Annotated in this window: 50 protein-coding genes and 1 tRNA gene (2 of these 51 cut by a window edge); 41 read left to right on the top strand and 10 right to left on the bottom strand. The window is 66.7% G+C overall.

The features are described from left to right. On the top strand, positions 1–261 hold the 3' end of the coding sequence (locus tag KHZ24_05990; GenBank protein ID MBS5450748.1) for a histidine phosphatase family protein. 528 nt of this gene lie to the left of the window's left edge; 261 of the gene's 789 nt are visible here — the last part of the coding sequence; the start codon falls outside the window, past its left edge; it ends in the stop codon at positions 259–261. A 415-nt stretch (positions 262–676) separates the two neighbouring features. Here KHZ24_05990 and KHZ24_05985 read toward each other — a convergent pair whose 3' ends face one another. After that, a complete protein-coding gene (locus KHZ24_05985; protein MBS5450747.1) occupies positions 677–2,170 on the bottom strand; it encodes a helix-turn-helix transcriptional regulator in 1,494 nt (497 codons plus the stop codon). 495 nt (positions 2,171–2,665) lie between these two features. Here KHZ24_05985 and KHZ24_05980 point away from each other — a divergent pair, with 495 nt between their 5' ends. From KHZ24_05980 to KHZ24_05970, 3 genes are all read left to right on the top strand, one after another. Beyond that, positions 2,666–4,582, top strand: coding sequence for an FAD-dependent oxidoreductase (locus tag KHZ24_05980; protein MBS5450746.1), 1,917 nt, complete (start codon positions 2,666–2,668; stop codon positions 4,580–4,582). Positions 4,583–4,841: 259 nt separating this feature from the next. Beyond that, positions 4,842–5,495, top strand: a complete 654-nt coding sequence (locus tag KHZ24_05975) for a phosphodiesterase (protein ID MBS5450745.1) — start codon at positions 4,842–4,844, stop codon at positions 5,493–5,495. A gap of 27 nt (positions 5,496–5,522) precedes the next feature. Further along, positions 5,523–6,416 carry a hypothetical protein gene (locus tag KHZ24_05970; GenBank protein ID MBS5450744.1) on the top strand — a complete coding sequence of 298 codons (894 nt, stop codon included), beginning with the start codon at positions 5,523–5,525 and terminating at the stop codon, positions 6,414–6,416. 11 nt (positions 6,417–6,427) lie between these two features. On the opposite strand, the gene KHZ24_05965 is transcribed toward KHZ24_05970, so the two are convergent. After that, positions 6,428–6,799: a phage holin family protein gene (locus KHZ24_05965; GenBank protein MBS5450743.1), complete on the bottom strand. Its 372-nt coding sequence runs from the start codon at positions 6,797–6,799 to the stop codon at positions 6,428–6,430. Between the two features lie 160 nt (positions 6,800–6,959). Here KHZ24_05965 and KHZ24_05960 point away from each other — a divergent pair, with 160 nt between their 5' ends. The 18 genes from KHZ24_05960 (at position 6,960) to KHZ24_05875 (ending at position 24,210) form a co-directional block, all read left to right on the top strand. After that, a complete protein-coding gene (locus KHZ24_05960) occupies positions 6,960–8,279 on the top strand; it encodes a chloride channel protein (GenBank protein ID MBS5450742.1) in 1,320 nt (439 codons plus the stop codon). Between the two features lie 189 nt (positions 8,280–8,468). Further along, positions 8,469–9,470 (top strand): FAD:protein FMN transferase, encoded by a 1,002-nt coding sequence (locus KHZ24_05955; protein MBS5450741.1) that lies wholly within the window; start codon positions 8,469–8,471, stop codon positions 9,468–9,470. Positions 9,471–9,485: 15 nt separating this feature from the next. Further along, complete coding sequence (locus KHZ24_05950) at positions 9,486–11,084, top strand: TrkH family potassium uptake protein (protein ID MBS5450740.1); 1,599 nt, start codon at positions 9,486–9,488, stop codon at positions 11,082–11,084. Beyond that, a complete protein-coding gene (locus KHZ24_05945) occupies positions 11,084–11,251 on the top strand; it encodes a hypothetical protein (protein MBS5450739.1) in 168 nt (55 codons plus the stop codon). The genes KHZ24_05950 and KHZ24_05945 overlap by 1 nt, the downstream gene beginning before the upstream one ends. A gap of 11 nt (positions 11,252–11,262) precedes the next feature. Beyond that, positions 11,263–11,934 (top strand): hypothetical protein, encoded by a 672-nt coding sequence (locus KHZ24_05940; protein MBS5450738.1) that lies wholly within the window; start codon positions 11,263–11,265, stop codon positions 11,932–11,934. A 152-nt stretch (positions 11,935–12,086) separates the two neighbouring features. Then, positions 12,087–13,100 (top strand): ribosome small subunit-dependent GTPase A, encoded by a 1,014-nt coding sequence (rsgA, locus tag KHZ24_05935; protein MBS5450737.1) that lies wholly within the window; start codon positions 12,087–12,089, stop codon positions 13,098–13,100. 343 nt (positions 13,101–13,443) lie between these two features. Further along, positions 13,444–14,229 carry a Flp pilus assembly protein CpaB gene (cpaB, locus tag KHZ24_05930; protein MBS5450736.1) on the top strand — a complete coding sequence of 262 codons (786 nt, stop codon included), beginning with the start codon at positions 13,444–13,446 and terminating at the stop codon, positions 14,227–14,229. A gap of 8 nt (positions 14,230–14,237) precedes the next feature. Then, on the top strand, positions 14,238–15,896 hold the full coding sequence (locus KHZ24_05925; protein MBS5450735.1) for an AAA family ATPase: 1,659 nt from the start codon (positions 14,238–14,240) through the stop codon (positions 15,894–15,896). Then, positions 15,884–17,194 (top strand): CpaF family protein, encoded by a 1,311-nt coding sequence (locus KHZ24_05920; GenBank protein ID MBS5450734.1) that lies wholly within the window; start codon positions 15,884–15,886, stop codon positions 17,192–17,194. Before KHZ24_05925 ends, KHZ24_05920 begins: the two co-directional genes overlap by 13 nt. Before the next feature lie 80 nt (positions 17,195–17,274). Further along, complete coding sequence (locus KHZ24_05915) at positions 17,275–18,138, top strand: type II secretion system F family protein (GenBank protein ID MBS5450733.1); 864 nt, start codon at positions 17,275–17,277, stop codon at positions 18,136–18,138. A gap of 236 nt (positions 18,139–18,374) precedes the next feature. Further along, positions 18,375–18,827 carry a type II secretion system F family protein gene (locus tag KHZ24_05910; GenBank protein ID MBS5450732.1) on the top strand — a complete coding sequence of 151 codons (453 nt, stop codon included), beginning with the start codon at positions 18,375–18,377 and terminating at the stop codon, positions 18,825–18,827. A gap of 75 nt (positions 18,828–18,902) precedes the next feature. Further along, positions 18,903–19,223 carry a hypothetical protein gene (locus tag KHZ24_05905; protein MBS5450731.1) on the top strand — a complete coding sequence of 107 codons (321 nt, stop codon included), beginning with the start codon at positions 18,903–18,905 and terminating at the stop codon, positions 19,221–19,223. A 603-nt stretch (positions 19,224–19,826) separates the two neighbouring features. After that, entirely contained in the window at positions 19,827–20,102 is a 276-nt protein-coding gene (locus tag KHZ24_05900) for a hypothetical protein (protein ID MBS5450730.1), read from the top strand. Beyond that, on the top strand, positions 20,086–20,595 hold the full coding sequence (locus KHZ24_05895) for a pilus assembly protein (GenBank protein ID MBS5450729.1): 510 nt from the start codon (positions 20,086–20,088) through the stop codon (positions 20,593–20,595). Before KHZ24_05900 ends, KHZ24_05895 begins: the two co-directional genes overlap by 17 nt. Then, the gene (locus tag KHZ24_05890; GenBank protein ID MBS5450728.1) at positions 20,567–22,708 is read left to right on the top strand and encodes a hypothetical protein; all 2,142 of its coding nucleotides are present in this window, start codon (positions 20,567–20,569) and stop codon (positions 22,706–22,708) included. The genes KHZ24_05895 and KHZ24_05890 overlap by 29 nt, the downstream gene beginning before the upstream one ends. Beyond that, on the top strand, positions 22,701–23,168 hold the full coding sequence (locus KHZ24_05885; GenBank protein MBS5450727.1) for a hypothetical protein: 468 nt from the start codon (positions 22,701–22,703) through the stop codon (positions 23,166–23,168). Before KHZ24_05890 ends, KHZ24_05885 begins: the two co-directional genes overlap by 8 nt. Positions 23,169–23,689: 521 nt before the next feature. Continuing rightward, positions 23,690–24,055 carry a VOC family protein gene (locus KHZ24_05880; protein ID MBS5450726.1) on the top strand — a complete coding sequence of 122 codons (366 nt, stop codon included), beginning with the start codon at positions 23,690–23,692 and terminating at the stop codon, positions 24,053–24,055. Positions 24,056–24,134: 79 nt separating this feature from the next. Continuing rightward, positions 24,135–24,210 (top strand) — tRNA-Phe (locus KHZ24_05875). Positions 24,211–24,581: 371 nt separating this feature from the next. Here the strand turns inward: KHZ24_05875 and KHZ24_05870 are convergent. Further along, on the bottom strand, positions 24,582–24,752 hold the full coding sequence (locus KHZ24_05870) for a hypothetical protein (protein MBS5450725.1): 171 nt from the start codon (positions 24,750–24,752) through the stop codon (positions 24,582–24,584). Between the two features lie 535 nt (positions 24,753–25,287). Between KHZ24_05870 and KHZ24_05865 the strand changes: the two genes are divergently transcribed. The 5 genes from KHZ24_05865 to recO all read left to right on the top strand — a co-directional run bounded on the left by KHZ24_05865 (position 25,288) and on the right by recO (position 29,507). Beyond that, on the top strand, positions 25,288–26,304 hold the full coding sequence (locus tag KHZ24_05865; GenBank protein MBS5450724.1) for a PhoH family protein: 1,017 nt from the start codon (positions 25,288–25,290) through the stop codon (positions 26,302–26,304). Then, entirely contained in the window at positions 26,294–26,923 is a 630-nt protein-coding gene (ybeY, locus tag KHZ24_05860; GenBank protein ID MBS5450723.1) for an rRNA maturation RNase YbeY, read from the top strand. The genes KHZ24_05865 and ybeY overlap by 11 nt, the downstream gene beginning before the upstream one ends. Next, a complete protein-coding gene (locus KHZ24_05855) occupies positions 26,920–27,297 on the top strand; it encodes a diacylglycerol kinase family protein (protein MBS5450722.1) in 378 nt (125 codons plus the stop codon). Before ybeY ends, KHZ24_05855 begins: the two co-directional genes overlap by 4 nt. Before the next feature lie 117 nt (positions 27,298–27,414). Next, complete coding sequence (gene era / locus KHZ24_05850) at positions 27,415–28,554, top strand: GTPase Era (protein ID MBS5450721.1); 1,140 nt, start codon at positions 27,415–27,417, stop codon at positions 28,552–28,554. A 143-nt stretch (positions 28,555–28,697) separates the two neighbouring features. Then, complete coding sequence (recO, locus tag KHZ24_05845) at positions 28,698–29,507, top strand: DNA repair protein RecO (protein MBS5450720.1); 810 nt, start codon at positions 28,698–28,700, stop codon at positions 29,505–29,507. A 296-nt stretch (positions 29,508–29,803) separates the two neighbouring features. Here the strand turns inward: recO and KHZ24_05840 are convergent, their stop codons facing one another. Then, positions 29,804–30,247: a helix-turn-helix transcriptional regulator gene (locus KHZ24_05840; GenBank protein MBS5450719.1), complete on the bottom strand. Its 444-nt coding sequence runs from the start codon at positions 30,245–30,247 to the stop codon at positions 29,804–29,806. A 1,845-nt stretch (positions 30,248–32,092) separates the two neighbouring features. On the opposite strand from KHZ24_05840, the gene KHZ24_05835 reads away from it, so the two are divergent. From KHZ24_05835 to KHZ24_05785, 11 genes are all read left to right on the top strand, one after another. Further along, the gene (locus KHZ24_05835; GenBank protein MBS5450718.1) at positions 32,093–35,164 is read left to right on the top strand and encodes a molybdopterin-dependent oxidoreductase; all 3,072 of its coding nucleotides are present in this window, start codon (positions 32,093–32,095) and stop codon (positions 35,162–35,164) included. Between the two features lie 3 nt (positions 35,165–35,167). Then, positions 35,168–35,887 (top strand): 4Fe-4S dicluster domain-containing protein, encoded by a 720-nt coding sequence (locus tag KHZ24_05830; GenBank protein ID MBS5450717.1) that lies wholly within the window; start codon positions 35,168–35,170, stop codon positions 35,885–35,887. Positions 35,888–35,890: 3 nt separating this feature from the next. Next, complete coding sequence (nrfD, locus tag KHZ24_05825; protein MBS5450716.1) at positions 35,891–36,793, top strand: polysulfide reductase NrfD; 903 nt, start codon at positions 35,891–35,893, stop codon at positions 36,791–36,793. Positions 36,794–37,007: 214 nt separating this feature from the next. Further along, entirely contained in the window at positions 37,008–38,261 is a 1,254-nt protein-coding gene (locus tag KHZ24_05820) for a 4Fe-4S binding protein (GenBank protein MBS5450715.1), read from the top strand. A 144-nt stretch (positions 38,262–38,405) separates the two neighbouring features. Next, a complete protein-coding gene (locus KHZ24_05815) occupies positions 38,406–39,272 on the top strand; it encodes a hypothetical protein (protein MBS5450714.1) in 867 nt (288 codons plus the stop codon). Positions 39,273–39,285: 13 nt separating this feature from the next. Continuing rightward, positions 39,286–40,020, top strand: a complete 735-nt coding sequence (locus KHZ24_05810; GenBank protein ID MBS5450713.1) for a molecular chaperone TorD family protein — start codon at positions 39,286–39,288, stop codon at positions 40,018–40,020. Between the two features lie 22 nt (positions 40,021–40,042). Further along, on the top strand, positions 40,043–40,705 hold the full coding sequence (locus KHZ24_05805; protein MBS5450712.1) for a 4Fe-4S dicluster domain-containing protein: 663 nt from the start codon (positions 40,043–40,045) through the stop codon (positions 40,703–40,705). Then, the gene (locus tag KHZ24_05800) at positions 40,702–41,817 is read left to right on the top strand and encodes a 4Fe-4S binding protein (GenBank protein MBS5450711.1); all 1,116 of its coding nucleotides are present in this window, start codon (positions 40,702–40,704) and stop codon (positions 41,815–41,817) included. The genes KHZ24_05805 and KHZ24_05800 overlap by 4 nt, the downstream gene beginning before the upstream one ends. 216 nt (positions 41,818–42,033) lie before the next feature. After that, on the top strand, positions 42,034–44,073 hold the full coding sequence (locus KHZ24_05795; GenBank protein MBS5450710.1) for an AAA family ATPase: 2,040 nt from the start codon (positions 42,034–42,036) through the stop codon (positions 44,071–44,073). 19 nt (positions 44,074–44,092) lie between these two features. Beyond that, positions 44,093–45,049 (top strand): hypothetical protein, encoded by a 957-nt coding sequence (locus KHZ24_05790; protein MBS5450709.1) that lies wholly within the window; start codon positions 44,093–44,095, stop codon positions 45,047–45,049. Between the two features lie 106 nt (positions 45,050–45,155). Then, positions 45,156–46,061, top strand: coding sequence for a hypothetical protein (locus tag KHZ24_05785; GenBank protein MBS5450708.1), 906 nt, complete (start codon positions 45,156–45,158; stop codon positions 46,059–46,061). A gap of 7 nt (positions 46,062–46,068) precedes the next feature. Here the strand turns inward: KHZ24_05785 and KHZ24_05780 are convergent, their stop codons facing one another. Beyond that, entirely contained in the window at positions 46,069–47,577 is a 1,509-nt protein-coding gene (locus tag KHZ24_05780; protein MBS5450707.1) for a helix-turn-helix transcriptional regulator, read from the bottom strand. A 452-nt stretch (positions 47,578–48,029) separates the two neighbouring features. On the opposite strand from KHZ24_05780, the gene KHZ24_05775 reads away from it, so the two are divergent. Together KHZ24_05775 and KHZ24_05770 are read left to right on the top strand one after the other, a co-directional pair. Then, on the top strand, positions 48,030–49,703 hold the full coding sequence (locus tag KHZ24_05775) for an FAD-binding protein (protein MBS5450706.1): 1,674 nt from the start codon (positions 48,030–48,032) through the stop codon (positions 49,701–49,703). 44 nt (positions 49,704–49,747) lie between these two features. After that, positions 49,748–50,386 (top strand): FMN-binding protein, encoded by a 639-nt coding sequence (locus tag KHZ24_05770; protein ID MBS5450705.1) that lies wholly within the window; start codon positions 49,748–49,750, stop codon positions 50,384–50,386. Between the two features lie 270 nt (positions 50,387–50,656). Here KHZ24_05770 and KHZ24_05765 read toward each other — a convergent pair whose 3' ends face one another. Genes KHZ24_05765 through KHZ24_05745 form a run of 5 tightly spaced genes read right to left on the bottom strand, consistent with a single transcriptional unit; the run spans position 50,657 to position 55,897 of the window. Further along, positions 50,657–51,283, bottom strand: a complete 627-nt coding sequence (locus KHZ24_05765; protein ID MBS5450704.1) for an ATP-binding cassette domain-containing protein — start codon at positions 51,281–51,283, stop codon at positions 50,657–50,659. Then, positions 51,277–52,296 carry an ABC transporter ATP-binding protein gene (locus KHZ24_05760; protein ID MBS5450703.1) on the bottom strand — a complete coding sequence of 340 codons (1,020 nt, stop codon included), beginning with the start codon at positions 52,294–52,296 and terminating at the stop codon, positions 51,277–51,279. Before KHZ24_05760 ends, KHZ24_05765 begins: the two co-directional genes overlap by 7 nt. 46 nt (positions 52,297–52,342) lie before the next feature. Then, positions 52,343–53,239, bottom strand: coding sequence for an ABC transporter permease (locus tag KHZ24_05755; protein MBS5450702.1), 897 nt, complete (start codon positions 53,237–53,239; stop codon positions 52,343–52,345). Beyond that, positions 53,232–54,233, bottom strand: coding sequence for an ABC transporter permease (locus KHZ24_05750; GenBank protein ID MBS5450701.1), 1,002 nt, complete (start codon positions 54,231–54,233; stop codon positions 53,232–53,234). The genes KHZ24_05755 and KHZ24_05750 overlap by 8 nt, the downstream gene beginning before the upstream one ends. A 29-nt stretch (positions 54,234–54,262) precedes the next feature. After that, entirely contained in the window at positions 54,263–55,897 is a 1,635-nt protein-coding gene (locus KHZ24_05745) for an ABC transporter substrate-binding protein (protein MBS5450700.1), read from the bottom strand. Between the two features lie 411 nt (positions 55,898–56,308). On the opposite strand from KHZ24_05745, the gene KHZ24_05740 reads away from it, so the two are divergent. After that, positions 56,309–57,671 carry the 5' portion of a hypothetical protein gene (locus KHZ24_05740; GenBank protein ID MBS5450699.1) on the top strand. Its footprint extends 71 nt past the window's final position, so 1,363 of the gene's 1,434 nt are visible here — the first part of the coding sequence; the start codon lies at positions 56,309–56,311; the stop codon falls past the right edge of the window.

The following is a 57,671-nucleotide window of genomic DNA, read 5'->3' as shown; positions in this document are numbered from 1 at the left end:
GAGATGCAGATGCTCAACGCGCTGGGCTACACGCTGACGCTCGACGTCGACGATGCGGCCGCTGCCGCCTTCGAGCTTCCCGCGGGCCTGGCGACTCCACCCGCACAGACGCCTGCCTACGACCCCGATGCCGTGCGTGCCGCTGACGTGGCCTTGCTGGCGAATGCGCCGCGACCGCCCTATGCCGACGTCCGCCTCGTTCGCGCCGTTCCCTATGGCCCCGGTTCCGAGGGCCTGCGCACCATCACGTCGGAGATGTAGCCGCAACCTCGGGCGGACCCCGTCATTTCGGGCGATTCTCTGGGCGAGGGGCATGGGCGGGATGCCGAACACCCCGTCCGGGCGTCAGAGAATGCCCATGCCATGCCTTCTTGGCCAAAACTGCCATGCTTTGCGAGTCCCCGAAGGCCGAAAAGCCTATCGGCAGCGGAAAACATGCAGGTGAACCTGGGACGCAGGACGGCTAAGGGGGCTTTTGAGGCCCGAAGACGCCAAACCTCCTCGCAAAGCAGGGGTGTTTTGACCAACGGAGGAGCTTTCCGTCCTTCTCTGGGCTAGCGGCGTCGCAAGAGGGCGCTTTTGCGTACGCTGAGCCTGCCGCAGGGCGCTATGGACGCGCGGAAGAGGAATCGGGCCATCGTAATGCAGACGAGCTAACCCCTCGCGCGTCTCGCCGCTAGGCGGACCACCCGCCCCGCCCGCCACCGGCGCGCACGCAGTCCATGAGCTCCTGCTGGGAGTGGACGCCCATCTTGCGGTACACATGGCGCACGTGCGTCTTGGCCGTGTTGCGCGAGATGGAGAGCTCGTCCTGGATCTCGGGGCCGCTGCGCCCGAGTGCCAGCAGACGCATGACCTCCGCTTCGCGCTCTGTGAGGTCGAACGTCTTTGCGGCGGCCTCGCACGCCTGGGCCACGAGCTTCGAGGCGTCGACGGTCTTTTCCGGCGCGACAGCGGGCACGATCTCGGCGAAGCTGCGGCTGAACGAGAACCCGCGCAGCCCCACGAGCAGGTAGCCCACAAAGCCCACCATGACAAGTGCGTTCACGATGTTGGCCGCATGCACGGCGCTCGTGCTGGCCGTCAGCGCGAGGTGACCGATCTCCGAACCCACGGCTAGCCCGACGGCCTGGAACACGTAGCCGATGCCGAACACCCACAGCGACCCGATGGGGTTGCACATGCCGGCAAACGGCAGCGCCATCCACAGCAGCATCCACGAGAACGATGCGCCTGCCAGCGAGATAGAGGCCGACGCGATTGCTTCGCCGTCGGAGAGCGGGCGCAGCATGAAACCGCACAGCATCATGAGCGACGCGACGTACAGCAGCACGTCTTCGTGCGACGTCGCCTTGGCGTGGCGCAGCAGCAGCGCGGCGCCCACGACGACGATGATCGTCTGCCCGATGTTCGTCGCCAGCGATAGGCTCGCGCTCTTCTCGACGAGCGCGACGCCGTGGATGAGCTCGAACAAGCCTACGAGTACGAAGATGCGGTGCGTTGGCGGCAGATAGGACGCCGGCTCGGTCATGGCGCGCTGCGTCGCTCGCTCGCCGGAGATCTCCTGGCGTAGGTAGGGCGCACCGAGTACGGAGGCCACAGCAAGCGCGGCGAGCGGCGGCACGATCGTGAGCGGGATGGCGACCTCGGCCGGCGGGTGCGGCAGCACGCAGCGCAGCGCGACGCCGATGGACTCACCGAGCACGGCGGCGACGACGAGGTCGCGGCGGTTGCCCAGGGCGCACAGGGAGATGCCGACGAGCACGACGGGCCACGCGCAGAATAGGTGCGCGACGCAGACGCCGACGGTGGCAAGCGCGATGCTGCCCATCTTGAGCCCCGCGAGCCACGTGAGCTTGCCGACCACGATAAACGCGGCGCTTGCGACGCTGAGCGCCGCGGGCCGCACGACTTCGGGGGCACGCAGAGCGAGCAGGGCGATGAGCGCGTACCCGGTGGCGGCGCTCATAGACTGAAGGAAGTCGGCCGGGGCCCACTGCGCGCGCAGCATGGGCAGGGCCGTGTCCGTGAGAAACCACACGTGAACAGAGATGGCGACGAGCCCGATGACGCCGAGTGCCACCCGCATGGCATGCGACGCGCGCATCCGCTCCAGCATGGCGGGGGCTTGCGCCACAGAGGGGCTCTTCTGGATGGGGTCGGCGGGCATAGATGCTCCCTCGCTCCTCATATCTCTCGTCAGGCGGTGCCGATTCCTCGGCGACCGTCACGGTTTGCGTGCTCTCATTTTACGCCTGCGTAGCCCAAAGCGGGGGAGCGCCGAGGCAAAAGCCAATCCCACCAAAATGGTCGTCAGTCTAGAACCCGCAGGTCAGCGATGGGGTGAATTGCGTTTCACCCAGGGGTGAGGCCACAAACACCCCGTCGTAGCCTTCCGCGGGCCCCGTCGCCGCGCCTAGAGTTCGAATCGCACGGCACGAGCCGGGCACGCCGCCTTCCCCGCGGCGCAGCGCGCGACACGGACGTCACTACCAAAGCGACGAGGGGCGTCCGGGCATCGCAAGCGCGCCGCAGGGACTTCGCACCAGCGGGCCCCGTACGGGGAGGCGTCGCGTCGGGCTCGCGCCACACACAAGGGAGACGCGGCTGGCACAGCACGAGGCCGGCACGCGGATCGACACCGTATCCGAAAGGGGTACTTCGAATGAGCGACCTGTCCATGACGCGCAAGGGCTTTGTCACCGCTGCGGGCGCTGCGAGCGTCCTGGCCGCCTGCGGCTTCGCCGGCAAGAACGTTTATGCCGCCGAGTCCTCGGCCAAGGCTGACGCGCCTGTCGAGTACGCCGCCTCCGCTGACGTCATCGTCTGCGGCGCCGGCGGCGCTGGCCTGAACGCGGCCTATCGTGCGCTCGAGCTCGGCCACAGCGTCATCGTCCTCGAGAAGTCCGGCTTCACGGGCGGCACGCTGCAGTACTCCGAGGGCGCCTTCCAGGCCGTGTGCGACGACGAGTTCGCGCTCGACGACGGCACGAACCCCGTCACGAAGAACGACACCGTCGACCTGTTCGCCGAGAACTGGCTGGCCATGGCTGACCAGGACTGCGACGAGGTGCTCATCCGCACGATGTGCGCCAAGTCGGGCGAGGCGCTCGAGTGGGTCAAGAAGAGCTTCAACTGCTCCGTCCACAGCACGGCTGGCATCCGCCCCGTGCCGTTCGTCCCGCAGGAGACGATCGCCGACCGCATTATGTATCTGTGCGACCCGGCCGACCCGGACGGCACGTATGGCCACGGCGGCAAGGTCTGGATGGACAACGCTGCCAAGGCCGTTGAGGACGCCGGCGCCACGATCGTCTTTGACGCCGAGGTCGTCGAGTTCATCACCGACGCCGAGGGCACGGTCGTTGGCGTGAAGACGCTCGACGGCAAGGCCTACGAGGCCACTCAGGGCGTCATCTGCGCCACGGGCGGCATCGACCGCAACGAGGTCATGGCCAAGCACGTGAACCCCTGGCATCACTGGATCCAGAAGCGCCAGAACATGACGATGGTCGACGCCAACACGGGCGAGGGCATCCTGGCCGGCATGGCCATTGGCGCCCAGTGCGCGTTCCACGGCACGGACACGAACCCCGCGTACTTCTGGATCGGCACGAACAAGCACATGATGAACGTCATCGCCGTTGGCCCGCGCGGCTACCGCATCGCCCGTGAGGACACGACGTACGGCTACTGGGCACGCTGCCTGTACTGGAACTCCCGTCAGGAGGGCGGCTTCGACGGCGACTGCTGGATGATCTTCAGCGACGACAACTTCGCCGACAACGCCTCGCTGCAGGACGAGGAAGCCGTGGCCGCTTGGTATGAGGATGGCACCCTGGTGAAGGGTGAGACGGTCGCCGAGCTCGCCGCTGGCACCGGCCTGCCCGAGGAGGCCCTGCAGACGACGCTCGACGAGTGGGCCGAGTGCTGCGAGAAGAAGGCCGACCCGCGCTTCGGCCGCGAGGACGCCTTTGACGGCCTGACCGCCCCGTACTACGCCATGAAGATCATCTTCAGCGACACCGGCGCGTTCGGTGGCATGGTCATCGACGAGAAGTGCCACGTTCTCGACTACGACGGCAACGCGATTCCTCACCTGTTCGCGACCGGCAACTGCTCCGCTGGCTGGCTGGGCGACTTCTACTACGGCTCCGGCACGTGCCTGATGGCCTGCGCTGTCCACGGCATGATCGCCGCCGAGTCCATCGACGCCGGCGACTACGAGGCCACGGGCTCCACGCCGATGGTCGCCAACGGCAAGACGGTCGAGGGCGCCAAGGATGAGGAGACCGCTCCCGCCGCTGACGCCTCTGCTGTGGCCGACGGCACCTACGAGGGCGCCGGCAAGGGCATGGGCGGCGACGTGCCCGTGACCGTGACGGTCTCCGGTGGCAAGATCACCGAGGTCGTCGTCGGCGAGAACTCCGAGACGCAGGGCATCGGCACGAAGGCCATCGAGCAGCTGCCCGCTGCCATCGCCGAGGCCGGCACGACGGAGGGCGTCGACACCGTCGCTGGCGCCACGATCACCTCGAAGGCCATCCTCGAGGGCGTCGCCGCTGCTCTTGCCACGGCGTAAGCAAGCGTAGCTTCACTGCACGGCATCATCGGGACCCCGGCCCGCTTTTGTGGCCGGGGTCCTTTGTGTTCGGCGCACCCCCACTCTCTTCATGTCTGTCGACATTCCGTAGGAAATCGTACAATGGCGTAATGTTTGCCAGTTTTTGGGTGACGTATCTCAGGATGATTCGTATGCTGGCGAGCGGCCATTTTTCGGCACCGCGTCTCTGGCTGGCACATGCACGGTTTCGGTCTCTCGAGAGTGGGGGCACGCAAACATGAATGTGTATGACACGCGCTTCTTCCGAGTTCTTCCTGAGCGTCTCTCGCAGGTCGACGCTCCGTTCGTTACTGACTCTGACTGCGAGCGCACCTTTTTCGATACGGTCGGGAACGTCCTAGCGGGCAGCCGTTTCGACGAGGAGGCCGACTGCCTGCAGCACGGCACGACGACCATCCTGCTCCACAGCATCGCCGTTGCCCACGTGTGCTGCCGGACGGCGCGCCGCCTCGGCTGGACGGACCACCTGTTCGAGCTCGAGCGCGCGGCCCTGCTCCACGACTTCTTCCTCTATAACTGGCACGAGCCCGGCCCCGGTCGAGAGATGCACGCGTTCATGCACGCGACGCGCGCCATGCGCAACGCCCGCGCCGCCTTTCCCGACCTCTCGCTGCTCGAGGCCGACGCCATCCGCAACCACATGTTCCCGCTGACGCCCGTTCCTCCGCGCTATCGAGAGGGCTGGCTGCTGACGTACGCTGACAAGGCATGCGCCACGTACGAGACGTCCGTACGCCGCGGCCCGGCCTACCCGAACCTGCGCGAGCTGTGCGGTTTCTACCTGCCGGGCCTGCGCCTCGACATCGCCGAAGAGGCCGTGCGCATTGCGCCTGCTTCGAGCGCCCGCCGCACGCCCTCGGTCGAGCTGTAGCTCGCCTTCTCTCCGACGCAGCGTGCCATGATGACAGACGACATTCTCACCCAGCTTGCCCAGTATGTGGTCTGGTTCTTCCTGTATGCCTTCGTGGGCTGGGCATATGAGGTCGTCTACTCGCTCATCAAGCACGGGCGCTTCATCAACCGAGGCTTCTTCTACGGTCCCGTGTGCCCGATCTATGGGGCGGGTGCCCTTCTGGCCATTGCGCTCGTTGGCCGAATACCGAATCCCGTGTTCGCTTTTGCCGTGGGAGGGCTCTCGGCGGGCGTCATGGAGTTCGTGACGTCGTGGGTCATGGAGCGCATATTCCACGCGCGCTGGTGGGACTACACGGGCTGGCCGCTTAACGTGCAGGGGAGAGTCTGCCTCGCGAGCGTCGTGACGTTCGGTGTCATGATGTTGCTTGTTTCTCATTTCGTGCAGCCCCAGGTTGAGCGGGCGACGCAAATGCTGTCCTTGCCGGCGCTCTACACCCTGGCGTCCGCTCTCTTCGCTGTGTTTGCTGCCGACTTTGTTCTGAGCGTCGTGCACATGCAGGGGCTTAACCGGATGCTCGCCCTGCTCCAGGACCGCGTCACGTTGCTGGCGGCTGACGCGTCGACGCGCATGTCCGACGCCGTCGACGAGGTGGCGCTGCGCGTGTCCGACGCGCTCGAGTGGGCGGAGGACGCGTCTGCCCGGGCGAAGGCGAGCGTCGAGAGGGCGAAGAGCGAGGCGGCGGACGCGTGGGCCGACATCAAGGCCGCGACGAGCGTGGAGGAGCTCTCCGAGTCGCTGCGCGCGATGTTGCCGCGGCTTGGCCGGACCCGCGTCGCAGGCCGTGAGCTGGGTGACCCTGACTTTGCGCCCACGTCTGCGCGCGAGGCGTGGGAGCTCGTCAAGGCCGCCATGCGCGACCGGGCGCGCCGAAAATAGGGTGCTTCTCGCTACTCGTTTGCGATGTTGCCGGTCAGCGCGTTGAGGATGACGGACGTTATGCTCACGATGAGCGCACCGAGAAACGCCGCGAGGAAGTCCTCTATGTAGATGCCCGTGTGGAACAGCGACGTTGCGAGCCACGACGAGAGCTCGAACATCACGGCGTTGACGACGAGGGCGAACACGCCGAACGTCAGGCACGTGAACGGCAGCGACAGCGTCTGAAACAGCGGTTTTATCGACATATTGATGATGGTGAGGACAAGACCGACGAGCATGACGGCGACCCAGGTCTGACCGAGGGCGACGATGCCCGGCACGATCCACACGGCGACGCTCACGGCGAGCGACGTGATGACCCAGCGAAGTATGAACTGCACGTAATCCTCCTTTTGCGGGGGGGGGATTCTCCAGCACCTCTCCCTCTTTTACCCAGGCAAACGATCTTCTTCACGCGCGCTGGGCGTACACTGGGACCATTACGCGTGGCGTGCTTGTCGAGGGCCGGCGCGTGCGAACGCAAGGGGTGGCGAGGCCTGCATGGTCCAGTGGTGGGGCGCGGCGTGGAAAAAGGCGGGAAAGGCTCTGGGCCGCCGGCCCTGGATCTCGCTGGCGCTTCTCGGCATGCTCATCGGGGCGGTAGGGGGCGCGGCTGCGGCTATCTTGACGCTTGCCTGCTCGCTTGCCATGCGCCTGTTCTCGAGCTTTCCCTGGCTGTCGTGGCTGCTGCCGCTCGCCGGCCTGCTGACGGTTGGGCTCTACCACGTGCTTGGCATCTCGTGGCGTGCGACGACAAACACGGTCATCAACGCCGCTCGCCATGACGAGCTTGTCAGGGGCTGCCTTGCTCCCGCCATTCTCGGCGGTACGTTCCTCACGCTGCTTGGCGGTGGCTCGGTGGGCAAGGAGGCGGCGGCGTTGCAGCTCGGTGGCTCGCTCGGAAGCGTGCTGAGCGAGCGGGGCCTTCGCTGGCTCGGCAGAGACGTCCCGCTGTCGCGCGGGCTTGCCGTGCGCTGCGGCATGGCGGGCGCGTTCGCCTCGCTGCTCGGCGCTCCGCTGGCGGCCACATTTTTCGTCATCGAGGTCACGCGCGTGCGCCCGCGCCTGCGGACGTCGCCGTTTGTCCTGCTCGCCGCCGTTGCGGGTGCCCTCGTTGCCGAGGTGAGCCCCGTCGGCTCGCCGTGGGTGCCGCTTGCCCCAGCCATCCCCACGTCTGCGGACATCGGTGCCTCCATGCTTGTGACGCTGGGCTGTGCCTTGGCGGCCGTCGTGTTCTGTCGCAGCCTCCAGCTGCTGCGTGGCCTCCCGTGGGGGCCGCTCGAGGCGCCGTGGGCGCACATGCTGTTCGGCGGCGTGCTCATCTCGCTGCTCGTGAGCGTTGTGGGCCTCGGTCCCTACGCGGGCACGGGCGAGAACTTCATGGAGGCGGCGCTCGCCGGGAAGGCGGCGCCGTGGGACTTCTTTCTAAAAGGGCTGCTCACGGTCGTCGTGCTCGGTGTGGGCTACAAGGGTGGCGAGATCATGCCCATCATGGCTATCGGGTCAACGCTCGGCTGCGCCGTGGGACTTGCTGGGGGCGCGGACCCCATCGCCTGCGCTGGCATCGGCCTCGTCGCCATGTTCTCTGCCTGCACGAACTCTCCCATCTCCGCGACGCTGCTCGGCATCGAGGCGTTCGGGCCGGTTGCGTGGCCCGCCTACGTCCTCGCGGCGTTCACGGCCTACCTGCTCACCGCCCGCACGGGGCTCTACCCCTCAAACTGCGCTCCGTCGTATCACGCGCTGCTCGAGTCGTGGGGCGCCGTCGTGGATGCAGGGCTGTCACGCTTGAAAAAGGTCGTGGCGGAGCTGCGCAAGTAGGCACCGTTGTGGGCGCCTCGCCCGGGCCATCGCCGTGCTTGCGTATAATGCAAGAGCTGCCCGCTCGCCGTGGCGCGCCCGTTATGGGCCGTCCTCGTGCACGTCGCGGGCCTCTTGTATCTCATGATCCATGTGCGGGCGCGACTCCTCGTCACGTGCGTTCTCGGATCGTCAGAAAGGACGCCCGCCATGGATGTGGACTTCGCCGACATCGCTCACCTCATCAAGCCCTCCGCGGCTCAAGATGGCTCGCACACGCTGTTGCTACCTGTGTTCAACACGCAGGTCTCCGTCAAGGCGTTCCCCGGCTCCCAGAAGCTGTCGGGTGCTCAGCTGGACGAGGCCCTTATCGCCGTGCGCGAGCTGTGCCTCGAGTTCGAGCTCTCCCTGTCGCGCTTCCGCCCCAACTCGGAGATCTCGCGTCTCAACGGTGCGAAGGGCGCGTGGGTCGAGCTCTCTCCGCGCACGCTCGACCTCGTTGAGAAGTCCCGAAAGTACTGCGAGGCGAGCGGTGGCGTGTTCGACGTCACGATGGGTTCCGCCACGTCGCTGTGGGATTTCCACGAGGGCGTCATCCCGTCGCGCGAGGCGCTCGACGCAGCGCTCAGGCATGTCGACTATCGCATGGTCGAGGTCGACCGCGCTGCCGGCAGGGCTCGCCTGACCGATCCCGACGCCATTATTGACCTCGGTGGCATCGCCAAGGGCTATATCGCCGACGAGATGGCCGCCCTTCTGCGCGAGCACGGCTGCGATTGCGCGTTCGTCAACCTGGGCGGCAACGTGCTCACGATCGGCACGCGTCCTGACGGCGCGCCGTGGCGCATCGGCGTGCGCGATCCCAAGAACCCCGCCACGCTGCGCGCCGTGCTGCCCGTCGTCGGCAAATCCGTTGTGACGAGCGGCCTGTACGAGCGTAACTTCACGAAGGACGGCGTGTTTTACCACCACATCCTGAGCCCGAAGGACGGCATGCCCGTCAAGACGGACGTTGGCGGCTCCACGATCGTGTCCGACCTGTCGCTTGACGGCGATGGCTACTCCACGACGCTGTTCGCCCTGGGCGTCCAGGGCTCTCTCGAGTTCGTCGAGTCCCGTCCCGAGCTCGAGTGCATCATCATCGACGTCGACGACAACGTGTTCGTCTCGAGCGGCCTCAAGGGCGAGGTCAAGCTCGTCGAGTCGCGCTAGGAGGGGCCCGCGCCTATGTGGCCGCGCCTGCGCATAGACGACGTTCGGTCGATCCTGTACTACCTGGGCACGATGCTGCTGATCATAGCGGCGCTCATGGTGGTGCCGCTCGTTGCCGCCTTGCTGCTCAAGGAGTGGAACCCTGCCATCTCGTTTCTGCTGTCCGCCAGCGTTACGACGTGCGCCGCTCTGCTGCTGCGCCTTGCAAAGCCAGCAAAAGTGGGCCTCACGCACATGCAGGCACTCGTCATCACGGGCCTCGTGTGGGTGTTTGCCGGAGCGGCGGCGGGCCTGCCCCTCTACTTCTCCGGATCGTTTGCCAGCTACTTTGACGCGCTGTTCGAGTCGGTGTCTTACTTCACCGGCACGGGCATGAGCGTGCTCAACAACCTCGGCAAGCTGGCTGTGTCCTACTCCATCTGGCGCGCTATGCTCGTTGTCGTCGGCGCTCAGGGCATCATCGTCGTCGCGCTGTGCCTTGGCACGATCTCGCGCTTCTCCGGTGCCGGCCTGCTGTTCAAGGCCGAGGGCCACAGTGATAACATCATGACGCAGATGGGCGACACCGCGCGCTTCATCGTCTCGTTCATGGGCGTGCTCGTGGCGCTTGGCACGCTGCTGTGCACGTTTACGCTCATCACGTCGTGCGGGTTGTCGTTTGGCACGGCGCTGCTGCACGGTTTCAGCCTGTCCGCCACGTGCATCGCGACGGCGGGCATCTGCGTCATGCCGGCAGGCGTGGCCTACTACCACTCGGCGACGCTCAATCTCGTGCTCATCATCCTGTGCCTCGTCGGTGCATTCAGCTTCGCGCTCTACTACCACATGGCGCGCAAGGGGCCGCGCGAGTTCTTCCGCGACATCGAGACGCGAACGATCATCGCTTGGCTCGCCATCGTGCTTGTCGTGCTCGCCATCGCCTTCGCGCACGACGACTACTTCGGTCGCGTCGATCTGTTCCTGGACAAGGGCGTGTTCAACCTCGTCTCGGCCGCCACGTCAACAGGGTTCTCCACGATCACGTCGGCTCAGATCTCGTCCGTCGCCTCGTCGGGCCTCGTGTTCGCGCTCATCATGGGCATGGCTATGGGCGGCGCCACGTCGTCGACGTCCGGTGGCTTCAAGGCCATCCGCCTGGCGCTGTTGCTGCGCACGATCGGCTCGGAGATCCGCCGTGCTCTGCTCCCTCAGCGCGCGCGTGAGGTCATCCGCTTTCACCACCTGGGTGACCAGGTGCTCACTCCCGACTTGTCCCGCAACGTCATGATCGTTTTCCTGTTGTACCTGCTGTCGTTCGTCGTCGGTGCCGTCGTGGGCGTGTCCTACGGCTACGACCCCATCGCCGCGGTGCTCGAAAGCGTGTCATGCACGTCGAACTGCGGCATCTCCGCGGGTATCGTAAGCTCCGGCATGCCGCTTGGCCTGCAGGTCTGCTACTTTGTGCAAATGCTGGCTGGCCGTCTTGAGTTTCTGGCGCTGCTGACGACCATCGCAAGCGTCGGTGGGTCGCTCGGCCACGCTGTCAAGAGCTCTGCGGCGGGGCGGGCGCTGGCTTCGTCTGTGCCGGCAAGCGTGCGTCGCGCGTGGCGCGGGACGAGGGGAGGCGAGCGCTGATGGCATGGGGGTCATCCGACGACCGGGCGCGTCCGGAGGCGGGCCGCTCGAATGCGGGCCGCTTCGGCCACATCGCTCGAACGGGGCTCACGCTCGTCGCCTACCTGTTCGGGGTGACGCTGCTGCTCTACCTGTTGGCCTTCGTCGCATTTCTGGTGGCCTCGTGATGGGCGCGCATATGGGGACGGCCCTCGCCGGGCTCGCGCTTGCCGCATCGCTCCTTCTCGCTCCTGTGGCGCCCGCGCTCGGCGCTCCTGCCAGCTCGGATATCTCTGGCGACGCTGCCAGCTCTTTGCACGAGCGGGAGGCGTCCGCACGTCTCGACGCCGCCCGCTCTGCGGCTGCCGAGCGCACCTACCCCGACGAGCTCGGTGCCGGGTTGGGCTTTATGCCCGAGGGCATGGACGGCACCTCGGCACGTCGCGTCACGATAAGCCGCCTTGCCTCGGCTGACACGGCGCTCGACGGCCAGCTCGTCTCGTTTTCCGGCGAGGTTGTCGGCGAGCCGGTCTGGCTTGCCGACGGCAACGCCTGGGTGCAGGTTCAGTCGGCGAGCGGTGGGTCGTTCATCATGGTGGCGATGAGGCCCGAGGACGCTGCGCTTATCGAACGCGTCGGCGGCTACCAGTCCAAGGGGACGACGCTGAGGATCACGGGCGTGTATCGCGTGGCCGACCCCAACCAGTTGGGCGACATCGATGTGACGGCGTACAGCGTGTCCGTTGTCGACCCCGGCGAGGAGCGCGTGGAGCCTGTCAACTTCAAGATGCTGGGGCTTGCGCTCGCGTTTGTTGCGGCAAGCGCCGTGCTGCTCGTTGTGGCTCGGCTCGTGCGAAGGAGGGCGTCGTGAGCGCGAAGGCCAAGGGAAAGGGAGCCTGTCGGCGCGGAGGTTCCCGGAATGCAGGGAAGGACGGTCTGCGCGCGACGGAACATGACGCATGTGTCGTCGGGCAGCAAGAGGACGATGGGCGCTTCGAGCCGGCATTCGGCGACTTTGGGGGCGTGCCCGACGAGCCCGATGCGCTCGCCGGTCTCGCCGGCGCAAACGACGAGGGCAATGCCTCCTTCGAACTGGGGCGCGTTATCCGTCTCGACCGCGGGTATCCGCTCGTCTGCACGCGTTCGGGGGCATACCGCGCCGAGCATGCCATAGCGCTCGTCAAGGGTGCTCAGGTGCGCGCCTGCGTCGGCGACTGGGTCGCGCTGCGCCTGCCGAGCGGTCACGACAAGGCGCTGATCGAGCGCATCCTGACCCGTCGGGGCGTCCTGTCTCGCTGGGACGGCAAGCGTCAGGGCGAGCGCCAGACGCTGGCAGCCAACCTCGACGTCGTCATGGTCGTGCAGCCGCTCTCCGAGCGCCCCATCTCGCCCGACCGCGTTGCCCGCTCGGCTGTGCTTGCCTGTGAGGGCGGCTGCAACCTCGCCGTCGTCCTGACGAAGGCTGATCGCGCGGATGATGAGCTTATAGCGCGTGACGTTGCCATCCTGCGCGCCTGCCTGGGCGACGAATTGCCCGTGCACGTCGTGTCCGCCGTGCTTGGCCAGGGCGTTGAGCAGGTGCGCTCCGCGATTGCCCCGCAGACGACGACGCTGCTGCTCGGGGAGTCGGGTGCCGGCAAGTCGACGCTCGTCAACGCCCTGCTCGGCGCTGACGTGCTCGGTACGGCGGCCGTGCGCAGCCGAGATGACCAGGGTCGCCATACGACGGTCGCTCGCCGTATGCTCAAGGTTCCCGACGCTGGCGTCATCGTCGACGCCCCCGGGCTGCGCTCTCTGCCGTTGCTCGACGAGGAGGACGGCCTTGCACGCGCGTTTTCCGACATCGACGCGCTGGTTGGCGGGTGCCGCTTCCGCGACTGCACGCATGGAGAGGAGCCGGGCTGCGCCGTGCGTGCCGCCTGCGCCGCCGGGGATCTCTCGACGACGCGACTCGAGGAATACCGCGCCCTCGTGGCGGAGATGCGCGCGAACCGCAGGTCGCTCGATCTTGCGGCAAGGTCTTCCATCACGGTATAAGGGTGCGGGTGTGCGACCCGTCCACGCAATCTCCAAGCCCGGCCTTGCTTCCTGAAGCGAGGCCGGACTTATTTTGGCATGTCCTCTGCGTGCAAATTAATCCTCACTTTTTATATTAATGCGGCATAACTTGACGCAAAGCGTGTGCTGGCTGTGGTCTGCGGGGCTTGGCGGAACTATTGGAGCTGCCTGGTCTGACGCGCGTCTGACAACGGCCTGACAGCAGTGTCAGACGCGCGTCAGGCCCCGAATGTTGCCCTCGGCATCGGAACTGATACGTCGGAAGCCACTCCCATACTGAGGTCGTTTTCAGACATTTGTCGTCCGACCGTAAGGGGGAGCCATGTCCATGCGCGTCCGCATCGTGCTGTGCGCCATCAGCGCCGTTGTCGCCGTCGTCCTGATGCAGGGATACGCCGCGATCGTGCGTGGCCAGGCTGCGGGCCAGCGTACCGAGGCCCTCGAGCGCTATGGCGGCGAGACGGCGCGCGTGTGCGTGACAACGGCGTTTGTCGCTCGCGGAGAGACGCTCAGCGAGCGCAACGTCACGACGGTCGACTGGCTTGTCGATCTCCTGCCCGAAGGGGCCCTGGTTGACGAGGGGCAGGTGCTCGGCAAAGTCGCGGCGTCTGCCATGGCGGCAAACACCCCCATCAGCGACGTGGACCTCGAGGCCCAGACGAGCGCGTTGGACGTGCCGGCGGGAACGACGGCCGTGTCCGTGCCGTGCTCGGTGGAGAGCGCGGTCGGGGGTGCGCTCGTGCCCGGCTCCGTCGTCGACCTCTATCTCGTGTCCGAGGGGACGGCCCGGCTGCTGAGTCCGAGCGTGCGCGTGCTTCAGACGAGCTCGGGGACATCGGGCGGGAAGCTGGCGTGGGTCACGGTCGCCGTTGACCCCTCTCACGTCGAGGCGATCGTTGCCGCTGCGAGCATGCAGCGCCTTTCGTTCGTGCTGCCTGCCGACGATGTCGCTCGCGAGACGGGGCGCCTGCGCGTTTCCGAAAGCGCCGCGGGGGATGCGCCCGCGCCTGATCCGCCAAGCGAGACGGGCGCTGTGCGATCGGAGGAGCAGCCTGCGGACGCTGATGCCGCGGGCACGGAGCAGGACGCCGCTGGCGTCCAAGAGTAGGGGGCCACATGGGGTCGTCTGAGGCGCGCGTGACGCGCTGGGTTGTGTGCGCGGGTGCGGGGCAGTATTTGGACATAGCGGGTCGGCTTGTCGCCAGTGGCTGTGCCAAGGCGATAGAGTGGGACACGGTGCCGGCACGCGTTCTCGCGCGGCTGAGCCAACTTCCCGAGGGCAGCGTCGGTGTCGTTATGGGCGAGGGGTGCGAGGGACAGCCACCGCTCGACCGTGCGAGCTCTGCTGCGCATGCGCGCGGATCGGCCCTCACCGTGCTGTGCTCGCGAGATGCCCCCTCGATTGAGGAGGCGGCGCGCGAACATGGCGTCGACGCCTGCGTGACACCGGAGGGGTTGCTCGCCCTGCTTGCTGGTATTCATGCGGACTGGCTGGACGGAAAGCGCTCCGATGCTCGGCCTTCCGGAGTCGGCGTGAGTACGGGAGACGCTGTCCCAAGCGTGAGACCTGCGGGAAAGCTCACGCGCTGCCATACGGTGACGCAGCCTCTTCTTGAGGCGGACGGATTGCAGGGCGATCTTGACCTCGATCTCGACGAGCCGTCCGGGTGTGCATGTCCTGCTACGCCGGCGCCCTCTGAGGCCGCTTTGGCGGGGGCGTGCGCTGCACGGCGCTCCGCCTTTCGAGGAAAAATGCCCCATGTGCCGAGCGCCTTGCCTGGCGAAGACCTCGGGACATCTGGGGAAAACGCGCCCGAGGCGTCTGCTTCTGTGGGGGATGAGTCCGCGTCGCATGCGGCCGTGCCGGCGTGCGAGCGGACGCCGCGCCTTGAGGTCGACGTCCCCGACAATGCGGTGCCGACGATCTGCCTGGCATCAGCGCGCGGCGGCGTAGGCAAAAGCACGCTCGCCGTCATGATGGCGCTTTCCATGGCACACGACGGGCTGCGTGTTGCGCTCGTCGACCTCGACTACCAGTTCGGCACGTGCCTGGGCTTTCTCGGGCTCGACGAGACGGATGGCCTGCCCGAGCCTCATGGCGACGCTCCGCTGCGGCTCGACGCTCGCATGCTCGAGCGCTGCCGCTCTCAGGGGGAGGGCGGCCTGCTCGCCTACGAGTTCTGCCGCCTGCCCGAAAGGTCCGAGCTGCTCGTGCCGCTGTCAGATCACCTCGTACGCGCTGCACGCCAGGGGTGCGACGTCGCCATCGTCGATCTACCCGCCGGCATGAGCGAGGGCGTCGCACAGGTGCTCGAGCTGTCCGACCGCTGCCTGATCGTGGGGGATCAGCAGGCACTGTCGCTCGAGTCTATGGCGGCGGCTGTTGCCCTGAGCACGCGCCTCGGGGTGCCACGCACAAAGCTGCTCGCCGTGCTCAACCGCTGCGACGCGCACCATCGAGACGAGGGATTCGTGTCGCGCGCTCGCTTCGAGCTGCAGACGCCCCAGATCACTCGCATCGTTGACGGAGGGCCCGAGGTGACGCGCATGCTTGAGCTCGGCTGCGCGAGCGAGCTGCTGACGATGCGCAACCGCTGCGCGCTCACGTCGGCCGACCTCGCATCCGCCCTGTGCTCCGACCTCGGCTGCACGCCTGGTGCCATCGAGCCAGCCCCGGCCGCGCCTCCTCTGCTGCAACCGGCACCCATTGCCATTCCGCGTCGACCTACGCGTCGCGGTGCCGTTAGGGAGGAGATGGTTCCATGTCTCTCATGAGCCGCATAAGGGCGCAGGACGGTGCGCCCGACCCTGACGCACGCCGCTGGTCACGGTTGCGTACCCAGCTGCGAGAGGCGCTCGTCGCTCGTCTGGGGTACCGCGAGCTGGCGCGCATCGCTGGTGAGTCCGATGCCGGCAGGGCGCGTGGTGAGCTCGGTGTCGCCGTCGACGCCCTGCTCAACGAGGACGACTTCGCATCGCTGGCCCCAGACGAGCGTGGGCGTCTCGCTTCGGAGATCGCGGACGACATCGTGGGACTCGGCCCGCTTGAGGTGTTCATGGCTGATGACGAGGTCACAGAGGTCATGGTCAACGGTGCGAGCTCCCTGTTCTACGAGAGGGAGGGGCGTCTTCACCCGGCACAGCGTGTGTTCGAAAGCGACGAGCAGATACGCATGGCAATCGAGCGCATCATCGCGCCGCTCGGCCGTCGCATCGACGAGCAGAGCCCCATCGTCAACGCGCGCCTCAAGAACGGCTATCGCGTAAACGCCGTCATACCTCCCATCGCCATCGATGGCCCGCTGCTCACGATCCGCAAGTTCTCGAACCGGGCGGTATCCCTTGACGGACTTGTGGAACTGGGATCGCTGCCCGCCTGGTATGCGGATTTGCTGCGCCTCGCCGTGCGCACGCGCCAGGACATCGCTGTCGCCGGCGGAACGGGGTCGGGCAAGACGACGCTTCTCAACGCTCTTTCGGGAGAGATCGGCCACGAAGAGCGAATCGTGACGATCGAGGACTCGGCGGAGCTCAAGTTTGCTGGGCATCCCCACGTCGTGCGCCTCGAGGCTCGCGACGCGTCGATAGAGGGGCGGGGCGCCATCACGATACGCGACCTCGTCATCAACGCGCTGCGTATGCGCCCCGACCGCATCGTCGTCGGCGAGGTGCGCGGGGGAGAGGCCATCGACATGCTGCAGGCCATGAACACGGGACACGACGGCTCGCTTACGACGCTGCACGCCGGCAGCGCGCCTGAGGCGGTGCTGCGCCTCGTGCTTATGGCGCGCTATGGCATCGACCTGCCGGCGCCCATCATCAAGGGCCAGATTGCGACGGCGCTCGACCTCATCGTCGTCACGATGCGCCTTCCTGACGGTTCACGCGCCGTAGGGCCGCTCGTGAGCGTGTCCCTTGAGGGCGACGACGAGGTGCGTCTCGACGACTTGGTGCTGTACGACGAGGAGGCCCGGACATGGGAGCTGACGGGCGAGCCGCCGTTTCTTGCGGCCGCCCTGCGTCAGGGCCTCGTGAGTCGCGAGGAGGCGCGCTTATGGGCGCGGCACTCGTAGGGGCGGCATGCGTATGTGCTGCCCTGGCTGCCGTCCTGCTTGTCTCGTGGCCGTTGACGAATCGTTCGCGGGGGCGTCGCATGGGCACCTCTCGGCGCAGGGGGCTTTCCGGGGCACGGGAGCGCGCCTTTGGTGTTGCCGAGCTCGTGGGACACTGGGCTCCGTTTGTGCGCCTGTGTCGCTTCGGTCCTGCCCGCCGCCTCTCCGTGAAGCTTCAGCCTGCCCTCGTCGAGCGCGGCATACGCTTGACGCGTCTTGGCAGCCTGGCGGCGCTGGCGATTGTTTGCCTGGGGACGGCTGTTCTCGGGATGTTGGCAAGCCGCTCGCTGTTGGGGGCGCCCGTCGGCGTCGCAGCGTGTGGCGCGGGGCTGGCGGGGGCTCTGGGATCGCGTGAGCGCAAGGCCCGCTCTGCTGCGGCAAACCAGATGCCCGAAGTGCTGCGCTCCCTGTCGGCTGCCCTGTCTGCAGGCAAGTCGTTACCACAGGCTATCGCCCATGTCGGAGCGACTGTTGGCGAGCCGCTCGGTACGGAGTTCCTACGCGCCGGCTTCGAGATAGATGGGGGACGGGGCGTGGCCGAGGCCTTGGACGACCTCTGCGCGCGCATCGACGCTCCCGGTATCGAGCTGCTGGGCACGGCGCTGCAGGTATCCCAGAGAACGGGCAGCGCTCTTGACGAGTTGTTTGTGCGCACGGCTCGCATGGTCGCCTCGTCTGTTGCGCTTCGGCGCGAGCTTGCGGTCAAGACGTCCCAGGCGCGGCTTTCCGCCAAAGTCGTCGCTCTGATGCCCCTCGTGCTCGTCTGCATCCTCACACTCATCTCGCCTGACTATCGCGGTGGGCTGGCAAGTCCCGCTGGCGGGGCATGCCTGTGCGTCTCCGCCCTGCTCGACCTGACGGCACTTGGTGCCGTACGCCTGCTCATGCGCAGGAGCCTGCAATGAGTGCCTTGCTCCGTGTCGTGGCGCTCGTTGCCGTGGGCGTGGCGGTGTTTCAGCTCGCCTGGATGTCTGGTGACCATCAGGTACGTGCCGTCGTTCGGGCATGGCGCAGCCGCGTGCTGGCGTCTCTTCGCATGCCCGATGCCCGGCAGCGTTTCGATCGGGGCTTTGGCGTGCTGGGCCGCGTTGCGAGAGGCATGGTTCCTGGCGGGCCGCGTGCTCGGGGCAGTGCGCGAGAGATGCGCGGGCGTTGTCTCGATGAGCTGCCCGAGCTGCTGGACGTCGTTGCGCTTGGCCTGTCGGCCGGCATCTCGTTTGACGCGGCCCTCGACATCTATTGCGAGCGCTACCACACGATGCTTGCGGGCAAGTTGTCCGAGGCGATGCGCTGCTGGCGCCTGGGGATCAAGAGCAGACGGGATGCCTTGCGCGACGTCGCTGACGAGCTGGGAGTCGATGCGTTCTCGACATTTGCGGCCACCATGGGCGAATCGCTCGAGTTCGGAGGACCGCTCGCCGCGACGCTCGTGGAACAGGGTGAGGCCGTGCGAGAACGTCGGCGCTCTGAGCAGGAAGAGTCCGTCGAGAAGGCGCCGGTCAAGATGCTCATACCTGTTGGCACGCTCACGTTGCCGGCCATGCTCATAGCCATACTCGGCCCTCTGTTCGCTTCGTTTGGCGCGGGGCCATAGGGGCGGGATTGGATACGTATGCCATAGGGAGCGGGCGCGATGGAACGACTCGCTTATGAGAGAAAGGGGACGACCATGGTGGAAGTGGACTGCAACGTCGGAATGGACGAGAGGGAGGAGGCGACCGTTTGGGATGTCCCTGCGCGGTTTCTCACACAGTGCAAGGACGCATGGATCCTGGGGGTCTCTCGCCTGCGCGTACGGGCCCATGCCGAGGCGGGCCGCAGATTGGCGTCGCTGCGTCGCGTTGCATGCGACGAAGAGGGGCAGGGCACGACGGAGTATGCCATCCTCGTGGGCGTGCTCGTAGTGATCGCCATTGTGGCCATCATCGCGTTTCGCGGAAAGGTCCAGGAGCTGTGGGATGCCATCTCCAACTCGATTAACGGGCTGTAATCCGCGAAACAGGGTGATGTGCAATGAAAGGAAAAGGAGAACTGAGGACGCCTGCGGGCTTGGCTGGGGACGCCGATTCGCCCCGCACGCGGGTAGAGCGTGTCCCCGGCGGGCATCACCGCATCTGGGCCGGCGTGCTTGCGGCGCTTGCGTGCGCGCTCGCGGCGTGCGCCGTCTTGGTTGTGTGGCCGTCCAAGACGGAACCTATGCCCCACGCTGGTGCATCGGTTCCGTCTGCCAGGGGCGATGCTCGTGCATCGGGCACTCCCAGCCTCGGGGCAGAGGCCGGTCCCAGCCCCGATTCGCTTTCCTGCGACCCAGGCGTTCTCGCTTCGCTTGACGTGCCGGCCGTCTGTTCTGAGGCTGGCATGCTCGTCGAGACGGCGCACCGCCCAGGTTGGGTGCGTGCGACGTGGGCGTTTGGCCGGACACTTCCCGAGGTTATTGAGCCCGTACTTGAGGGGTTTCGAGACGAGGGGCTCTCCTTGCAGTACGGAGGCTACCTCGACTTGTTTCAGCGCGTGTGGGGTGGTGTCGTGGGCTCGGAGCTGGGGTGGGTCGAGCTCGTTATCGGGCAAGAGCCTGGGGAGGGAGGCACGCCTGATGATGCGGGCGAGACGTGCGAGCTCAGTGTTGTGCGCTTGGAGGGCGAAGCTGTCGAGGGGTTGTCGCTCGACACGGGGAGCCCGGCATGACGAGGGCCAGGCGACGCTTGAGTACCTGCTCGTCACGCTCGGCATCATCGCCATCGTCGTGGCGCTCGGCGCCCTCGTTCGCTTTGGGGCGGACGGGCGGCTCGTCGGACTTGCCTGCCAGGCGGCGTCCCACGCGTTGGGCAGCCAGGCGGGCAACGCTCTGCTCGATGCCTTGCTGTTTTAGGGGGCGCCTGCAGGGAGGTGACGAGGGACAGGCGACTGTGGAGGCGGCCCTGCTATTGCCGGTGCTCATGGTGCTCATGGCGATGCTCGTTCAGCCGGCATGCCTGCTGTATACCCGCTGCGTCATGCAGTCCGCCGCAGCGGAGGCATGTCGGCTCGTGGCGACGTCCACGCGAAGTGAGAGCGGGGTTCCCGCTGCCCAGCGCGCGTTCGTGCTGCGCAGGCTTGCCGCCGTTCCGAACGCGCCTATCTTCCATGGGGGAGGCGAGCAGGGATGGGATATTGAGCTCCAAGGCTCGACGGAGGGTCACGAGGCGTTTGCGCGCATCGCTACGACGGTGCATCCCCTGCCGTTTGTCGGTGCGCTTGCGGGGCTGGTTGGACAGGCGGGGGCATCCGGCTCGGTCAGGCTCGAGGTGAGCGTGAGCCGCACGACCCGGCCCGAGTGGCTGGAAGGAGGCTACGATGACTGGGTATCCATCTGGGACGACTGATGATTGCGCCACGGGCTCCGAGGTCAGACAATGCCTTGCCCGCCCGAGACTCGGTCTAGATGCGTTCATCGACGAAGAGCGCGGATCCACGACGCTTGCGGCGGCCGTCGCCATACTCGTTTCTCTCACGCTCGTGTTTGGCCTCGCAAACGTCACGTGGGTGTCTTCGCGTGCGGCTGACGTGCAGGCCGTCGCCGATGCGGGGGCCCTGGCTGGCATGAACGCGTTGGCTGAGTACGTTACGGTGGCACAGCTCGTCGATTCTCTCGTGCTGAGCATGGGACTCGTGGGCTTGGCGACGATGGGGGTCGGGCTCGTGTTGAGCGCTATGCCGGGCATCGGCGCCGCGGGCCCTCCTGTTGTTGCGGCGGCGTCACAGGTTCTTGAGGCTCGCGCTGATCTCGCCCGGAGCGCGGCGCTGGGGCTCGAAAGGCTTGAGGACGCCGTCCCGTTCCTCATGGCTGCAAATTCGCTGACGACCATACGGGCCAATGCTACCGACGACGGTGGCTTCATCGGCCTGGCTATCCCATTTCCGCTCGAGTCGGAGACGGACTTCGGCTTGCTTGAGCAAGGGGACGCAAGCGATGCAGCGGCGAGCGCGGGCGCGTCGAGCGAAGCCATCGACGAGCTGGAGCGTCAGGCCGAGGATGCGCGCCGCGCTGCGGATGATGCGCTTGAGCTCGGGTGGCGTGCGGATTGTGGAGGCGACCCCCTCTGCTTGAGCGAGCGCGCCGCGACGCTCGCTGGGCTCGCAGGCGTGCTCAACCCTGTTTACCCCAGCGTTGAGGGCTGGGACTTTGGCGTCCCGATCGATCGTGCGTGTGCTTACTATCAGGCGCGCGTTGCCCAAGAGACTCCGGATTCAAGTGATCCGCTCGAGCTCACGCGCTCGCGGGCGCGCGCCGCGTTCTACGGCTATGCGCTCGAACTGGTCAGGCAGAGCTCGTTTTCTCAGGATGCTGAGGGCTATGTCGTCTGTGACCTCCGAGAACTGCCCGCTAACACCGATGACGTGCGTGGGACGCGCCTCTATACGGATGCCGTATGGCCCTGCACGACGCAGCCGGAGGGGCGCACCATTCACAGCGATGCGTCTTGTCCCGGTGCCACGGGGCCCGCAGCGGGTCTTGGCAGCTTAGCGGAACAGGAGGCGGGTGCTCTGGCAACATGTCCCATCTGCCAGTTTACGGTTGTTGATGTGGGCAGGGCGCCTTCTGCGTCAACGAACATCGACAACGGGTTCGAACATTACTGGCGTGAGGTCGTGAGGGCGAGCAAAGAGTACGAGGCGGCGCGAAACGAGCAAGTCGAACGCGAGAGAGCGGCGCGTGACGAAGCCGAGAATGCGCGGGACAGGTTTGCCGAGGCGCTTGAGGCTCTCAAGGTGGCGCGCGTTGATCTGGCGCCACCGGGTCGGTATGGCTGCGTGTGCGTCGTTGCTGACCCGGCGACGCGTTTGGCGCCTCGGGACCTCGCGACGCTTGTGGGGTCGGGAGCTCGCTTGCCGCCACGCGTTGCCGTCGCGGGCGCCACGCTCGCGCGCGACGGGGCGACAGGAGGGTCGACGATCCTGGGTGGTTTCTTCGATGCGCTCGTTGCCCAGGGCGGTGCACCGGGGGCAGTGGGATCGGTGCTCGACGTCGTCATGAGCGCCTGGGGCGACATTCTGGTGGGGTACGGAGACGCCTACGAGGCGTTTGCTGGCCTGCTTAGCAAGGCGTTCGGCTGGCTTGATCGACTAGGCGGGGGCGGTGTCGCATCGTGGCTGCGTGGCGCTCTCGACGATGTCGTGGGGCTTGCCGGGCTGCAGCCTGCAGACCTCTCGGCAAAGAAACCCGTGCTTGCAAACTCCGCCGACGTCATGATGCGCGCGGGGAACGACTGGTATGCGGCCGTGCGCGCCCTCGTGCTCGCGGCCCCCTCGCTAAACGAGAGCGACGGCGTCGCTGGCATGCTCGAGGCTCTGGGCGTTGTCGTCGAGACGTTGACGGGCTCGGACGAGATCACGGTGGCGCAAGTGCGCTTGCCCGGCTCGGATGAAACGATCTCTTTGAGCGTTGACCTGAGCTGGTTGTCGTCTCTCACCGGGGGAGGTGGCGCCGATGGGTGACGAGGAAGGGCAGATGGTTGTTGAGCTCGCTGTCGTGACTCCCGTGATGATCGTTGTTGCCATCGTGGTGCTCAACCTGCTGTTCTTCATGGAGGACTGCGCCCGATTCGACCGGCTGGTGCCCGATATCGTCATGGCGCTCGCCGTGGCGCCGTCAGGTGAGGACGTGCAGGCGGGCAACCAGGCACATCGCGTGAGCGAGGCGCTGGCGCAGGCCATGGGTGATATGCGTGGCATTGAGGTGCGCGTCGAGGAGCAAAACGCTTGGGATGCGGCACAGCAGGAGGGCACGCTGGGGTTCTCGTTCGCGCCGCACCTTACGCGTTACGTGTGCACGATGACGTATACGCCTTGGCCTGCGGTGTTGACCGTGGCCGGCGTCGAGGCTGGCATCCCGGTGCGTCTCGAGCACGCTCGGACGTTCACGGTGGATCGGTACCGGTCGGGCGTGCTGTTCTAGGGCGAGGGGGGTATATGGGGATGAACGCTGCGCTGGCGGTACTTGGCAGGATGAAAGCAGGTGGGGATGCCTGGCGTATCTGGTTGCCTGGGGCGCCTCGGGTGGCGGCACATCTTCCGGGCGGTGTCGTGCTCGACTGCCTTGTCGCTCTGCGTTTTGGCCAGCGCCTACGTGGCCTTATCGGTTGTCCGATCGGCCGGCTATGTAGCCGGGCCGTGCTGTTTCCGCGCTGTGCATCGCTCCACACGATGAGTATGGGCTTTGCGCTCGACGTTGCGTTTGTGGGTGAGGCGGGGGAGGTGCTTTGCGCCGAGCGTCTCGTGGCTCCGGGTCGCATCATCGGTGTGCAGGGGGCAGCTCTGGCCCTTGAGCGCGAAGCATCGGCGGCGCCATGGCCTGTGAAGGGGGAGAGGCTCATATTTACCGGGGCGGTGTCGGCGTAGGATACGAATGCGTGAAAGCGGCCTGTGTTGGGGCGCTCGCTGCTCAAGGGGCGACGCCCGAGAAGAAAGGATGAAACCATGCAGGAGGATCCGCGGGAGCTGTTCGATATGAGGCTGGCGCACGTGGGCATCAACGCGCAGGACGCGGCCGATGCGGCGCGTATAGCAGACGAGTTTCACACGCTGCTGCATCTGAGCACGTCGACGACACCCGTCTCTCATTTTGCTGACACGATGGTCGAGATTATGGACGGGAATGGCCGAGGGGAGCATGGCCACATCGGCTTCCACGTCAACGACCTGATCGCTGCCGCGACGTGGTTCGACGCTCATGATTATGAGATCGACCAACAGAGCTGGGCGCGCTATCCCGATGGGACGCCCCGCCTCGTTTACTTCGCCCGTTCCATTGCCGGCTTCGCTATCCACCTCACACAGGACTAACGTACCTGTCAAGTTGGGGAAGTCGGAGGATTTGGGGTTGACCGGAGCGTCTGCTCTGGTAAAGTGGAAACCCTGATGTGGCTGGATAGCTCAGTTGGTAGAGCAGGGGACTGAAAATCCCCGTGTCAGGGGTTCGACTCCCTTTCCAGCCACCAGCTCAAATTCGCAGGCCAGGACGGCAATTTGCCTCCTGGCTTTTTTTGTTTGGAGAGGTGCGTGGGAACAGGTGGGAAAATCAGGGCACTTTCCCTTTTCCCGCGGACTCATGTTGGGAGTGATACAAGCCGAGGGACGCCTGTCTATCAACTCACCTTGCATCGGGCCCTCCTATGAGGTTTGACTCTGGGCGATGCGCATGGTGTCTCTTCAGCGGCAGACTCGTGCTACGTTTCTGTGGCGTGCGATGTTAAGTACAGCAGGATGCGGGCCGAGGGGTATAATGGCGGTACCAGCGTGCCCGCAGCAAATTAACTAGGGGCGGGCGGCGCGGTGTTTATCTTAGGGCCGGGGATGGCAGTCCTCGGCCCTACTTGTTTTCGGAAGCCTTTTCGCTGGCCTCCTTCCGAGCCTCCCGTACGTGCGCATTCTCCCTCTTCTTGCGGAGCCTGAGTATCTTCTCGCAGGTTTCCAGAAGGAAGCCTGCGACGGTCGCAACCGCCGCGAGGGCGTTGAGGATTTGTGTGACCAAGGCGAACACCCCCAATCTCTTGGAAGCGCCGCCCGCAGCCGGGACACCGCTGGCACCGCACTCGATTCTACAGGGCTTGCGGTGCGGGCCAGACGGGGCATGGTTTTTTAGAGCACATCCGCTAAAACTCTAATATTGAACTGTTATTAATGGATAACTTATAAACTATTTTAATACTATATTAAGTTAATAAAATTAAAAAGTTGTACAGATCGCAACAGGACTCCCGGGTGACTTCGGGTACGATGACGCCATGCGCGAAGCCTGTCCACGGCGGGCTGGCCATGTTGAGCCACTCGCCGGTCAGTCCGACGTCCACGTCACCGAGTATGCCTGTGTCACCGGTTTTCAGCGCTCGCGTCCCATGCTCGAGATCGCGCGATGCCCGGGGCTTTGGGCCGTGCTGGTGCGTGGCTTTTGTATACTAGGAGGCAAGGAAAGGTGGGCGCCACCCTGTTTGGGCGGCATCCCCCTGCGCATGTCTGGCTTGCGGGGCAAAACGCTCGAGAGGAGCCGCTTGGCTTTGGACGCTGATTCTGATCGCATGCGAGCACCTGTCCCTGACGCTGGCTCCGCACGAGCACGCCTGACCATCCCCCCGTCCGTGGATCCCGCTGCTATTACGGGCCCGGGCGACAGCCTGCTCCGCGTCATCGAGGCTCGCGTCGGTGCCGACGTTACCGTGCGTGGTGATGCCATCGCCATCGCGGGCGCTCCGGCGCAGGTCCAGATGCTCACGAGCCTGTTTACCGACCTCATCGCGCGTGCTCAGGCTGGCGAGCATCCCGACGAGGCTGACGTCGAGGCCGGTATCGCCCTGCTGTGGGAGAATGCCTACGCTCCCTCCTCGCTGCGTGACGACATCTTGCTCACGTATCGGGGTCACGCCATCCGTCCCAAGACAGCTGGTCAGAAGCGCTATGTCGACACCATCCGTACCCACACGGTGACGTTCGGCCTTGGTCCTGCGGGTACGGGTAAGACATATCTCGCCATGGCGATGGCCGTCGCTGCGCTCAGGCGCAAGGAGGTCGGCCGCATTGTGCTGACGCGGCCCGTCGTCGAGGCGGGGGAGAGCCTGGGCTTCCTGCCGGGCACGCTCGAGGAAAAGATCGACCCCTACATCCGCCCGCTGTATGACGCGCTGTTCGACATGATGGATGTTGATCGCGGCAGGGAACTCATGGAGTCGGGCGTTATCGAAATCGCGCCGCTTGCATTCATGCGCGGCCGCACGCTCAACGACGCATTCGTCATCCTGGACGAGGCCCAGAACACGACGGCCGAGCAGATGAAGATGTTTCTGACGCGTCTGGGCTTCGGCAGCCGTTTCGTCATCACCGGCGACCTCACGCAGGTTGACGTGCCGCTCGGCCGCTCGTCGCTCGCCGGCGCGCGCACCATACTCGAAGGGCTCGACGACGTCGCCTTCGTGGATCTCGGCACCTCCGACGTCGTGCGCCACAGCCTTGTGGCGAAGATCGTGGCGGCATACGATGCGGCGGCGGAGCGCGAAGAGCTTGCGTCGCAGGCTCGGAAGGGGGCATCCCATGCGTGTTGAGATCGATGACGAGGTCGGGCAGGGCGTCCTGAGCGCCGAGGAGATCGAGCAGCTCGTGGCGCACGTCCTGGGCGGGGAGGGCGCCCCCGAGGACACGGAAGTCTCCGTGAGCTTCGTGACGCGCGAACGCATCCACGAACTCAACCGCGACTACCGCGGCATCGACCGCCCGACGGACGTGCTGTCGTTCAACATCGACGACCCGAATGACTACGATGACGACGAGGACGGCGTGTGGGACTTTCCCGAGGAGCCCCTCTCCGAGGAGGACCCCGAGGCGCTCGGTGACGTCGACGTCGAGGACGTTCTCATGCTCGGCGATGTCATCCTGTGCCCGGACATCGTCGTGGAGCAGGCGCCGGGCTTCGGCAGCTCGCCGGCGGACGAGATGCGCCTGTTGCTGACCCATGGCTGCCTACACCTGATGGGCTACGACCACGAGGAGCCTGACGAGGCGGAGGAGATGGAGGCGCTCGAGCGGCGCTACCTCGCTGACTTTGCCGATGCTCCGGCTGACGAGCTCAACGTGGGCCCGACGGTTGACCACGCTGCCGAGGGGAGCGCTGCCTGGCAGGGCAGGGGAGCCGCCACTCGCCCCGAGGGGAATGACGCGCGATGATGCCCGGGGGAAGGCACCCGGGGTTTCTGGAGTCGTTCGGCTACGCGCTGCAGGGCATCGGCGCTATCCTGCGGCGTGAGCGCAACGTCAAGGTGATGCTCGCCGTGGGCGTCCTGGCGGTCGTTGCGGGCTTTGTCCTGCGCATTGATGCGCTGAGCTGGGTGTTTGTCATCCTGATGATCGGACTTGTCCTGGCGGGCGAGATGATGAACACCGCTATTGAGGCCGTCGTAGACCTTGCGTCGCCTGACATCCACCCGCTCGCCAAGCTCGCTAAAGACGTTGCCGCTGGCGCCATGCTCGTGCTGAGCATTGCTGTGGCAATCGGCGGGCTTATCGTGTATGGACGTGCGGCGCTGGCTCTTTTCGGGTAAGCTGGGCCCACTTCAAGCCGGCCGGCTGCGGACGACCCCTGCGGAGCCGCACCGGGTTCGATGACCTGGGAGTGCGATGCGCTCCCTGCGGAAAGGATTCCCATGAGCGACACCCCCATGAACGCCGCTGACCTGGACGAGGAGCTGCCCTCCGACGAGCTTTCCATCGACGAGGAGGGCTATCTCGACGACCTGGCTGCTCACGGCGACGACCTCGAGGACGAGGACGACTCCGAGGAGGACGGGGACTTCGATCTCGACGCGGCGTTTGACCCCGAGCTGTTCGAGGAAGAGGACGAGGACGCCTACGACGACGATGAGGATGATGACTTCGCTGCTCAGCCCGGCGCCGATGGCCAGCCTGCGTTCCACAGCGGCTTTGTCGCGCTTGTCGGCCGCCCCAACGCCGGCAAGTCGACGCTCATAAACGCCATCATCGGCGAGAAGGTGCTCATCACGTCGCCGACGGCCCAGACGACGCGCAACCGCATCAGCGCGATCTACAACGCACCCGGCATGCAGATGGTACTCGTCGACACTCCCGGCCTGCACAAGCCCGTCGACGCCCTCGGCGAGGAGCTCAACATCTCTGCGCTCAACGCGCTGAAAGACGTCGATGTCGCCGCCATGATCGTCGACGGTTCGGCGCCGGCTGGCCGTGGTGACGAGTGGGTCGCCCAGCACGTGGCCACGTCCAATGCGTTCAAGGTGCTTGTCATCTCCAAGGCCGATCTCATCGAGCAGGACGCCGCGCGCACGCAGCTCGAGCGCATGGAGCAGTTCTGTCACTTCGACGACGTCATCGTGTTGTCGGCCAAGGAGGACTTCAACGTTGACGCGTTCGTGAGCCTTGTGGCGCGCCACCTGCCCGAGGGGCCGCAGTGGTTCCCGGAGGACATGCAGACCGACCAGCCCATCGAGGTCATGATCGCCGAGATGATTCGCGAGAAGGTGCTGCTCAACACCCGCGACGAGGTACCGCACTCTGTCGGTGTGATGGTGGACTCGACGTCGTACGACGAGAAGGCTGACCTGTCGAAGATCTACGCGACCATCTACGTGGAGCGTGACGGCCAGCGCGGCATCATCGTGGGCGCCGGCGGCTCCATGATCAAGCGCATCGGGTCAAGCGCCCGTCACGATCTTGAGCGCCTGCTGGGCAACAAGGTGTTCCTCAAGTTGAACGTCAAGGTGAAGCAGAACTGGCGCACGGACGCCTCGCAGATCCGTCGCTTTGGCTACGGCGAGGGCGCATAGGCTTTCTTCTAGGGGTGGCGGGCGATCGCGACACCTCATCTGTGGCGTCGGGCTGGGGCTTACGTACCCTGTGTACGCTATGCCCCGGCCCGCCCTGCATCTGGGACGCTGTGGCGCCTGCCATGTAGGCAAGGGGATCTCCTATGGCGGGCGAGTTGTCATACCGTGCGCACGGAGTTGTCCTGCGACGGACGAAGCTGGGCGAGACGGATCTTGTGCTCACGCTGCTGACTGACGGCTCGACGCAGGTGCGCGCCGTCGCGAAGGGCGCGCGCAAGCCCGGTGCCAAGCTTGCGGGCGTTGCGGGGCTGGGCAACGAGGTCGACCTGCTGCTGCGTCGCGGGCGCTCGCTCGACATCGTGACGGAGGGCACGCTCGTCGTGTCGCGTGCCGGCGTTGCTGCCGAGCTCGAGCGCGAGACCGTCATGGAGCTCATCTTGGAGGTCGCCTGCGAGCTGACCGTCGAGGGGGAGCACCCCGTGCGGATGCTGCCGCTCACGACGACGGCGCTCGACGCGCTGGGCGCATGCCGCGTGACGCTGCTGCCGCTGCTTGCCAGCGCCTACGTGCTCAAAGCCGTCGCGATGCAGGGCTACCGGCCGGTGCTCTCGACGTGCGTGGGCTGCGGCGAGCCGGTCGAGCTGCGCGCGGGCGAGCGGGCGTGCCTCTCGCTTGCGGACGGCGGCGTGCTGTGCGAGGCGTGCGCCCAGGCGGCGGGGCTTTCCGCGAATGCAGACGCGGGCGTGCTTGGCTGGGCCGACGCCCTCGTGGGCATGCGCTTCTCTGAGCTGATCTCTCTGGCGGTTTTTGGGGACGCGGGTGCCTCCGAGGCGCAGACGGGCCTGGCTGTGCTGGCGTTCTGCCGCGATTGGCTCGGACATTTTCCGGGCATTCGCCCTCGTGCCCTCGACTTTGCGCTGTCGCTCGGGACGTTTGGACCGTCAGAGGGGTAGAAGCTGCCCGAAAGACGGGAAAGTGCGCTTCTCTTGGGTGCTGTGCGTATGGATTTGCCAGAAGTGCGCGATTCTTTGGGGACACCGTGCCCGCTGTGGGCTCAGGTTGTCTTCAGGGCCATCAAAACTGCAGGTAAAACGCAATAGAGATGCTAGGAAAACTACCAAAACGGTACTGACTGCGCCGAAAAGCCGCGCACTTCTGCCGAAAACGAACGGCGCGCCTCCAAGAGACGCGCACTTTCCCCATTTTTGTGCCGTGACGCCTGCGTGAGATCGCACTTGGCCGCAGCGCCCTATGCCCCGCCCTCCTCGCGCGCGAGCTCGTCGATGAGGTCGAGCAGGCCCTGGCGGTTGCGCACGCCCGCTTTCTGGTAGATGTGGCGCATGTGCGTGCCTACCGTTCCCTGCGAGATGTGGAGCTCCTCCTGGATGCGGGCGATCGTGCGGCCTCGGATGATGAGCGGCAGCACGTCTGCCTCGCGCGGCGTCAGCTCGAATCGCTCGGCCAGCACTGCGGAGATCTCTTCTATGGAAGCCTGCTGGTCGCTTGCGGATGGTGTCCTGGCGACCCCTGCCAGCGCGGCGCTCACTCCTGCTGGGCACGTCGACCACACGGCGCCTGCCCGTGCGCACGAGCCGTCCATCGCGGAAGCGCACACGCCTGCTGCCCCGTCGTCTGTGCCTGCCGGGCACCCCGCAGCTCCAGGGCAACCCGCTGCGCCTGCGATCTCGACCATCCCCGCATGCGCCGCCTTGCCTGCACGCCCAAAGGCGCATGCCGACCCCTCTGCGGCGCCTCCGACGCGCACACCCCAGCCAAAGGCGCGGCCGGGCTGCTCTTCGTCATCGGTCATCTCGCCCAGGCTTGTCTCGACGAGATCTTTCTCCGTAAACAGGAAGAGGTACGACACAGCCACCACAACGGTGAGCACCACGGCGATGATCGAGAGGTCGATCGAGGTCCGCAGGGCGTCGGTCAACAGGTGCGACAAGCCGTTGCCGCTAATCTCGCCGAGATAGAGCGCAAAGAACGCCAGACCGAACGTTTTCGTGGCCGGCCGGTCGAAGTAGTTGCTCACGTCGATACACACGACACACAACAGGATCGTGAAGCTGATGTATGCGCCGAGCATCACGGCATATGCCATTGTGTCCGTGTGGGCCATGAACGGCACGAGCTGGCATCCCACCACCAGCAGCAGCGCCACGATGCGATAGGCGTACGTCACGAACTCGTGGCGGCTGCGTAGCCCGACGAGCAGGAGCAGCAGAGCGACCGCGGCACAGCCCAACGCAAGGAAGGCGGCGTAGTGCTCGGGTACGGCGAGGAACCGATAGCCCGAGAGCACGTCGGAGAAGCCCGACACGACGCCCACGGCTGCGCAGCCCGCCATGCCGCGCGCGAACAGGCGCCGGGTGCGCCGCTGCAGCTGGTGCGGCCTCGAGGGGTGCGGCCGAGCGGGTCGCGAGAACGTGCAGCGCCGCAGCAGCACGGCGCTGGCGAGCGCCCCCGCCACGACGACGCCGCAGGCGAGCCACGTCGGCGCCACTGTCGAGAGCGCGACGCACAGCAACGCCGCGCCCGCCCACGCCGAGCTCATCTCGATGAGGGCCACGCGTGTGCCCACGTCAGCATAGAGGCGCCCCCAGCCCAGGAACAGCAGGCCGGAGCCAATGCCGGTGCCCAGGCTGCTCAGCGCCACGAGCGCCCGCCCCGATGTCGTTGCCGCGTTGGAGAGACACAGCAGCGCAGTGGCACTGGAGAACACGATGCCGGAGATCAAGATGCAGCGCCGGGAGAGCACCCACTTGTCGGCACGCCGCTCGATCAGCGGGAATATGAGGATCGTGCACGCGAGCACGATGAGCGAGAGCAGCGTGTTGATGTAGAGGGCGCTGCGAAAGTCGGGCGTCGCCCGGTAGAGGAAGTCGTTGTAGAACGCCGAGAGCAGCCAGGCGTAGTAGAGCAGATATCCGACGACGCGCAGCGGTGCAAACGAGCCGCGCTCGCCCTCCCGCGTCGCCAGCGCATCGCGCTCGCCCAAAGCACCCATTTCTGCCCCCATATCTCCCCGCGTCTGATTCGACGCCCCCTGTCTAGGGCGGAGCGCGGCGCGGATATGCCGCCGTACCAGGCCGCCCGAGACTTTCACAGGATACCTTTTCTCGTGCGCTTCGCCCTCACGCTCTTGGGGCTATCCCTCAGATGCAGCATATGAGATGGGGTCTGCGGCACTCCGACGCAGGCTCCGAGTTTGACTCTGAAATGACCCCCGGGCCTCAGGGTGACGCAGAGAACTTGGCGATTTCTCGGCAACGTTGCGCTTCATAAAACGCCATCTACCAGCAGAAATGACGTCAATGTCATAAGAATTATGATGCGTGCTCGCGCCTTGCTCCCAAAGTCATAACTCCACGCGATGTGCCCGCCACCTCTCCTCGGCACAATGATTGGCGTCATGCGGTGCGTGTCTGTGCGTATGCACGGGCCTGGCACTTTCGTCCGGCACGCGACGCGCTACCCCGCAGGCACGTACGCAATCAGGAGAGGGATCCGAGGAGCAAAGAAGAGAGGAGAGGGAATGGGAGCACTGAACCTCACGCGCCGCGACTTCGTCAAGGCCGCTGCGGTCACCGCCGCCACCGTCGCGTTTGCGTCTTCGAACGCTGCGCAGGCGTTGGAGGAGGCTGTCAAGGCCGACACCGCGTGCACCATCATGGGGACTGACACCCTTGCGGTGAAGACCTGCTGCCGCGGCTGCGGCAAGATGGAATGCGGCGTGAAAGTGATCGTCAAGGACGGTCGCGCCATCCGCGTGGAGGGCGATGAGGGCGCCTACCAGTCGATGGGCAACTGCTGCACGAAGTCGCAGGCCTCCATCCAGGCCGCCTACCACCCCGATCGCCTGCACTACCCGATGAAGCGCACGAACCCCAAGGGTGACAACGACCCGGGCTGGGTGCGCATCAGCTGGGACGAGGCCATGGATACCGTGGCCACGAAGATGCAGGAGGTCATCGACAAGTACGGCGGCGAGGCCATCGCGCTGGAGGTCGGCACGTCGCGCATCTGGTGCATGCACTCCGAGTCGTGCCTGAAGATCCTGTTCAACACGCCGAATAACCTCGAGGCCTGGCAGATCTGCAAGGGCCCGCGCCACTTCGCTACCGAGATGGTGTCGACGTTCTCCATGAGCTGGATGGAGACTATCGCCCGCCCGAAGGTGTACGTGCAGTGGGGCGGCGCCTCGGAGCTGTCGAACTACGACGACTCCTGCCGCACGACCGTCGACGTCGCCACGCGTGCCGACGTGCACATCTCCGTCGACCCGCGCATGGCCAACATGGGCAAGGAGGCCGACTACTGGCAGCACCTGCGCACCGGCACCGACGGCGCCCTGGCCCTGTCCTGGACGAACGTCATCATCGAGAACAAGCTCTACGACGATCTGTACACGAAGAAGTGGACGAACGCCCCGTTCCTCGTGTGCGAGGACATCGAGCCGAGCGGCTTCCCGGTGCAGAAGAACGACGGCTCGTACTACGACCTCAAGACGCGCCTGCTCAAGGAGTCCGACGTCGTCGAGGGCGGCAGCCCCTACAAGTTCCTCGTCCACGACGCGAACTGGGAGAAGCTGGCTGCTGAGGGCATCGAGCACCAGTATGGCGAGTTCACCTGGTTCAACGCTGACCAGGAGGCCGTCATCGACAACACGGGCGGCTTCTGGGAGGGCGAGAACTACGACTCCATGAAGGCGCGCGAGGGCAAGGAGGCCAACCAGGCCAACTGCCTCAAGGGCTACATCCAGGGCCACGTGCCGGATCTGATGCCGTTCGACCCGGGCATCGACCCCGATCTCTACGGCGAGTTCGAGATCGAGCTCAAGGACGGCAAGAAGCACAAGGTGCGCCCGGTCTGGGAGTACTACCGCGAGCGCGCGGCGGAGTACGAGCCCGAGAAGGCCGCCGAGATCACCGGCATCCCTGCCGAGGAGATCATCGGCGCCGCGACGGCCTACGCCACGCGCATCGACCCGTCCACGGGCTACGGCAACGGTGGCATCCAGTACATGCTCGCCATCGAGCACGCGTGCAACGCCGTGCAGAACAGCCGCATCCTGGACAACATCACCGGCATCACCGGCAACATCGACACCCCTGGCGGCAACCGTTCCACGACGATCGTCCCGATCGACGGCGACCTGCAGGGCTTCTCGGCCTGGGTCCCCGGCGCCTCTCAGCCGGCCCCCGAGGTCAACGAGAAGCAGCTCGGCCGCGAGCAGTTCCCGCTGCTGGGCTGGTGGGGCAACTGGGCCGACATGAACGTCACGTTCACGGCCATGCTGACCGGCGAGCCCTACCCGGTGCGCGCCCTGTGGAACGAGTCGGGCAACTTCATGTGCGCCTGCAACTCCACGTACGCCTGGGACGCCCTGAACTCGCTCGACTTCTACGTCGACCTGAACCTGTGGCACACGCCCTCCACGGACGCCGCCGACATCATCCTGCCCGTCGCTCACTGGATCGAGCTCTCCTCGCCGCGCGCGTCGCAGGGTTCGGCCGGCGCCATGGGCGCGACGGTCAAGTGCGTCGAGCCGCCTGCCGAGGCCAAGTACGACCCCGAGATCGTCATGATGATGTACAAGAAGATGGGCGTGCCCTGGAACAACGAAGAGGGCAACGAGTGGCCGGACATCAACTGGCAGCTCACCGACTCCATCAAGCTGCTCTCCGACGACGAGTACGTCAAGCAGTACTGGCACGTCGAGAACGGCGTCGCGACCGTCGAGCAGAAGGGCAAGCTCCTCGCCGACATCACGCCGAAGTACGAGTCCTGGAACGACTACGTGCACGACTTCCAGGAGCACGGCTGGTGGCAGGCCAAGGAGATCGAGCCCGAGATGTGGGGCACGTACCGCCGCTACCAGACCGGTGGCTTCCGTGGCCGTGACAAGCTCTGGGCGCGTCTCGACTACACCGCTGGCCCCGGCATCGCCGACTGGAAGCCCGGCTTCTTCACGCCGACGATGAAGCAGGAGATCTGGTCCACGGTCATGGAGTCGTTCATGCCCGATCGCCCCGAGCAGATCCTGCCCTATTGGGAGGAGCCGCCGCACGGCCCCGTCGCCGACCCGGAGCGCACGAAGGAGTACCCGCTGCAGTGCACGACCGGCCGCCGCATCCCGGTGTACTTCCACTCCGCGCATCGTCAGCTGCCGTGGTGCCGCGAGCTGTGGCCCGTCCCCCGCGTCGAGATCAACCCCATCACCGCTGCCAAGTACGGCATCGAGCAGGGTGACTGGGTCTGGATCGAGACGCCCGAGGGCAAGATCCGCGAGGTTGCCGACCTGTACTACGGCGTCGACCAGAACACGATCAACTGCGAGCACACGTGGTGGTACCCCGAAATTCAGGAGTCGGGCCACGGCTTCCAGCTGTCGCAGGTCAACTGCCTCATCGACCGCAACGCCCAGGACCCGATCTCCGGCACGTCCAACCTGCGTGCCTACGCGGTCAAGATCTACAAGGCCACGCCGGAGAACAGCCCGTTTGGCAACCCCTGCCCGTGCGACAGCAAGGGCAACGAGATCATCCACGATGCGAGCGACCCGCGCCTGAAGGCGTGGCTGCCCACCTATGAGGGGAGGGAGTAAGCAATGCAGTACTCGATCATCACTGACCTGAACCGCTGCGTGGGCTGCCTGGCCTGCAGCGTCGCCTGCAAGGGCCTCAACGACGTACCGATCGGCAAGTTCTGGAACCGCGTCATGCGCGTGGGGCCGAACCCCGAGTTCGAGGGTGCGGACTACCCCGACGTGTACATGTACTTCCTGCCGCTGACCTGCCAGCACTGCGCCGACGCCCCCTGCGTCAGCGTGTGCCCCACCGGCGCGTCGTTCAAGGACGTCGACGGCACGGTGCAGGTCGACAAGGAGACGTGCATCGGCTGCGGCGCCTGCCTGGACGCCTGCCCCTACAGCGTGCGCTATCTCAACGAGGAGACGTCCGTTGCCGAGAAGTGCACGATGTGCCAGCAGGCGCTCAGCGAGGACGCCAACATGGTCCCGCAGTGCGTCTCCCAGTGCGGCGGCAACGCCCGCTGGTTCGGTGACCTGGACGAGGGCTATGAGTCGTTCGTCGGTGCTCACGAGACCGACGGCGAGAAGACGGGCGAGCGTCGCCACATGATGGACTTCATCGAGCCCTTTACCGAGGACGACGTCTATCGCCTGCCTGACGCCGGCAACGGCCCGCAGATGCTCTACATCCTGCGCGGCCACAAGTGGTACGGCAACGAGGGCGACCACGTTCAGGACATGAGCCAGAGCACCGGCAAGGCCGGCAGCAACTCCGCCGCCCCGGCCGACAAGGAGTAGATCATGACCGCGTCATGGCCCCTCATCGCGTACACCCTGTGCAGCGTTATCGCCTGCGGCACCCTCGGGGTGCAAGGCGTGCTCGCCTTGGGGGGCCGTGGCGCGCGGATCCAGACGCCCGGCGCGCTGCTCGCGCTGGTGTTCGCGGTGCTCGCCGCCGTGTTCGCCTGCCTGCGCGTCGGACGCCTCGACCGCGTGTTCAACGTGTTCGGCCACCCCGCCTCGCCTGTCGCCCAGACGTTCATCGCCATCCTGGCGCTCATCGTCGTCTCGCTCGTCTACCTCGTTGCGCTGCGTCGCGCCGAGGAGGAGGGCGAGGTTCCGCTCCCCGTTGCCGCGCTGGGCGTGCTCGCGTCGCTGTTCGGCGTGTACGCCGTTGCGGCCGGCGACGTGGCGACCTCGGGGATCGCGGCCAAGACGGCCCTGGCCGTCGCCCTCGTCGCCGGCTCGGCGGCGCTCGTCGGCACGCTGGCGTGCCGAGCGTTGCTGGCGGTGCGCGAAAGGGAGGCGGCCGCGGGCGGTCTCGGCGTCGCCACCGTCGCGTGCGGCCTTGCGTCCGGCGTTGCCACGGTTGCGTTCTCCCTGGTTGCGCCCACGATGGTTCGCAAGGCTGTGTCGATCACGACGTCGACGTACGGTTTCGAGTCGGCCCACCCCACGCAGGCCACGGGCAGCCAGGCTGCCGCGAGCGCGGCCTCGGGCGCCATGGGCGACCCGCTGTTCTGGGTTGTTGTCGTGGCCGTGGGCATCGTCATCCCGCTTGTCGTCGCGTTGCTGACGCGCAAGCGCTCCGGTGTCCTGACGGGCGTGCTGTGCGGCGCCGCCGCGCTGTGTGTGCTCGTGGGGCTGGCCTATGCGATGGATCAGTTCATGTTCACGAGTTCGGTCACGCGCCTATTCGGCTAGGCGCGTGCGGTACGAAGGTTTTCAAGGCCGTCGGGCGTAACCCCATTGCGTCCGACGGCCGCGAAAGCCCCTGGTGAGGCGGAGGTGCGCAAGGCGCCCCCGAGCCGAGTGTCACCGCGTCTCACCAGGGGCTTTCGCCGCAGGCGAGAGGAGAGCGGCTTGTTGAGAGCCGCTCTGGCGCCTGCTCCCGTGCCCAAGGAGAGGATGTTCTTCCATGACTGTCCCTGCTATCGAGACGGCCGCACCGCGTGTACGCACGAGCCTCGGCGTTCTCGAGGCGCTGACGGGCCCCGGCATCACCGTGCACCAGGGCCGCTGCGTCGAGGTGCGCAACCGCCACACGACGTGCCGCCTGTGCGCCGATGCCTGCACGTCGGGTGCCATCTCGTTCGATGGCGGCTGCCTGGCCGTCGACGCCTCGCGCTGCATTGCGTGCGGCACGTGCGCGACCGTGTGCCCCACGTGCGCCATCGAGTCCACCGATCCCACCGACGACGAGCTGCTGGCCGGCTGCGTCGCCGCCGCGCAGGCCAACGAGGGCCGTGCGACGATCGCGTGCGCCCGCACGCTCGTCGACGTGTCCGATCGATACGATCCCGATCGCGTCGCGTGCGTGACCTGCCTCGGGCGCGTCGACGAGAGCCTGCTTGCCGGGCTCGCCGCCGCAGGCGTCGCGGGCGTGACGCTCGTGGGTGCCGGCTGCGATGCCTGCGAGCACGCACGCGGCCGCGAGGTGTGCGACGAGGTTGTCGCGAGCGCCGATGCCCTGCTGCGGACGTGGGGACGCGAGCTTCCGGTGAGCTTCGCCGAGGAGCTGCCTGCCGACGCCCTGCTCGCTGAAGACGCGTGCGGTGCGGGCGTGTTCGACCCGCGACGCGCCGGCGTCATGAGGAGGGCGCGCGCCGCCGAGCTGGGCGTGCGCGCCGCGATGGCTGAGCGCGAGCCCGCCGCCGACGAGGCCTCGCAGGCTGCCGACGCCTCTGCAGAGAAGCCCGTCCCCGCGTCGGCCGTCCTGAAGGTCGGCCGCGACGGCACGCTGCCCCATCACGTTCCCACGCGCCGCGGACGTCTGCTCGAGGCCCTCGCCGGCATCGGCGAGCCGGCCGAGGAGCCCGTCGCCACGCGCCTGTGGGCGAGCGTGTTCATCGACACGGAGCGCTGCGGCTCCTGCCGTCTGTGCGCCGTGTTCTGTCCCACGGGCGCCTTGCGCAAGTTCGACGACCGGCGCACGGCGACGTTCGGCGTCGAGCATGAGCCGGGCAAGTGCGTCAAGTGCCACTGCTGCGAGGACGTCTGTCCCGAGCGGGCCATCACGATCGTCGACGAGGTGTACCCCTCCGACCTGTCGAGCGGCCATACGGAGCGCTTCGAGATGCGCCCGCGCGACATAGAGCCCGGCCGGCCCGATGCCGTCGTGAAGCGCATGCGCAACCTGCTCTCCGCCTCCCAGTACGTCAACTTCGCGTAGCGGGCGGTTGTCCCACCGCGAGCTTGTTATTCGACTCCCTCCCAGGGTCGCGCCGAGACGGGCGTTTTGCCTGCTCTCCTGACATCGCCTGCCTCGGCGCGGCCCCTCCCCACCTATCTGCCAATCGTGAAGGAGCGTGTCTCCATGAGCACCCCGAACACTATCGATCCCAACGCCTACGACCCGTCCGACGACCTCGTGCTCGAAGCGGAGTACGATCCGCTGGCTGCGCAGGACCCCGCATTCGACGCCGCGGCCGCCGAGGCAGGCGAGAGCCAGGAGGAGGCCTCCCGTCGCGCCGCCGTCGAGGCCGAGGAGGACTTCCTGCCGTATCTGGGTGACCCCGACGAGGATCACGCGCCCGAAGTCGTCGTGGACGAGAGGCCGGCCCTCGTGCGCACGGAGGAGCTGTTCGCGCGCATGAAGTCGCGCCGCCGCGTGCTGCTCGCCATCTTGCGCGCCTGCGATGAGCCGCAGGACCCTGCCGTGCTGACCGCGCTCGTCGACGATCTGCAGCGCCGCGACAGCTCCGTCTATGACGCGCCGGCCCTGTGCTCGCTGCTCGAGCGCTCCGGGGCTTTGGAGCGCCACCAGGAGCAGGCCTCCGAGCCGGCGACGGTCGTCGGCGAGGACGGCGTCGAGTATCTGCAGGCCTCTGAGCCTCCCGTCGTGCGCTGGGTGCGCACCGAGGCGGGCGCCGCGATGGTCGCCTCCGACCAGCCTGTGGAGCGTCTGCGCGCCAAGCTGGACACCGAAGCCCACTACAAGCCCATCTATCTGCGCGTCCTGCGCGCTTGCGCCGACGGTGACGGCAGGACGGCCAAGGAGCTCGGCGAGCTCGTCGACCATGACCCGCTCGTGCAAAAGCCCCGCATGTTCGCCGCCCACTTCTTCAACGTGCTTGGCGAGTGCGAGGCGCTGAGCTGGGACGGCACGTGGCGCACGACGGAGCTCGGCCTCTCCGTGATGGAAGAGCTCGAGCTGTCCGGCGTCGAGGACCAGGCAAACTAGGGAGACGATGACGATGACCACGAACACTGCCGCCACCACGCAGGCCCCCGCCGCCAACGAGACCTTGACGCTCGATGAGTTTGCGCAGGTCAACGAGAGGCGCGCAAGCGCGTATGCCTTCCTGAGCCGCCTGTTCTACAAGGAGGTCGACCAGGAGCTGCTCGACGAAATGCGTGCCATGCGCTTCCCAGCCAAGACGGGCAACGACCACTCCGACGAGGGCAACCGCCTCATCGCGGGCTATCTGAGCAACGTGTGGGAGGACACGCTGCGCGAGCTTGCCATCGATTATGTGCACTGCTTCATCGGCTCGGGCATGGACGCCTTCTCGGCCGCCTACCCGTACGAGTCGGTGTACACGAGCCCCAAGCGCCTCATGATGCAGGAGGCGCGCGACGAGGTGCTCGCCATCTATCGCAGCGAGGGCATGGACAAGGCCAAGGACTGGAAGGAGAGCGAAGACCACATCGGCGCCGAGACGGCGTTCATGGCGACGCTCGCCACCCGCACCGCCGAGGCCCTGCGCGCCGGCAACGAGGACGAGGCTGCTCGTCTGCTGCGCGTCCAGCGCAACTTCATGAACGACCACCTCTACGCGTGGAGCGGCATGATGACGGCTGACATGCGCGTGTTTGCGAGGACCGACTTCTACAAGGGCCTTGCCTCCTATGCCGATGGCCTGCTTGAGAGCGACCACGAGCTGCTCGCGTCTGTGCTCGGCGAGGAGGAGCCGACGGACGCGCAGTAGGGCGCCGGGAGGGGAGGGCGAGATGGCCAGCGAGAACGGGCGACCGCTCATCACGAGGCGCGACCTGTGCTGGGGCGTTGGCGGAGCCGTCGCCCTGCTCGCCCTGGGCGGCGCCAAGGTGGCTGGGGCCAAGCCGGTCGTGCGACCACCGGGCGGCCAGGACGAGGAGCGCGTGCTGTCGGCGTGCATCCGCTGTGAGAAGTGCTACGAGATCTGCCCGCACCGCGTCATCGCGCCGGCACACATCGAGGACGGCCTTGTGGGCATGCGCAGCCCGGTCATGGACTTCGACCGCGACTACTGCACGTTCTGCGACGAGGAGAACGGCGGCCGTCCGCTGTGCGTGCAGGTCTGCCCGACCGGCGCGCTGAAGCTCGACGATGGGGCTACGGCACGCAATACGTTCATTGGACTGGCGCGCATCACCGAGGAGCAGTGCCTGGCTTTTCGGGCGACGCGCTGCCGCATCTGCGTGGACGCGTGCCCCTACGAGGCGCTCGAGCTCGACGAGAACGCTCAGCCCTACGTCATCGAGGACAGGTGCAATGGCTGCGGCGCGTGCGAGAGCGTGTGCATCAGTCACAAGTCAGGCGCGTCGCGCAGCGGCTTCGAACGCCGCGCCATCTACGTTGACGTGCGAGCCGACGCCGGGACCGACCTGAGCCGGGGAGGTGAGCGGTCGTGAGCGAGGAGCGCGAGAGAGATGGGCGGGTGCCGGCTGGCATCGAGGTACCTGCAGCTGAGGATAGGTCGACGACCAGGACAGCCTCCAAGAAGGCCGCGGGCGGGCGACGTCGCAAGAAGAAGGCGAGCGGCGTGCAGACGCTGCGCAGCTGGCTGCCGTGGATCGTCATGGGAGTCGTGGCCGTTGGCTTCGTCACGACGTGGGGCATCGGCACGCTGAGCGGCCTGGGCTGGGGCGAGCTGACGGCTCTGTGCCCGCTGGGCGCCATCACGACGATGCTCGCGTCGAAGCTGCTCGTGCCCCGGGCGCTCATTTCGATCGCTATCGCCGTCGTGATCATCCTGCTGGTCGGCCGTGCGTTCTGCGGCTGGGTGTGCCCGGTGCCGGCTGTCGGCCGCCTGCGCGAGCTGTTCGCCAAAAAGCCAGCGCGAAAGAGGGCCGACGCGGCAAAGGCGTCCGGCGCGAGTGCGACGGCTGCGTGCGAGACGGACGGCGGCGCGCAGAAGGCCACCGGCCTGTCTGCGGTCGAGAGGCGCGCCATCAAGCGCCAGATGCGCGGCGGGTGCGCGGCTAAGGTACGCGAGCTGCGCGGAAGCCTCGACAGCCGGCACGTCGTGCTGGGCGGGGCGCTCGTCTCTGCGCTGGCCTTCGGCTTTCCGGTGTTTTGCCTCATCTGCCCGATCGGCCTGACGTTCGCGACGATCCTGCTCGTCATCCGCGCGTTTGGCATGGGCGACGTCAGCATCGCGCTGCTCGTCGTGCCGCTGATGCTCATCGCCGAGGTCGTGCTGTTCCGCAAGTGGTGCCATCGCATCTGCCCGGTCGGCGCGCTCATGAGCCTCATCGCACGGGCGAACCGCACGGCGCGCCCTGTCATCGACGACGCGAAGTGCATCGAGACGGCGAAGGGCAAGACGTGCGGCGCGTGTGCAAGGGCATGTGGCGAGGGCATCGACCTGCGCCATCTCGAGCTGGGATCGGAGCAGCTCAACGAATGCGTTCGCTGCCACAAGTGTGTCGAGGCCTGCCCGGCCCATGCCGTGAGCATGCCGCTGCTGGCGCGGAAGAACTCAAAAGGCGCCGCGACGCCACAGGCGCCTATTGCCGAGTAGCCTTGCCCGCTGGGGCGGACGCACGGCGCAAAACCAAGGTCTCGGGCCGAGGGGCGACCCGGCGAAATGGGCACAATGGGGAGGGTCGCTCCTCTGCCCGGGGCCTTGGATGCACGCGGCGCCATGCATTGTCGGGTGCTGCGCTTACGAAGAAATCTGTCTGCCGCTACCAGCCGGGGCACCCGGCGGGCCGGCCATTATTGAGGGGGAGTTTCGATGAGCGATGTGACCGAGAACGTGGAGGCGGCACTGCCTGTCGGCGCGACCGGCGCAGTTGCGCCCGCCGAGAGCCAGGTTTCCGCGGCCGGCCTGCCCACGGCCATCGAGCGTGCCTATGCCACCCCGGCTGCCGTGCGCGTCATCAGCGGCCCGGTCGGCACCGGCAAGACGCACGAGCTCGTTGAGGGCGTCCGTACCGCTCTGGAGGCGGGCGTCGAGCCCGCCGAGGTGCTCGTGCTCGCACCGCGCCGCACGGCGGCCGACGAGCTGGCTGCCCGCCTCACTGCCGCCTGCGGAGCCGTCGCTGCGGCCGTGCGCGTCACGACGCCGCTGCAGCTCGCGCTCGACGTCCTCGCTACGCCGCAGGCCCGCGAGGCAACCGGTCGCAGCGCCCATGTCCTGAGCGACGTCGAGAACACATTCTTCCTCGAGGACATGCGCGTGACGGGTCAGAAGCATCGCCGCCTGCGCGAGCTGCTCAAGTTCCTGCAGCGCGGCTGGTCGGAGATGCGCGACGACGAGCCCGGCTGGCTCATCACCGGCGAAGAGGTCGCTATCAACGACTTCGCCAAGGGCCGCCTCGCGCTGCTCGAGGCCCTGCACCCCGCCGAGGTCTCCGCCGCGTGCGTGCGCTACCTGCTGGGGAACGCCTCGGCGCTCGCCGCAGCGCGCATGAGCTGCGTATTTGTCGATGACGCCCGTGCGATGAGCCGCGCGAGCCAGGCGCTGGCGGCGCTGCTGGCAACCGACGAGCTCGTCCTGACGTGGGATCCCAACGCGTCGCTTGCCGGCGAGGAGCCCTATGGGTATGCCGAGGGGCTGGCCGATCTGCACGCTGCCCGCTCCGATGCCAGCGTGCTCGAGCTGGGAGAGAGCCACTGCGCCCGTGCCCTGTTCGAGGTCACGAGCAACGTGCTGCGCCAGGAGTGCCTTGAGACTCCCGTTGCCCCGAAGGCGTGCGCTTGCGACGAGACGGGCGAGCTGCGTGTCGTAGAGAGCCCAACGCTTGGTGACGAGCCGGCCTCCGTGGTCGAGCAGGTACGGGGACTTCTCGAGGCAGGGGTTTCTCCCGAGGACGTCTTTGTGGCAGCACCGAGCGACGCTTGGGTGCGTCGCATGGCGGGGACGCTGGAGGCGGCGGGCGTCGCGACGAGCGCCCTGTACGAGCGCCAGCGCGTCGGCGGCGACATCCGCGAGCTTGACAGGAGCGAGGGCGCACAGCTCTACGTGGCGCTCCAGCTCGCCGCCGATCCCGCAGGCGCTCTGGCGTGGCGCTGCTGGTGCGGCTTTGGCGACTACCTTGCGTGCTCGGCTGGCATGAACGAGCTGTATGCTCGCGCGGAGGCGAACGGTCGCGGCCTCGTTGCCGAGCTCGAGGCGTTGGCGTGCGGAATCGAGCGCGGCGCGGGGGCGACCCCCGTCGTCGGTGCCGAGCGTATCGCCGAGCGCTACCGTGCCGGTCGCGCGTTCCTGGACGCCGTCGATGGCCTGCGTGGCGAGCAGCTGCTCGGAGCGCTGGCCGCCGGCGTTGCCGGCCCAGATGCCGCCCCCGAGGCGATCGCTTCCGTTGAGGCTCCCGTGCGTGCGCTGCTCGGCGGCGTTGCTGCTGACGAGGACGCCTCCACCCTGTTCGCCCGCGCCGAGCGGGAGCTGCGCGCTCCCGGCTTTGCACCCGCCTGCGTCCGCGTCGCGCGTACGGCGGCGCTTGCTGGCCAGTCTCCGGCTGCTCTCGTGTTCGCCGGCATGGTGAACGGTCTCATTCCCTCGCACGCCTACTTCGATCTCACCGAGGCGCACGCCGACGAGCAGGCCCGCCTGCATCGCCGCCTCGTCGACGAGCTGTATCTCGTCAGTGGCAAGCCGACGCGCGCGTTGGTATGCTCCACGTTCGCGCACGCGGGCATCGTAGAGTCCGAGAAGCTTCGCCTCAAGACAGAGCGCGTCCGCCTGCGCGACGGCAAGCGCGTCTGCGATCTCGCGCCGAGCGTGTGCGTCTCATACCTGCGCGGCGAGTCTCTCGCCAAGCTGACCCTCTAGGATCCAGGAGGCATCCACCATGGCTCTTGCCACTGACCTGAAGCGCCTTATCAACGCCTCGCCCGAGCGTCCCGTGCCTGCGGCCGGCGACGTCGCCCGTCTTTCGTGGGCCCCCGGCCCCGACAGCGTCGCCGTCGACCTGGCGAGCGAGCAGGACGGCTCGGCACTGTTCACGGTCCACGTCCCCGCAGAGCTCGCCGCCTCGACGCTCAAGAGCGCGACGACGGCTCTCGTGCGGGGCATGGGCATCGACCCGACGCAGGCCGGCGCCGCAGCCGATGCCCGCGCCAAGATGGGCGACGAGGCTTTCGCCCGACAGCTCGGCCTCATGGTGCGCCAACCGCTGTTTGCTCTCGCCGTCATGCGCACGCAGGTGCTCCCGTTCCTCGCGCCTCAGCACGTGGGGCTCGATTTGCCTGTCGAGGGTGAGGAGTTCACGTTCCAAACGCGCTGCCTGCTGCGCCCCCGAGCCGAGCTGACGTCGTACGAGCCGGTCGAGGTGGCCGTGCCCGCAGACGAGAAGCAGCGCGACGCCCAGGCCGCCGAGCTGCTCGACCGCTGCGCCGACGCCCTGGCGACGCGCCTGACAGCCGAACCTCCCGCCGGTTACGTTGACCTGCTGCGCAACGAGATGGCCAACCGCTTCGCAGAGAATGTCGAGCGCGAGGGGACGAGTTGGGAGACGTACGTCGCCGCACCCGACTTCTCGATGGACGCCTTCAAGGCGCAGATGACCGAGGCGGCGCGTACGTCGCTGCGTCGCGGCATGGCTCTCGACGCGCTGGCCGCTCACCTCGGCGTCATGGTGGAGGAGTCCGACCTGCTCGCGGTGGCCGGTCAGGTGGCGGCGGGCTATGAACGCGTCGCGCTCGACGCCATGCTGCAGAGCGGCCAGCTGCCCCAGCTCTGCGAGGTCTCGCGGCGCGGCAAGGCACAGGAGTGGCTGCTCTCGACGGCAAAGGCCCCGACGGCGTAAGCTTGCTCCTCACGGGCGCGCCTGCCTGAGGCCCATGCCTGGGGCAGGTGCGCCGTCCTTGCAAGGCTCCCGCTCGTTCCCGTCCTCTCGCATGGAGGTGCCTGCCGTGATCCGGTTCACGCTGCCCGACTTCACGCTCGGCCTGAAGCGCAACCTGGTGTTTCTCAGCCTCATGCGCGAGTCTCCGCAGTTCTTCCTGCCGGATGTCTGCGTCTCCAGCGTATATGGCTGCTTCCCCGACTGCAAGCTCAACGGTGGACGGGCCTACATCCGGCAGCGCTATACGCCCGAGCAGATGGACGCGACGTTTTCCGCGCTCGACGAGTTCGGCGTCAAGGCACGTCTCACGCTCACGAATATGCTGGCGGGGGAGAACGAGCTGGCGGATCCCTACGTCAACGAGATGCTCGACGTGGCGCTGGCGCACAAGGCCGAGCTCATCGTGTATTCAGACGTCGTCGACGCTTACGTGCGGCGCCGCTGGGAACAGGCGGGCGTCCCCTGCGTGCGCGTGCTGTCGACGACACGCGAGATCCTGGACGCAGGCGAGCTCAACGAGGCGCTTGGGCGCTTCGAGTACGTGGTGCTTAACTACAACAAGAACAAGGACTGGGCGTTCTTGGCGCAGATCGAGCATCCCGAGAAGCTCGAGGTCATGGCAAACGAGCTGTGCAACCCGGGCTGCCCGCACCGCACGGAGCATTACCTGCACAACAGCAGGGACCAGCTGAACGGGACGATCACGGAGTTCCGTCGCTGCAACCTTGCGGGTCACGACTTCTGGCGCGAGGCCCCGAGCAGCCCGACCATTCTGACGAACGACGGCGTGTACGAGCTGAATCGCCGCTATGGGATTGAGTATTTCAAGCTCGTGGGCCGTGGGGTGAACTCCGCTGTGACGCTTGAGTCCTATCTCTACTACCTCGTGCGGCCCGAGCACCGCGCCGGCCTGCGCGGGGCCCTGTCTGGCCTGCTGGGCATGGGCGCTGACGCTTCCGAGGCCACGCGCTAGCTGGATCCTACGCCCTGGCGGCGCGCTCGAGCTCTTTGCGCGAGTGCACGGCGAACTTGCCGTACACGTGCTGCACATGCGTGTGCACCGTCGCGCCCGACACGCCCAGCTCGCTGGCGATGTCCGCCGGGTCGAGGTCGTCCATCAGAAGGATGAACACCTCTGCCTCGCGCGCGGTCAGGCCGTGCTTCACGATGACCTCGCTCCACCGCTCGCGCTTCTCACCTGACAGCCCGCGCAGCGGCGCCGGCTGCGCACCTGTCATCGGCAGCACCTTGGCGCCTGCTGCTGGCAGGCACACGATCGTTACGATGAGCATGAGAAAGCCGATGGTCATGGCGACCTTGGGCTTGTCGAGCGGCGTCCATTTCACGCCATGCACGATGGCCGTTGCCGCGATGATACCCGCGCACATCATCGCGCGCATGATGGCAAACGACCGCTCACCGGCCGCCCCGCGCTCGCGCATGGCACACACGTCGATGACCCACACCATGAGCTCGCTGACGAGCAGCGCCACGAACGTGAGCGACACGGCGATGTCGTCCAGGATGCCCATGTTGTTCTCAGGCAGGAACTCCAGCAGGATGGACAGCGCGATGATGGGCACGCAGACGCGACAGATGAGGTCGTAGCCCAGCGCCTTTGTCGTGGACTGCAGCAGCGCCGTCGCAAGCACGAATATGGCGAGGACGACGACGCTCTGGATCACGGCGACCCACAGCGGCATGCTCTGAGGCAGGTGGTCGTACTGCCCTGCGTTGTTGAGCAGCCAACCCCCCATCAGGAACAGGCCGAGCGTGATGGCCCCGTAGCGCCCGGCGTCCTCGGGGCGAAACGGCACGAGCGTCAGGTTCTTCTCGCTGCCCTTCGACAGGTCGGAGAACGGGATGCGGCTGTCGCTTGCCCTACCGAGCGCCAGCGTCACGAGCGGGGCGAGCGCGACGAGCGCGGCGACCCAGAGCTCGGTGAGGAAGCCTGCCACGATGGTGATGGTGGCAGTGACGATGAACGCTCCTGTGCAGGCGACGATGGCTCGAGCGGGGGAGAGCCGCTTGAGCAGACGCGATGCGCTTACGACGGCGCAGGCGTTCGAGAAGGCAGCAGACGCCGCCCCGATGCTGCCGACGACGAGCGTGGGCCAGAAGCCGTGCAGCTGTGAGTTGACGGCGAGTAGGACGCCGCCGATGACACCGATGATTGCGTGCGGCAGGCCGAAGCTCGAGAAGATGGCGCGCAGGGGGCTCTTCCCGTCGCCCTCGGATGACTTCTGCTCGCGCGAGGCTACGAGCGCATGCGCTACGAACGTCAACGCGCAGACGATGAAGTAGGCCACGATGATGGCCGGGCTATCGAACAGCGTTCGTCCCATACCAATGTCGAGAGGTGCGAGGAATAGCGGAACGTACGTCCACGTGAGCGAGATGCCGATGGAGACGGAGAACAGCGCGAGCCAGCGACCGCTCTTCGAAGTGAGGAGATCGCGCGTGTCGCGCAAGAGCGCGTCGAGTTTCACGGTTGGACGTCCCCTCTTCTTGCGGTGTTGCGCGCAACCCCATTCGGGTGCTCGCTTTTCAACTAGCCTCACTACCGTCTCAACAACGGGCTCATCTCTATCATAGCGTGTCGCATGCAAGCTCAACAACGCATGAGTTGACTCCGGGGCTTGATTTTCCCGACATCATCAAAACCGCAGGTAGATATCTCAACTTCTCAGGTGAGATGAGCCATTTCGTGCAATTCAACGCCCCAGCGGACGCGCTGTGGCCCGCCAATCCGTAAAGTTCGGTGTCGTTGCAAGGGACGCGCCTCGCCCCGGGCCCACACGACCCGCGAGCATCGTCTCTCGCCCCCGCGCCACCTGCGCCGTGCCCCGCGATCCCCCCGGACGCAGGGCGCATATATAAGCGGGCGGTGCGAGAGCGTGAGACGACAGGCGCCCACGACAAGGAAAAGGATGGTTTGGCAATGGCAACTGAACTGACGCGCAGGAACTTCATCGCCACGGGTGCGGCCGCTGCCGCCGGTGCCGCCGCTCTGGGCGTCGCTACCGCAAAGGCCGTCGAGGCCGGCCCCGACGCCAGCAAGCCCTGGGTGCCTGCCTGGGACGAGGAGTGCGACATCGTCGTCGCCGGCTACGGCGCCGCGGGCGTCACGGCTGCCATCACGTCCTGCGAGCAGGGCATGAAGACGATCGTCCTCGAGAAGAGCCCCATCGAGGACGGCGGCAACTTCGGCTGCTCCACGGGCAACATGCACGACACGTTCCGCTGCGACATCGACGAGTTCAAGACCAAGGCGAAGCGTATGTCGTTCTACTGCGTGCCAAACCCCGAGTGCATCGACGAGTGCATCGACTACATGTGCAACGACATGTACCCCTGGCTGACGGAGGACCTGGGCTTTACGTTCTTCGAGGGCACTCGTGCGGGCACCGATCGCCACGCCACCGATTCGGCCATCATGTTCTACATGAACCCGGAGGGCAAGCCGGGTGCCGGCAACGAGTTCTTTGCGGCGCTGTCCAAGATCGCCAAGGACAAGGGCGCTGACGTGCGCGTTGGCAGCCCCATCACCGGCCTGGTGCAGGACCCGCTGACGAAGGAGATCCTCGGCGTGCGCTACAGCACCGACGGCGGTGCGACGACGAAGACGATCAAGGCCAACCACGGCGTCATCATGTGCACGGGCGGCTTCGAGAACAGCAAGGTCAAGCAGGCCTGGTACAACCACGCCGGCATCTTCCAGCAGTGCTGGGGCACGCCGTACAACACGGGCGACGGCATCGATATCTGCTCCGAGGCCGGCGCCGCGATCTGGCACCTCGAGGGCTGCGAGTGGTCGGCCTGCGCCTACCGCCTGCCTTCCGAGGAGGTCGGCTGCGCTGTCTCCATGCCGGAGAAGGGCTATGACCCCTACACGCTGAGCTACTTCTGGGTGAACAAGTACGGCAAGCGCTTCATGAACGAGCAGACGACGATGAACCACAACATCGGCAAGACGCCGCTCACGGACTGGACGCACAACAAGGGCAACTACCCCAAGGCCGACGAGTACCCCAACCTGCCGTTCTGGATGGTGCTCGACCAGAACATGTTCGACAAGGTGCCGCTGTACCAGGGCACGGGCTACTGGGGCCTGCTCGACACGTACTGCGCCGTCCAGGGCCTGCAGCCCACGGAGGACTGGAACAACTACGCTATCGAGCAGGGCTGGCTCGTGAAGGCCGACACGCTCGAGGAGCTCGCTGCCAAGATGCAGGGCTACAACTCCGCCGAGGAGCTCGAGACCTGCGACGCCGAGGGTCTCGCCGCGACGTTCAAGAGCTACAACGACATGTGCAAGAAGGGCAAGGACGCTGACTTCGGCCGCTCCGCCGACTCGCTGCAGGCACTGTCCGAGGAGGGCCCGTACTACGCCATCGAGATGTGCTGCTCCTCGATCAACACGCAGGGCGGCCCTTGGCACGACGGCAAGAACCGCAGCCTGAACGCGAAGGGCGAGGTCATCCCGCGCCTCTACAACTGCGGTGAGTTCGGCTCGCTCAACGGCTTCGCCTACGTCATCGGCAACATCTGCGAGGCTCTGACGACCGGCCGCATCGCCGCCCTGGACGCCGCTGCCCTCGAGCCCCAGGCGTAAGCCCGGCGGCGGACTGAGCAGAGCGCAGAGAGGAGCGGATTGCATTGGCAACGTATGTTGACGGACTGTATACCGGCACCGCCCGCGGCATCGGCGGCAAGGTGAACGTCCAGGCCATCTTTGACGGTGGCCAGATGATCGACTTCCAGCTGACCCGTCTCTCCGAGACGAGCGGCATCGGCGCCGCGGCGGGCCCCATCGTGGCCCAGAACATCCTGGCTGCGGGCGGCACGGAGGGCGTGGACGCCATCAACGGCTCCACGGTCACGAGCAACGCCATCCTGCAGGCGGCCGACATGGCGCTCAAGGCGGCCGAGGGCGGCTACAACGACGGCGTGTTCTCGGGCACGGCGCGCGGCATCGGCGGGCGCGTCGACGTCGAGGCCACGTTCGAGGCCGGCAAGATGGTCGACTTCAAGACGACGCGCCTGGCGGAGACGAGCGGCATCGGCGCCGCGGCGGGCCCCATCCTCGTGCAGCAGATCAAGGAGGCCGGCACGACGGACGGTATCGACGGCATCACCGGCGCGACCGTGACGTGCAACGCCATCCTGGCGGCGGCCAACATGGCCATCGACAAGGCGAGCGGCGCGGCCTACCTGGAGGCCTACGAGGCCGAGCAGGCGGAGAAGGCCGAGAAGGAAGCCGCCGCCAGCGCGAAGGCTGACAAGGCGTCCAAGTAAGGTTTGCTTTCTAGGACGCTAGACGTGCAAGCGAGAGCCCCGCGGCCGAGTGCGACCGCGGGGCTCTTTCGTGCTGTGGGCGCGCTCAGGCCTGGACGGCAACCCCCCCCGCGTCGAATGCGGGCTGACTCGGATCTCGCAGTGGGAGCTTGAGGGTTTTCGCCCATAAAACGGCAGGTTACTTGAGGGTTTCGTCTGTTCCGGATGACAAAGAGAGCGGAGTCAGCCCACACTCGACGCCAGGGGAGCGGGGTATCCCAACCGGAGGGTCTACTCGAGCGTAAGAGTGCGTGTGGCGACGCGGGCGGTGAGGGCGGGGGAGTGCGAGACAAGTACGATGCCGATGCCCTCTGCGCGCGACTCCTCGAGCAGGACGTGCCAGATCTGCGCCTGCGTCACGGCGTCGAGCATCGTCGAGATCTCGTCGGCGATGAGATAGCGCGGGCCCACGGCCAGCGCGCGGGCGATGCAGAAGCGTTGCAGCTCGCCGCCGGACAGCTCGTGTGGGTAGCGCGCGAGCCACTTTGTCTGGATGCCGAGCTCGTCGAGCAGGCGTTGATGGCGCTCGTCCGCCGCGTTGCCCGCCGCATCGAGCTCGACGCCCGCCTCGGCAAGCGTCGCGCGCATGCGCATACGCGGGTCGATGGCGTGCTCGGGGTGCTGCCAGATCATCTGCACGGGGCAGATGCCTCGCTTGGGCAGCGGGGCGCCGTCTACGAGGATCTCACCCGAGCTCGGCCGCAGATAGCCGGCGAGCATCTGGCACAGCGTCGTCTTGCCAAAGCCCGAGGGCGCGCTCAGGGCGACGCGCTCGTCGGATGCTACGCGCAGCGAGAAGTCGCGGTAGAGAGGCTCTCGTCCCGGGTAGCCGAACGTGACGTTGCGCGCCTCTAGCATGGGAGGCCTCCGTTCTGGGATGCAGGCTGCTCGTCTACCGGGGATGTTCCCGCCTCGAAGTCGTGCTCGGGCAGGGCGTGCCACAGGGCGCGCGTGAACGGGTGGCGCAGCGTGTCGGGCGATGCGAAGCTGGCGACGTCCGTCTCCTCGATGACGGTGCCGTCGCGAAACACGGCCACGCGGTCGGCGACGCGCAGGGCGAGCTCGATGTCGTGCGTGATGAGCATGACGCCACCGCCCGCGTCGGCAAACGCCCGGAAGTCCGCCAGTGCTGCCAGCGCGAGATCGAGGTCGAGGCCCGGCGTCGGCTCGTCGGCGATGATGAGCCGGGGGTCGTCCATGAGCGCGCAGCACAGCAGAACGCGGCGTGCCATGCCGCCCGACAGTTCGAACGGGTAGAGCTCTGCGACGTCCTCTCCCAGGCCGTAGCGCGCGAACAGCTCGCGGCGCCGACGCTGCCGCTCCGCTTTCGAGAGTCGCCCGCGCCCCTGATGCCCGCCGGCGAAACCCTCCACCTGCTTGCCCACCTTCATGAGTGGGTCGAGGTTGGCGACGCTCTGCGGCACGAGCGAGATACCGTTGCCGCGCAGCGCCCGCAGGCCGGCGGCGTCCTGCTCGGCGCCGTCGAACCAGATGCGCCCGGCCACGATGGCGTTGGGCTCGAACAACCCCATGATGGCGTCAGCCAGCAGCGTCTTGCCCGAGCCCGATGCGCCCACAACCGCGATGATCTCGCCGGCGTGCACGGAGATGGACAGGTCGGAGATGACCTGTATCTCGCGCTGCCGAGCGCCGAGAAAGCCACGCGCGTCCGAGCTGCCGTCCGGCTGTGAAGTTCCCGCGCCTTCTTCGTACATGCGAAAGCCCACGCTGAGATGTTCGACCTGCAGCAGGTGATGCCCGCCGGGGTGGTGCGAGTCGCGCGCATGCGAATGGTGGTGGTGCTCGGCCTGTCCTGCGTGCGACGTCGCCTCGTGGGCGCGCGCTATTGGGTCGGTGAGCGTTCCCGCCATCTGTTCGGAGTCGCGTCCCTGTGCCGTGTCCATGTCGCCGAGCCTCCTATTCCTGGGCGCTGTGCGGGTCGACGAGGCGACGCAGGCTGGACCCGGCGACGTCAAAGAGCAGGACCGTGCCGATGAGCGCCAAGCCGGGGAACACGGCGAGCCACCACATGCCGGCCGACAGGTACGTCATGGACTCGCTGAGGATGATGCCGATGGCCGGCTGCTCGGGCGGCAGGCCGAATCCGAGGAACGTCAGCGAGGCCTCGTGCAGGATGGCGTGCGGGAACAGCAGGATGAGGCCGACGAGGTACTGGGGGAGCACGTAGGGCAGCATGTGGCGCAGCGCCAGCTGGACGCGGCTCGCGCCGAGCTTGCGCGCGGCCGCGACGAACGTGGACTGGCGGTACTGCAGGATCTCCGCGCGGACGACGCGTGTCAGGCTCGTCCAGTGCGTGAGCGCCACGCCGACCGTCACGCCCCAGAACCCCTTGCCGAGCGCAAACGAGATGAGGATGAGCAGGATGATGTGGGGCACGCCCATGACGAGGTCGATGAGCCACGTTACGACGGCGTCGGCCTTGCGTCCGCCCAGCGCTGCCGCGGCGCCGAGCAGCAGTGCGATGACGGACGAGACGCCAGCTGCGAGCAGGCCCACGAGCACGCTCGTCGACAGGCCCGCCAGCGTGCGCAGAAACATGTCGCGCCCCATCTGATCGGTGCCGAACGGGTGCGCAAGGCAGGGGGCGATGTTCTTGGCGGAGAAGTCCGTAGCCGTGGCAGCGTCGCTCGCGAGCAGGCCACCGATGACGACGGCGGCAAGCGCGACCATGGCGAGCGCAAACGTGATAGCCGTGAGCCGACGGTTCGAGAGGTGCCGGCGCCGGGGGGCGTGCAAAACGGGCAGGGCGAGCACCTCGCTGGGGCGTACGGCGCGCGTGGAATCGCTAGGCATGGGCCTGTACCCCCTCCGTCTGGTCGCCGCGGCGGATGCGCGGATCGACGACACCGTACAGCACGTTTGCGATGAGGTTGCCGCCGAACACGATGATGGCCGAGAACACGGCGATGCCTGCAAGCAGCGCGGCGTCTCCGCCCAGCCCCGCCGTCACGGCAGCCTGGCCCAGGCCGGGATAAGAGAACACCTGCTCGACGAGGACGGAGCCGCCGAATATCTCCGAGATGGACGCGAACTGGAGCGTCAGGGCCGGCAGCGCGATGTTGCGCAGGCCGTGGCGCCTCATGAGCTGGGCGTCCGTCAGCCCCCGCGACCTGGCGAACCGTGCGTAGTCGCTCTCGAGTGCGTCGATGGCCTTCTCGCGTGTGTGCAGCGCGATGTTGGCGACGCCGACGAGTGAGAGCGTTGCCGCAGGGAGCACCATGTGGTGCAGCGTGTCTGCCAGCGTGACCTCGGAGGCGCTGACGCCGATGGGCACGGAGAAGCCCAGCGGGAACCAGCCGAGCCACACGGCAAACACGATGAGCAGGACGAGTGCGAGCCAGAACGCCGGCGTCGAGGCGAGCACGAAGCAGTAGCCCTTTACGAACTTGTCGAACGCCCGGCCCCGATGGAGGGCCGCTCCGACGCCCAGGACAAAGCCCAGGGCGCCGGAGATGACCCACGCGCATCCCATGAGCAGCGCTGAGTTGAGCGCCTTCTCGCCGATGACAGTGATGACCGGCGCGTTGTAGCGCAGCGACGTGCCAAGGTCGCCGTGGAGAAACGCCCACAGCCACGAGCCGTAGCGCTGCAAGAGGGGCTCGTCGCTACCCCAGTATGCCTGCAGTGCAGCTCGCTTCTCTTCGCTCATACCGACGAGCGCCGCTTGGCCGACGTTGGCCTGGACGGGGTCGATGGGGGAGAGGCTGACGAGTGCGAACACGACGAAGCTCACGGCGAGCACGAGCAGCGCGACCTTGATGACGTTGTGCAGGATGAAGCGTGCCATGGGACGTCCTTAGAGATGCCGTCGAATCCTTACGCCTGCCAGCTCCACTGGTCGACGTTGTTGACAAGCGACCAGCCGTGGCCGTGGGGGTGCGGCTTCTGCTCGGCGACGTTCAGCCCCTCGCGCGCGAAATACAGGTGGTCGATGTTCGTGAACCACACCCACGTCGCGGCTCCCTGCGGCGCCACGCCTTCCGAGCCGTCCCACTGGGCCTTCTTCCAGAACTCGTACGAGTCCTCGATGTGCGTCTGCGCGAGCGCCTCGTCGAGGTAGGCGTCGACCGTGGCGCTCTCGTAGCTGCTGTAGTTGCCCCAGCCCGTCGAATAGTTGAGCTCGTACAGTTCGATGGGGGCGTTGGATCCCCAGCCCCACTCCACGGGGTCGCTGTACTGGTGCGCGTAGATGTCGTCCCAGCTCGCGCCGATGATGACGACCTCGATGCCCAGCTCGCGCATCTGGTTGGCAAACTCGGCGGCGATGCCCTGGCGCGCGGAGTCGCCGGCCGTATAGTACAGGTTCACCGAGGCGCGCGTACCGTTCTTGGCACGGATGCCGTCGGAGCCCATGGCCCATCCGGCGTCGTCGAGCAGCTTCTTGGCCTTCTCGACGTCGGTCTCGCAGCGCATGTCCTCAGAGGACCAGGGCAGGCCGTCGCCGACGCTGTATGCCAGCGTGCCGTAGCCGTTGAGCACGTTGTCGATGAGCTTCTGGCGGTCGACGCCGTAGTTGATAGCCTGGCGCACGGCGAGGTCGCACGTGACGTTATTGCCGGCCGCGTAGTCGACGCCGCCCTCGGAACGCGTCGCACCGGCAGGGATCGTCGGCAGGGAGATGCCGCGCGAGTCGACGGAGCTGCAGGCAAGCAGGTCATAGCCGGCAGGCTTGGCGCCGGCGAGCACGGCGGACGTGTATGCGACATCGATCTGGCCTGACTGCGCGCCCGCCAGGGAGGCGTCCTCCTCCATGAACACGGCGACAAGGCGCTGCATCTTGGGGGCCTCTCCGTAGTAGTCGGGGTTGGCCTTGAAGATGACCTGCTGGCCCTTGTCCCACTGTTCGAGCATGTAGCGACCCGAGCCGATGGGGTTGGCGCCGTACGTGGCGGCGTCGTAGGCGTGCTCCGGCACGATGCCCACGACGGCCAGCGTGTAGAGCAGGGCGTTGAACGGCTTGTTGAGGTGCAGGACGCACGTCACGTCATCGGTGGCCTCGGCGCTGTCGACCATGGACAGGTCTGCCTCGGAGGCGTCGTTGTTGATGATGCCGTTGATCGTGAACGCGACGTCCTTGGCCGTGAGCGGCTCCCCGTCGGTGAACTTCACGTCGTCGCGGATCGTGAACGTCCAGGTGAGGCCGTCTTCGGCGCACTCGTAAGACGTGGCGAGGTCGTTTTTGAACTCGAGGTGCGTGTCGGTCGTGATGAGCGTCGACTGGATAAGCGGCTCGTGGACGTGCTCGCCGCAGCCCCACGCGATGAGCGGGTCAAAGCCGGCGGCTGGCTCGGAGGCGGGCGTCATGGATACGATGACTTGCGAAGGGGTGTCGGGGGCCGTCTCGGCGGCGCGGGACGCGCGTGGCGTGCGGCCTGCGAGGGCGACGCCGGCGAGGACGGCCGCGCCGAGGAAGCCCCGGCGGGAGAGCGATGTGGAGGTGGGCTGGGACATGGGACGTGCTCCTCTCACGAGCGGATGCGTGATACGAACGGGAAACTCGTATCACCTCATGGACTCAGAGTAACACACTTCTTGAATTCGTATGCACACGTGGGGAGAATTCCACTCAAGTCGCGTGCCCTCTTTGCCTGCGTGGCGTATCCCGGGCCGGGAAGTGTATCGAATGCGGGCTGACGCACTTCTCTTTGTCTGCAAGCGTTAACAAAACCCTCAAGTAACCTGCGGTTTTGTCAGCGAAAACCCTCAAGCACTCGTGAAGAGACCCGAGTCAGCCCACACTCGACGGAGCACTGCGAACCTGGGGGTCGCCGGAAGTCGGCGCACGCCTGACGGGAGGCGGGCTCGATGGGGTATAACGGGGGCGGACGTCGTTCGTCGGACATACGAGGAGAGTATATATACATGGGAGACATCATCGATTTCAGCCAGGGGATGGCTAGCCTGCGTCGCGACAAGACTGCGGATGCCGGGGCTCTTGTGTACGGTGTGGAGGCGCACGTGTCGCTCCCCGTCGCGCCCGGCCGCCCTGCCGTGGAGCTCGACCTTGCCGAGGACGGCGCGGCCCACTTCGTCGTCGCGGCGGCTGCGGCAGACCTGCCTGACGCCCTGGCCGACGCCCGCAAGACGCTCGCGCGCAACTTCGGCATGGACGCGCGCGACGACGCCCAGATGCGCCAGCTCAAGGCACAGCTCGGCGAGCAGGGCTGGGAGGCGTTTTTCCCCATGTACCTGCAGCAGCGCTTTTTCAAGCAGGCGTGCGAGCTCACGGGCTTCACGCCGTACCTCCAGCCGAGTGTCTCGAAGCCCAAGATGCCTGAGGAGGGGAAGGACTTCGTGTTCACGGCCGACGCCCTCATTGCCCCGCAGGTCGAGCTGAGCTCCTATGACCCCGTCGAGGTGGCGTTCCCCAAGAAGGCCGATGTTACGAGCCAGGACGTGACGGCGTACGTCGACGCCATGGCCGAGCGCTTCGCCACGTTCGAGCCCGACCTCACGCGCGACGTGGTGGCCGACGGCGGCCACCTCGTGCTGACGTTGCAGGTCAGCGCTGGAGACACTCCTGATAGTGGCCCCCAGCGCATCCAGTACGAGATGGGCATGGGCATGATGCCCGAGGAGTTCGACCGCAACCTCGTGGGCGCCAAGGTGGGCGAGGCCCGCTCGTTCTCGATGAGCCTGCCTGTGCCTGGCGGCGAGGGCGGACAGGGTACCTCGTTCGAGGTGCTCAACGTCAAGGTGACCGTCAACGAGATTGATCGCAAGGTCCCGGCGGTCATCAACGACACGTGGGTCATGAAGAATGCCCCTGAGGCGGCGACGCTGCTCGGATTGCGTGCCCAGGTGCGCGAGGTGCTCGAGGCTCAGGCCGATGAGGAGTGGCGCTCTCAGATGACGATCCTGTGCTCCGACGAGCTGGGCACGCGCATCAAAGAGATGCCGGGTGAGCCGTATGTCCAGCACATGCGCGACGTGCTACTGAGCAACTTCGTGCTCGACATGCAGCGCCAGGGCATGGACGCGCGGGCATATATGAGCAGCCCCGACTTCGACCACGAGGCGTTCGATCGGGAGATGAACGCCCAGGCGGAAAAGACGCTGCGCTCCGACCTGGCGCTCGATGCTCTAGCTGCCCACCTGGGCATCGAGGTGGATGACGACGACGTGCGCCAGATCGTCGCGCGGACGGCTCCGGGCCATGAGGCAGAAACAATGCGCGCCATGAAGGAGTCGGGCGAGATCGACCAGATCCGCGCGGAGGCCCGCC

The sequence above is a fragment of the Coriobacteriia bacterium genome (genome assembly GCA_018368455.1).
In the GTDB taxonomy this organism is placed as follows: Bacteria; Actinomycetota; Coriobacteriia; order Coriobacteriales; family UMGS124; genus JAGZEG01.
This window is presented reverse-complemented; position numbering and strand designations above follow the sequence as displayed.

Bases quoted from the DNA above. Each gene is read 5' to 3' on its own strand.
- KHZ24_05765 (MBS5450704.1), bottom strand. From the start codon at position 51,283: ATGCTAGAGGCGCGCAACGTCACGTTCGGCTACCCGGGACGAGAGCCT.
- KHZ24_05885 (MBS5450727.1), top strand. From the start codon at position 22,701: ATGGGTGACGAGGAAGGGCAGATGGTTGTTGAGCTCGCTGTCGTGACT.
- KHZ24_05980 (MBS5450746.1), top strand. From the start codon at position 2,666: ATGAGCGACCTGTCCATGACGCGCAAGGGCTTTGTCACCGCTGCGGGC.
- cpaB (MBS5450736.1), top strand. From the start codon at position 13,444: ATGTCCATGCGCGTCCGCATCGTGCTGTGCGCCATCAGCGCCGTTGTC.
- KHZ24_05985 (MBS5450747.1), bottom strand. From the start codon at position 2,170: ATGCCCGCCGACCCCATCCAGAAGAGCCCCTCTGTGGCGCAAGCCCCC.
- ybeY (MBS5450723.1), top strand. From the start codon at position 26,294: ATGCGTGTTGAGATCGATGACGAGGTCGGGCAGGGCGTCCTGAGCGCC.
- KHZ24_05950 (MBS5450740.1), top strand. From the start codon at position 9,486: ATGTGGCCGCGCCTGCGCATAGACGACGTTCGGTCGATCCTGTACTAC.
- KHZ24_05755 (MBS5450702.1), bottom strand. From the start codon at position 53,239: ATGCCTAGCGATTCCACGCGCGCCGTACGCCCCAGCGAGGTGCTCGCC.
- KHZ24_05745 (MBS5450700.1), bottom strand. From the start codon at position 55,897: ATGTCCCAGCCCACCTCCACATCGCTCTCCCGCCGGGGCTTCCTCGGC.
- nrfD (MBS5450716.1), top strand. From the start codon at position 35,891: ATGACCGCGTCATGGCCCCTCATCGCGTACACCCTGTGCAGCGTTATC.
- KHZ24_05880 (MBS5450726.1), top strand. From the start codon at position 23,690: ATGCAGGAGGATCCGCGGGAGCTGTTCGATATGAGGCTGGCGCACGTG.
- KHZ24_05760 (MBS5450703.1), bottom strand. From the start codon at position 52,296: ATGGCGGGAACGCTCACCGACCCAATAGCGCGCGCCCACGAGGCGACG.
- KHZ24_05790 (MBS5450709.1), top strand. From the start codon at position 44,093: ATGGCTCTTGCCACTGACCTGAAGCGCCTTATCAACGCCTCGCCCGAG.
- KHZ24_05890 (MBS5450728.1), top strand. From the start codon at position 20,567: ATGACTGGGTATCCATCTGGGACGACTGATGATTGCGCCACGGGCTCC.
- KHZ24_05855 (MBS5450722.1), top strand. From the start codon at position 26,920: ATGATGCCCGGGGGAAGGCACCCGGGGTTTCTGGAGTCGTTCGGCTAC.
- KHZ24_05960 (MBS5450742.1), top strand. From the start codon at position 6,960: ATGGTCCAGTGGTGGGGCGCGGCGTGGAAAAAGGCGGGAAAGGCTCTG.
- KHZ24_05910 (MBS5450732.1), top strand. From the start codon at position 18,375: ATGCGCGGGCGTTGTCTCGATGAGCTGCCCGAGCTGCTGGACGTCGTT.
- KHZ24_05815 (MBS5450714.1), top strand. From the start codon at position 38,406: ATGAGCACCCCGAACACTATCGATCCCAACGCCTACGACCCGTCCGAC.
- KHZ24_05905 (MBS5450731.1), top strand. From the start codon at position 18,903: ATGGTGGAAGTGGACTGCAACGTCGGAATGGACGAGAGGGAGGAGGCG.
- KHZ24_05750 (MBS5450701.1), bottom strand. From the start codon at position 54,233: ATGGCACGCTTCATCCTGCACAACGTCATCAAGGTCGCGCTGCTCGTG.
- KHZ24_05805 (MBS5450712.1), top strand. From the start codon at position 40,043: ATGGCCAGCGAGAACGGGCGACCGCTCATCACGAGGCGCGACCTGTGC.
- KHZ24_05915 (MBS5450733.1), top strand. From the start codon at position 17,275: ATGGGCACCTCTCGGCGCAGGGGGCTTTCCGGGGCACGGGAGCGCGCC.
- KHZ24_05955 (MBS5450741.1), top strand. From the start codon at position 8,469: ATGGATGTGGACTTCGCCGACATCGCTCACCTCATCAAGCCCTCCGCG.
- KHZ24_05970 (MBS5450744.1), top strand. From the start codon at position 5,523: ATGATGACAGACGACATTCTCACCCAGCTTGCCCAGTATGTGGTCTGG.
- KHZ24_05820 (MBS5450715.1), top strand. From the start codon at position 37,008: ATGACTGTCCCTGCTATCGAGACGGCCGCACCGCGTGTACGCACGAGC.
- recO (MBS5450720.1), top strand. From the start codon at position 28,698: ATGGCGGGCGAGTTGTCATACCGTGCGCACGGAGTTGTCCTGCGACGG.
- KHZ24_05775 (MBS5450706.1), top strand. From the start codon at position 48,030: ATGGCAACTGAACTGACGCGCAGGAACTTCATCGCCACGGGTGCGGCC.
- KHZ24_05865 (MBS5450724.1), top strand. From the start codon at position 25,288: ATGCGAGCACCTGTCCCTGACGCTGGCTCCGCACGAGCACGCCTGACC.
- era (MBS5450721.1), top strand. From the start codon at position 27,415: ATGAACGCCGCTGACCTGGACGAGGAGCTGCCCTCCGACGAGCTTTCC.
- KHZ24_05835 (MBS5450718.1), top strand. From the start codon at position 32,093: ATGGGAGCACTGAACCTCACGCGCCGCGACTTCGTCAAGGCCGCTGCG.
- KHZ24_05940 (MBS5450738.1), top strand. From the start codon at position 11,263: ATGGGGACGGCCCTCGCCGGGCTCGCGCTTGCCGCATCGCTCCTTCTC.
- KHZ24_05925 (MBS5450735.1), top strand. From the start codon at position 14,238: ATGGGGTCGTCTGAGGCGCGCGTGACGCGCTGGGTTGTGTGCGCGGGT.
- KHZ24_05900 (MBS5450730.1), top strand. From the start codon at position 19,827: ATGATGCGGGCGAGACGTGCGAGCTCAGTGTTGTGCGCTTGGAGGGCG.
- KHZ24_05795 (MBS5450710.1), top strand. From the start codon at position 42,034: ATGAGCGATGTGACCGAGAACGTGGAGGCGGCACTGCCTGTCGGCGCG.
- KHZ24_05945 (MBS5450739.1), top strand. From the start codon at position 11,084: ATGGCATGGGGGTCATCCGACGACCGGGCGCGTCCGGAGGCGGGCCGC.
- KHZ24_05810 (MBS5450713.1), top strand. From the start codon at position 39,286: ATGACCACGAACACTGCCGCCACCACGCAGGCCCCCGCCGCCAACGAG.
- KHZ24_05840 (MBS5450719.1), bottom strand. From the start codon at position 30,247: ATGGTCGAGATCGCAGGCGCAGCGGGTTGCCCTGGAGCTGCGGGGTGC.
- KHZ24_05920 (MBS5450734.1), top strand. From the start codon at position 15,884: ATGTCTCTCATGAGCCGCATAAGGGCGCAGGACGGTGCGCCCGACCCT.
- KHZ24_05830 (MBS5450717.1), top strand. From the start codon at position 35,168: ATGCAGTACTCGATCATCACTGACCTGAACCGCTGCGTGGGCTGCCTG.
- KHZ24_05975 (MBS5450745.1), top strand. From the start codon at position 4,842: ATGAATGTGTATGACACGCGCTTCTTCCGAGTTCTTCCTGAGCGTCTC.
- KHZ24_05895 (MBS5450729.1), top strand. From the start codon at position 20,086: ATGCCTTGCTGTTTTAGGGGGCGCCTGCAGGGAGGTGACGAGGGACAG.